This is a genomic window from Marinomonas flavescens (assembly GCF_004352835.1).
Taxonomy (GTDB): Bacteria; Pseudomonadota; Gammaproteobacteria; order Pseudomonadales; family Marinomonadaceae; genus Marinomonas; species Marinomonas flavescens.
The window spans coordinates 57,672-109,108 of sequence record NZ_SJSB01000013.1; the positions used below are offsets into that span (position 1 = coordinate 57,672).

The 51,437-nt window shown below is 43.7% G+C and carries 49 protein-coding genes and 1 rRNA gene (1 of these 50 only partly in view); 13 read left to right on the plus strand and 37 right to left on the minus strand.

All coding sequences use genetic code 11. The annotated features are described in order from the left end of the window. The 7 genes from E0D70_RS13310 to E0D70_RS13340 form a co-directional block, all read right to left on the minus strand. On the minus strand, positions 1-564 hold the 5' portion of the coding sequence (locus E0D70_RS13310; RefSeq protein WP_133012822.1) for a precorrin-8X methylmutase. Its footprint begins 84 nt before the window's first position; 564 of the gene's 648 nt are visible here — the first part of the coding sequence; it begins with the start codon at positions 562-564; the stop codon falls past the left edge of the window. A 41-nt stretch (positions 565-605) separates the two neighbouring features. Continuing rightward, entirely contained in the window at positions 606-1,382 is a 777-nt protein-coding gene (locus tag E0D70_RS13315) for a precorrin-6A/cobalt-precorrin-6A reductase (protein ID WP_133012774.1), read from the minus strand. After that, a complete protein-coding gene (locus E0D70_RS13320; RefSeq protein WP_133012775.1) occupies positions 1,379-2,512 on the minus strand; it encodes a cobalt-precorrin-5B (C(1))-methyltransferase in 1,134 nt (377 codons plus the stop codon). Before E0D70_RS13320 ends, E0D70_RS13315 begins: the two co-directional genes overlap by 4 nt. 1 nt (position 2,513) lies before the next feature. Continuing rightward, positions 2,514-3,860 (minus strand): cobyrinic acid a,c-diamide synthase CobB, encoded by a 1,347-nt coding sequence (locus E0D70_RS13325; RefSeq protein ID WP_133012776.1) that lies wholly within the window; start codon positions 3,858-3,860, stop codon positions 2,514-2,516. Further along, positions 3,857-5,626 carry an ATP-binding protein gene (locus tag E0D70_RS13330; protein ID WP_133012777.1) on the minus strand — a complete coding sequence of 590 codons (1,770 nt, stop codon included), beginning with the start codon at positions 5,624-5,626 and terminating at the stop codon, positions 3,857-3,859. The genes E0D70_RS13325 and E0D70_RS13330 overlap by 4 nt, the downstream gene beginning before the upstream one ends. Positions 5,627-5,777: 151 nt before the next feature. Beyond that, entirely contained in the window at positions 5,778-8,489 is a 2,712-nt protein-coding gene (locus E0D70_RS13335) for a PAS domain-containing hybrid sensor histidine kinase/response regulator (RefSeq protein ID WP_133012778.1), read from the minus strand. Positions 8,490-8,585: 96 nt separating this feature from the next. Further along, entirely contained in the window at positions 8,586-10,373 is a 1,788-nt protein-coding gene (locus E0D70_RS13340; RefSeq protein WP_133012779.1) for a two-component system response regulator, read from the minus strand. A gap of 235 nt (positions 10,374-10,608) precedes the next feature. On the opposite strand from E0D70_RS13340, the gene zntR reads away from it, so the two are divergent. Both zntR and E0D70_RS13350 read left to right on the plus strand, forming a co-directional pair. Beyond that, the gene (zntR, locus tag E0D70_RS13345) at positions 10,609-11,061 is read left to right on the plus strand and encodes a Zn(2+)-responsive transcriptional regulator (protein ID WP_133012780.1); all 453 of its coding nucleotides are present in this window, start codon (positions 10,609-10,611) and stop codon (positions 11,059-11,061) included. Further along, positions 11,061-12,233 carry an SO_0444 family Cu/Zn efflux transporter gene (locus E0D70_RS13350; RefSeq protein ID WP_133012781.1) on the plus strand — a complete coding sequence of 391 codons (1,173 nt, stop codon included), beginning with the start codon at positions 11,061-11,063 and terminating at the stop codon, positions 12,231-12,233. The genes zntR and E0D70_RS13350 overlap by 1 nt, the downstream gene beginning before the upstream one ends. A 77-nt stretch (positions 12,234-12,310) precedes the next feature. Here E0D70_RS13350 and E0D70_RS13355 read toward each other — a convergent pair whose 3' ends face one another. The 3 genes from E0D70_RS13355 to E0D70_RS13365 all read right to left on the minus strand — a co-directional run bounded on the left by E0D70_RS13355 (position 12,311) and on the right by E0D70_RS13365 (position 16,308). Then, on the minus strand, positions 12,311-12,910 hold the full coding sequence (locus E0D70_RS13355) for a YitT family protein (RefSeq protein WP_133012782.1): 600 nt from the start codon (positions 12,908-12,910) through the stop codon (positions 12,311-12,313). 307 nt (positions 12,911-13,217) lie between these two features. Then, complete coding sequence (locus tag E0D70_RS13360; RefSeq protein ID WP_133012783.1) at positions 13,218-15,497, minus strand: YgiQ family radical SAM protein; 2,280 nt, start codon at positions 15,495-15,497, stop codon at positions 13,218-13,220. A gap of 148 nt (positions 15,498-15,645) precedes the next feature. Continuing rightward, on the minus strand, positions 15,646-16,308 hold the full coding sequence (locus E0D70_RS13365; protein ID WP_240537136.1) for a class I SAM-dependent methyltransferase: 663 nt from the start codon (positions 16,306-16,308) through the stop codon (positions 15,646-15,648). Positions 16,309-16,465: 157 nt separating this feature from the next. Here E0D70_RS13365 and E0D70_RS13370 point away from each other — a divergent pair, with 157 nt between their 5' ends. Further along, the gene (locus tag E0D70_RS13370) at positions 16,466-16,618 is read left to right on the plus strand and encodes a DUF2496 domain-containing protein (protein ID WP_133012784.1); all 153 of its coding nucleotides are present in this window, start codon (positions 16,466-16,468) and stop codon (positions 16,616-16,618) included. 5 nt (positions 16,619-16,623) lie between these two features. Here the strand turns inward: E0D70_RS13370 and E0D70_RS13375 are convergent, their stop codons facing one another. The 19 genes from E0D70_RS13375 to iscR all read right to left on the minus strand — a co-directional run bounded on the left by E0D70_RS13375 (position 16,624) and on the right by iscR (position 35,126). Beyond that, on the minus strand, positions 16,624-17,721 hold the full coding sequence (locus tag E0D70_RS13375; RefSeq protein ID WP_133012785.1) for an enoyl-CoA hydratase/isomerase family protein: 1,098 nt from the start codon (positions 17,719-17,721) through the stop codon (positions 16,624-16,626). 207 nt (positions 17,722-17,928) lie between these two features. Then, a complete protein-coding gene (gene der, locus E0D70_RS13380; protein WP_133012786.1) occupies positions 17,929-19,266 on the minus strand; it encodes a ribosome biogenesis GTPase Der in 1,338 nt (445 codons plus the stop codon). An 89-nt stretch (positions 19,267-19,355) separates the two neighbouring features. Further along, entirely contained in the window at positions 19,356-20,489 is a 1,134-nt protein-coding gene (gene bamB, locus E0D70_RS13385; protein WP_133012787.1) for an outer membrane protein assembly factor BamB, read from the minus strand. A 2-nt stretch (positions 20,490-20,491) separates the two neighbouring features. Then, positions 20,492-21,133, minus strand: coding sequence for a YfgM family protein (locus E0D70_RS13390; RefSeq protein ID WP_133012788.1), 642 nt, complete (start codon positions 21,131-21,133; stop codon positions 20,492-20,494). Positions 21,134-21,173: 40 nt separating this feature from the next. Then, positions 21,174-22,457, minus strand: coding sequence for a histidine--tRNA ligase (hisS, locus tag E0D70_RS13395; protein ID WP_133012789.1), 1,284 nt, complete (start codon positions 22,455-22,457; stop codon positions 21,174-21,176). 9 nt (positions 22,458-22,466) lie between these two features. Then, complete coding sequence (gene ispG, locus E0D70_RS13400; RefSeq protein WP_133012790.1) at positions 22,467-23,579, minus strand: flavodoxin-dependent (E)-4-hydroxy-3-methylbut-2-enyl-diphosphate synthase; 1,113 nt, start codon at positions 23,577-23,579, stop codon at positions 22,467-22,469. An 8-nt stretch (positions 23,580-23,587) separates the two neighbouring features. Next, positions 23,588-24,598 (minus strand): RodZ domain-containing protein, encoded by a 1,011-nt coding sequence (locus E0D70_RS13405; protein WP_240537137.1) that lies wholly within the window; start codon positions 24,596-24,598, stop codon positions 23,588-23,590. 1 nt (position 24,599) lies between these two features. Then, complete coding sequence (locus E0D70_RS13410; protein WP_133012791.1) at positions 24,600-25,328, minus strand: tetratricopeptide repeat protein; 729 nt, start codon at positions 25,326-25,328, stop codon at positions 24,600-24,602. Between the two features lie 42 nt (positions 25,329-25,370). Continuing rightward, positions 25,371-26,489 (minus strand): dual-specificity RNA methyltransferase RlmN, encoded by a 1,119-nt coding sequence (gene rlmN, locus E0D70_RS13415; protein WP_133012792.1) that lies wholly within the window; start codon positions 26,487-26,489, stop codon positions 25,371-25,373. A gap of 144 nt (positions 26,490-26,633) precedes the next feature. Continuing rightward, the gene (gene ndk, locus E0D70_RS13420) at positions 26,634-27,041 is read right to left on the minus strand and encodes a nucleoside-diphosphate kinase (RefSeq protein ID WP_133012793.1); all 408 of its coding nucleotides are present in this window, start codon (positions 27,039-27,041) and stop codon (positions 26,634-26,636) included. 162 nt (positions 27,042-27,203) lie between these two features. Continuing rightward, entirely contained in the window at positions 27,204-28,349 is a 1,146-nt protein-coding gene (locus E0D70_RS13425; protein WP_133012794.1) for an IscS subfamily cysteine desulfurase, read from the minus strand. 35 nt (positions 28,350-28,384) lie between these two features. Then, positions 28,385-28,810 carry a SufE family protein gene (locus E0D70_RS13430; RefSeq protein ID WP_133012795.1) on the minus strand — a complete coding sequence of 142 codons (426 nt, stop codon included), beginning with the start codon at positions 28,808-28,810 and terminating at the stop codon, positions 28,385-28,387. A gap of 138 nt (positions 28,811-28,948) precedes the next feature. Further along, positions 28,949-29,479, minus strand: coding sequence for a putative Fe-S cluster assembly protein SufT (sufT, locus tag E0D70_RS13435; protein ID WP_133012796.1), 531 nt, complete (start codon positions 29,477-29,479; stop codon positions 28,949-28,951). Positions 29,480-29,482: 3 nt separating this feature from the next. After that, positions 29,483-29,833, minus strand: coding sequence for a HesB/IscA family protein (locus E0D70_RS13440; RefSeq protein WP_133012797.1), 351 nt, complete (start codon positions 29,831-29,833; stop codon positions 29,483-29,485). 9 nt (positions 29,834-29,842) lie between these two features. Further along, complete coding sequence (locus E0D70_RS13445; RefSeq protein WP_133012798.1) at positions 29,843-31,060, minus strand: aminotransferase class V-fold PLP-dependent enzyme; 1,218 nt, start codon at positions 31,058-31,060, stop codon at positions 29,843-29,845. Positions 31,061-31,071: 11 nt separating this feature from the next. Beyond that, positions 31,072-32,331, minus strand: a complete 1,260-nt coding sequence (gene sufD / locus E0D70_RS13450; RefSeq protein ID WP_133012799.1) for a Fe-S cluster assembly protein SufD — start codon at positions 32,329-32,331, stop codon at positions 31,072-31,074. A 3-nt stretch (positions 32,332-32,334) separates the two neighbouring features. Then, a complete protein-coding gene (sufC, locus tag E0D70_RS13455) occupies positions 32,335-33,120 on the minus strand; it encodes a Fe-S cluster assembly ATPase SufC (protein WP_133012800.1) in 786 nt (261 codons plus the stop codon). 13 nt (positions 33,121-33,133) lie between these two features. Next, positions 33,134-34,570: a Fe-S cluster assembly protein SufB gene (gene sufB, locus E0D70_RS13460; RefSeq protein ID WP_133012801.1), complete on the minus strand. Its 1,437-nt coding sequence runs from the start codon at positions 34,568-34,570 to the stop codon at positions 33,134-33,136. 64 nt (positions 34,571-34,634) lie between these two features. Further along, positions 34,635-35,126: a Fe-S cluster assembly transcriptional regulator IscR gene (iscR, locus tag E0D70_RS13465; RefSeq protein WP_133012802.1), complete on the minus strand. Its 492-nt coding sequence runs from the start codon at positions 35,124-35,126 to the stop codon at positions 34,635-34,637. 317 nt (positions 35,127-35,443) lie between these two features. Between iscR and E0D70_RS13470 the strand changes: the two genes are divergently transcribed. Together E0D70_RS13470 and E0D70_RS13475 are read left to right on the plus strand one after the other, a co-directional pair. Further along, positions 35,444-35,965: a hypothetical protein gene (locus E0D70_RS13470; protein WP_133012803.1), complete on the plus strand. Its 522-nt coding sequence runs from the start codon at positions 35,444-35,446 to the stop codon at positions 35,963-35,965. A gap of 65 nt (positions 35,966-36,030) precedes the next feature. After that, positions 36,031-37,365 carry a DUF2254 domain-containing protein gene (locus E0D70_RS13475; RefSeq protein ID WP_165942908.1) on the plus strand — a complete coding sequence of 445 codons (1,335 nt, stop codon included), beginning with the start codon at positions 36,031-36,033 and terminating at the stop codon, positions 37,363-37,365. Positions 37,366-37,414: 49 nt separating this feature from the next. Here the strand turns inward: E0D70_RS13475 and E0D70_RS13480 are convergent, their stop codons facing one another. Beyond that, positions 37,415-39,436 carry an NADPH-dependent 2,4-dienoyl-CoA reductase gene (locus E0D70_RS13480; RefSeq protein WP_133012805.1) on the minus strand — a complete coding sequence of 674 codons (2,022 nt, stop codon included), beginning with the start codon at positions 39,434-39,436 and terminating at the stop codon, positions 37,415-37,417. A gap of 121 nt (positions 39,437-39,557) precedes the next feature. On the opposite strand from E0D70_RS13480, the gene E0D70_RS13485 reads away from it, so the two are divergent. After that, positions 39,558-40,169 carry a TetR/AcrR family transcriptional regulator gene (locus E0D70_RS13485; protein WP_133012806.1) on the plus strand — a complete coding sequence of 204 codons (612 nt, stop codon included), beginning with the start codon at positions 39,558-39,560 and terminating at the stop codon, positions 40,167-40,169. Here E0D70_RS13485 and E0D70_RS13490 read toward each other — a convergent pair. Further along, positions 40,151-41,047, minus strand: coding sequence for a DMT family transporter (locus tag E0D70_RS13490; protein WP_133012807.1), 897 nt, complete (start codon positions 41,045-41,047; stop codon positions 40,151-40,153). The two genes, E0D70_RS13485 and E0D70_RS13490, sit on opposite strands and share 19 nt — an antisense overlap. Before the next feature lie 109 nt (positions 41,048-41,156). Between E0D70_RS13490 and E0D70_RS13495 the strand changes: the two genes are divergently transcribed. Next, complete coding sequence (locus E0D70_RS13495; protein WP_133012808.1) at positions 41,157-42,095, plus strand: LysR family transcriptional regulator; 939 nt, start codon at positions 41,157-41,159, stop codon at positions 42,093-42,095. Between the two features lie 320 nt (positions 42,096-42,415). Then, the gene (gene paeA, locus E0D70_RS13500) at positions 42,416-43,693 is read left to right on the plus strand and encodes a polyamine export protein PaeA (RefSeq protein ID WP_133012809.1); all 1,278 of its coding nucleotides are present in this window, start codon (positions 42,416-42,418) and stop codon (positions 43,691-43,693) included. A gap of 332 nt (positions 43,694-44,025) precedes the next feature. Here the strand turns inward: paeA and E0D70_RS13505 are convergent, their stop codons facing one another. Then, on the minus strand, positions 44,026-45,063 hold the full coding sequence (locus E0D70_RS13505; RefSeq protein ID WP_207923267.1) for a glycosyltransferase family 9 protein: 1,038 nt from the start codon (positions 45,061-45,063) through the stop codon (positions 44,026-44,028). 161 nt (positions 45,064-45,224) lie between these two features. On the opposite strand from E0D70_RS13505, the gene E0D70_RS17725 reads away from it, so the two are divergent. The 3 genes from E0D70_RS17725 (at position 45,225) to E0D70_RS13515 (ending at position 46,252) form a co-directional block, all read left to right on the plus strand. Next, positions 45,225-45,386: a glycosyltransferase family 25 protein gene (locus tag E0D70_RS17725; RefSeq protein WP_207923268.1), complete on the plus strand. Its 162-nt coding sequence runs from the start codon at positions 45,225-45,227 to the stop codon at positions 45,384-45,386. Positions 45,387-45,393: 7 nt separating this feature from the next. Beyond that, positions 45,394-45,516 (plus strand): glycosyltransferase family 25 protein, encoded by a 123-nt coding sequence (locus E0D70_RS17795; RefSeq protein ID WP_207923269.1) that lies wholly within the window; start codon positions 45,394-45,396, stop codon positions 45,514-45,516. Positions 45,517-45,844: 328 nt separating this feature from the next. Continuing rightward, positions 45,845-46,252, plus strand: a complete 408-nt coding sequence (locus tag E0D70_RS13515; RefSeq protein WP_207923270.1) for an acyltransferase — start codon at positions 45,845-45,847, stop codon at positions 46,250-46,252. 471 nt (positions 46,253-46,723) lie between these two features. Here E0D70_RS13515 and E0D70_RS17800 read toward each other — a convergent pair whose 3' ends face one another. Both E0D70_RS17800 and E0D70_RS17805 read right to left on the minus strand, forming a co-directional pair. Next, positions 46,724-47,026: a transposase gene (locus E0D70_RS17800; protein WP_420813335.1), complete on the minus strand. Its 303-nt coding sequence runs from the start codon at positions 47,024-47,026 to the stop codon at positions 46,724-46,726. Positions 47,027-47,103: 77 nt separating this feature from the next. Continuing rightward, on the minus strand, positions 47,104-47,319 hold the full coding sequence (locus E0D70_RS17805) for a hypothetical protein (RefSeq protein WP_420813336.1): 216 nt from the start codon (positions 47,317-47,319) through the stop codon (positions 47,104-47,106). A gap of 502 nt (positions 47,320-47,821) precedes the next feature. On the opposite strand from E0D70_RS17805, the gene E0D70_RS13525 reads away from it, so the two are divergent. Together E0D70_RS13525 and E0D70_RS13530 are read left to right on the plus strand one after the other, a co-directional pair. After that, on the plus strand, positions 47,822-48,817 hold the full coding sequence (locus E0D70_RS13525) for a dihydroxyacetone kinase subunit DhaK (RefSeq protein WP_133012811.1): 996 nt from the start codon (positions 47,822-47,824) through the stop codon (positions 48,815-48,817). Position 48,818: 1 nt separating this feature from the next. Beyond that, positions 48,819-49,427, plus strand: a complete 609-nt coding sequence (locus E0D70_RS13530) for a dihydroxyacetone kinase subunit L (RefSeq protein WP_133012812.1) — start codon at positions 48,819-48,821, stop codon at positions 49,425-49,427. 552 nt (positions 49,428-49,979) lie between these two features. Here E0D70_RS13530 and E0D70_RS17505 read toward each other — a convergent pair. The 3 genes from E0D70_RS17505 to rrf form a co-directional block, all read right to left on the minus strand. Beyond that, positions 49,980-50,123 carry a hypothetical protein gene (locus E0D70_RS17505; RefSeq protein ID WP_165942906.1) on the minus strand — a complete coding sequence of 48 codons (144 nt, stop codon included), beginning with the start codon at positions 50,121-50,123 and terminating at the stop codon, positions 49,980-49,982. A gap of 224 nt (positions 50,124-50,347) precedes the next feature. Continuing rightward, on the minus strand, positions 50,348-50,503 hold the full coding sequence (locus tag E0D70_RS17585) for a hypothetical protein (RefSeq protein ID WP_207923271.1): 156 nt from the start codon (positions 50,501-50,503) through the stop codon (positions 50,348-50,350). A gap of 826 nt (positions 50,504-51,329) precedes the next feature. Next, positions 51,330-51,437: ribosomal RNA gene (rrf, locus tag E0D70_RS13540) — 5S ribosomal RNA — on the minus strand; the annotation flags it as partial.

Sequence of the window (51,437 nt, forward strand, 5' to 3'; positions counted from 1 at the left end):
GGTAATGCATTCAACACCTAGCGCTTCATGTGCATCCCAAAGCGCTTGTTTCGACTCTGCTGCCCCTACAAACCCCACCGGCATACCAATAATCAAGGCTGGCTTTGGCGCCCCTTGCTTAATCATTTCCAACAAACGAAACAACGCCGTCGGCGCATTGCCGATCAATACCACGCTGCCAGCTAACGAGTCAGTCCAGAGACTTAACGCCGCCATAGATCGTGTTTCACCACGACTTTTCGCCAGCATGGCCACCGTAGGATCATTTAAAAAACACAAGGGATCACGCTCAATCATGCGTTTAGTCACCCCTTGTTTAACCATTTCCACGTCACATAAAATAGCGCCGTTACTCGCCAATGCCTCCCGACCTGCTTGTGTCGCATTAGCACTAAATCGTACATTTTGTGCCACATCAGGCAGTCCCAAACTGTGAACGATTCGCATGGCAACTTGCTGTTGATCTAGCGTCAGTCCAGCAAGCTCGGTCAGTTCACGAATTTGACGAAAGCTGTCTTGTTCAATCGCTTGAGGGTTTTGTTCGTAGCGTGGCGGCTCTAACATGGAATGGCTCTTATGGCTGGTTACTTCGTTTGTAGGTTTGGTCACTGTTGGCTGTCTTTTCGATCATGAGTAAAGGTGCTACAGGCTTTTAAGCAAGCCTCTAGACACGCTTCTGTCGTGTTAAATTCTTTGTCCGCTGCAGGTAATTCAGGACGTTCCTGAAGCAGCACTGTGATGCCTAATTCTCGAGCCGCGACTAGCTTTGCGTAAGTGGCATCGCCTCCGCTGTTTTTACTCACAATGACATCGATTTGATGATCAAGCAGCAAGTGTCGCTCTTCTTTTAAACCAAAAGGTCCAATGGCTTTAATCCACTGAACTCTCTCTGGCAAAGAAAATTTCGCCGCGACAGCAGTACGCCAAATAACAGACGTTACACTATCATTTTTGAGAATCGCTCTCAATAAAGCATCAGTCATTTGCCCTGCACTCAGTAAGGGAGTGCGAAATGTTTGGAGTAATGAAAGTAGTGCGGCATCATCTTGGTAATAACACCAGCGATCGCCCTCTTTGGGTTGCCAAGCTGGGCGATGAAAGCGCCAACAAGGAATGCCAACTTCACGCGCTGCCAAGACGGCTTTACGACTCATTGTTTGAGCATAGGGGTGCGTCACATCCAAAACCATGCCGATCTGATTGGCTCGTATATAAGCGGCTAAACCACCAAATTGAGTAAAACCACCCACCACCAGCTCACAATCCACTTTGGGTACTCGCACCAATCCAGCCAAGCTGTACACCACACGAATGCCTGCTTGATGAAGGGTATCTGCTAACCGACGGCCATCGGCGGTACCACCTAATAATAAGATTTTCATTGTGCGTTTCCTAATGCCGGAGCATCCGCTGCATGGCCGACAAAATGACCGCGACGATCAATCGCCCATACTTCTAATGCGATATGAGACGGTATATAAGTGCGAGCAAAAGCCAATGCCTGCGCGCAAATCGCGTCCGCAAGAGGCAGTCCCGCTTGTTGGGCAAATTTGAGGGCTTCCACACTGGTGTTTGCCTGAGTCATACTGTTTTCTAGCTCAGCATTCGCTCCTAAACTTACCGCTAAGTCAGCCAATGCAGGTAAGTCGATACTCGACACTCGGCTGTTTAGATCCATATGCCGTTGCGCTAACTTGCTGATTTTACCAAAACCGCCACACAGGCTTAGTTTGGTCAATTTGGTCGCACCGTTCTGTTCTACTTTTCGCACATGCTTGAGCACAGCACCGACGAAATCTCCCATTTCGATCAACGCCATGTCATCAAGCTGATAATGCGCTTTAATCGCGTCTTCGCTCGCATTGCCCGTGGTGGCCGCAATATGAGTGATGCCATTTGCCCGTGCCACATCGACGCCTTGATGGATAGAAGCAATATAAGCCGCGCAAGAAAACGGTCGCACAATGCCTGTGGTACCTAAAATCGAAATTCCGCCAAGAATACCAAGACGAGGGTTCATGGTTTTTTCTGCAATCTGAGCCCCATTAATCACGCCGACAGACACGACAAAGCCGCCCTGGTAATGATACGTTTCGGCGAAGCCTGCTAGGTGCTCGGTCATCATTTTTCGCGGAACTGGGTTGATGGCAGGCTCACCCACGTCTAACAGCAAACCGGTTCGAGTCACTGTTCCAACCCCTTCTGCCGCAGAAAAATGCACCCCTTGTTCGGCACACAACGTCAGTTCAACAAAAATCGTCGCACCGTGAGTTGCGTCTGGATCATCTCCCGCGTCTTTTATGGTCGAGGTACGCACACTGGATTCGCTCAGCGCATAATCTTCAATCGTCAGATCAACCTGCTTACCTTTTGGCAAGGTGACATTCACGGTGCGGTCTTGTCGTTGAGCAAAAAGCGCTTGCGCCGCCGCCACACAACACGCGGTCGCACAGGTACCTGTGGTCAATCCGGTGCGTAATGGTGCTGGCTTTTCTGCGCTTTCTGGCCACATATTATGCGCTCTCAGCCAAGCTGGTTACACCTAAAAAGAGTGCCGCTGTGGCGTCTAAATTCGATGGGAAAAACAAATGCAGATAGCTGGCGGTTAAGCCTTGCTGTTGATAGATTGCTTCCCCTGGCGCGGGATGTCGCTGGCGACGTCCGTGACCAACGGGTTCTGGCGTGTTCGCACTGCGTGACCTATGGTGGGCGTGTCCACGAATCTCACCCTGCGGTATCACCGCGGTTTGCATCCCTTGGCAACCACGCTTACCGCGCATCGCGCCTTGGCCAGATAAAATGCCTAACATAGGATAGCACTGACCTTCTAAATCCGTCAGTTCTTCTAGGCTGTACAACATACCACCACACTCAGCGAGCAAGGGTTTTCCACTGGCAAAGAAGGCCTGAAGAGATGAATGCATGCTGGTGTTTTCAGACAGCGCTTTGGTGTGCAACTCTGGGTAACCGCCGGGCAACCAAACGGCATCCGCATCGGGTACTGTGGCGTCATTCAATGGGGAAAAGAAAGCGATCTCCGCGCCCAAGCTTTTTAATGCGTTTAAATTGGCATCGTAAATAAAACTAAAAGCGGCATCTCTCGCCACCGCGATGGTTCTACCTTGTAAATGACGCTTGGCTGGCGCCTCAGCATAATCTTGTTCAGCGGGTAAAAATGCCACTGGCTCTGGCAGTGTTAATAAGCCTGCATCGGTTGACTCCTGTAACCAGTCAACGGCGGCTTCAAAGCGAAGCTCAAGCTCATCCGCGACTTCTTCGGCTTGCACCAAGCCCAAATGACGCTCAGGCAAAGTCACGTCTTCATCGCGTTTTAGCGCAGCCAATAATGGTAATGAAGGAGGCAAAGCATCGCGAATTAACTCTGCGTGTCGTTCGCTGCCGCAACGGTTAGCAATCAAACCTACAACGCGGACATCGTCGCGAAAATTGGCCAATCCTGTGGCTAATGCCGCCGCGGTTTGTGCCATGCCTTTTACGTCCATCACGATCGCCATCGGAATACCAAAACGCGCGGCAAGGTCAGCACTAGATGGATCACCATCGAACATCCCCATCGCCCCTTCAATAAGGATCAGATCGGCTATTTGTGCCGCTTGGTACAAACGGTCTTGGCAGTAATCATCACCTGCCATCCAGATATCGAGTTGCTCAACTGGCTGCTTCGAAGCTTGGGCAAGAATTTGCGGGTCTAAATAATCAGGCCCTGTTTTAAACACTCGAACCACTTTACCTTGTTTGGTGAAATACCGTGCCAACGCCGCTGTAATGGTTGTTTTACCTTGGTTCGATGCCGGTGCAGTAAGAAAAATAGCCGGGCAATAGATGGTTTCTTGACTCATGATGTGGTCTCTAAAAGCGAATTTAATAATAGGTAATCTGCGCCAAGCTGTTGCGCGATTTCAGCCCCTCGGCCTCGTTTAACCGGTGTGTTTTCGGTGTCGATCAAGACACACTGACCTAATAATACTTTGTTGCTGGTAGGTGAAAAATCCGTCACATCCGCTTGCGTGCGGCCATCCGTTAAAATATAGGTTTGGCTCACTAAGCCGGTTGTCGCCTTATGTTGTTGCATCAAATATTGACTGACTTTTTCAATCGCAAGACGAAAAGGCGTGCCACCACCCGCCGCTAACTCATCCAGCCTTGCTAAAATTTCCTTGGGCGCGCGCACTTTGGGCAATACCGCTGACACCGACTCTTGGCCAAAGCCTAAGATCGCCATTTGTTCGCGCGCTAAGTAAGCTCGTTGGGCAATGTCTAAAATCACCCCTTTGGCATTCGCAAACACTCCTTGCGCTAATGTAGACGCCGAGGTATCGAGCAATACCAGATGCAACACAGGCAAACCTGTATGGCGTTTTTTAGGCAATAACTGACGCGGTGGCCAGCTCTGGGGATGACGAATAATACTTCTAAACCAATCAATCCCTTCTCCCATAACGGACGCATCAGGACGATATCCGCCCTGCGTCTTACCTCGTTGCTTTCCCGGCGTAACCTCACTGAAATTAGCCGATGGTGTCGTCAATGCCTCCGCCGTGTGCGCTATTGGTACACTGATTCGCTCACTCGTCGCTTGCTGTTCTGGTTGCATACTACCCCAGTCACCTTGCGAATTGGATTCTTTTGCGGCGCCTTGTGCATCATCAGGCAAGGAATGCGGTGGCCGTCTTGATGGCGGTGTTGAAGGGGGTGGAGAGGAAGGCTTAGCGCTTGGTGATTGAGGAGGATTGTTATGTCGACGATGCGCTAACACCAAGGTTTCTACCACTTGAATATCATCGATAGACACTGTGGTTGCACCTCGCCATGCCGCATGCGTCATCGCCGCTCTTACCCAAACAATGTCCGCTCGTACACCGTCCACCTGAGCGTCTTGACAACGGCTGGCAATGTCCATGCGCAGTGCGTCGGCACAGCGAACTTTGGACAAGCCATTACGCGCTATCTGTATGCTGTTTTTTAAGTTACGTTGCTTGTATTTGAAGGCGTCACAAAAGGCTTTAGGGTCTTGGTCATACTCATCACGTAAGCGCACGATTTGCACTCGTTCTTCCAAGCTGTAGTGGTTGTCTAGGGTGACCATCAAACCAAAACGATCTTGCAACTGTGGCCGTAATTCCCCTTCGTCTGGGTTCATGGTGCCGACTAATAAAAAGCGCGCTTCATGTTCGTGGCTGACACCATCACGTTCAATACGATTGACGCCGCTGGCCGACACATCAAGCAGTTGATCCACCAAATGATCGCTGAGTAAATTCACCTCATCAACGTACAAAACACCGCCGTGGGCACGACTTAACAAGCCTGGTTTGAAGGCAACCTCTTTCTCTTGCAATACCTGCTGCAAATCCAAAGCCCCCAGTAATCGATCTTCACTGGCACCAAGAGGCAATGTCGCAAAAGGCGCAAGATCATCACCTTGCAACGCAGGCATCACACCGGACAAACCACGAGCTAACGTTGATTTTGCTGAACCGCGCGGTCCGCTAATCAAGACCCCGCCAATTCTCGGATTAATCGCCGATAAAATAAGCGCCAGCTTTAAAGACTCTTGCCCTGCTACTGCGGTAAAAGGAAAGTTGCAATGGGCTAGGCTGCTCATGGTGTTACCTATCATCGGTTGGGGTCAAAGGGAAAGTAGAAAACCGCCTATTGTAGGCGGTTTTACTATGTATTGTCTCGTTTGAACCTTATCCGTGGCCTTAAGTTATGTCAAACTCAAAACTCGGCACTGAAGATGAATAAAAAACAGCTTACAAGCGAGATGGATCGTCTCCCGTCAACAGCACATCCGGATAGAAACTCACAATTAATTGCTCGACCAATTCTAAATCAAAAATATCGATGGCTTGCGCGATATCGTGTCGTTGCTCAGAGGATAGCTTTTCACTGAACAAATCCAGCTGCTCACTGGCTTTATTGATATCGCCACTCTTGGCTGCCCAATAAATTGCCTGCCAATCCAAGCCCGTCATCGCACTCGATGACGATGCTATTTTTCTTGGCTGAGAAGACGCTAACGCCGCCTCTTTTTTATCATCGAAAATAGGCACAAAGCACACATTCATATGAGTCACCAAAGCCTCATAGACTTCTTCCACTTTATAAGGTTTAGCGATAACCTGCCAAAAGCCGTCTTTTTTCAACTCGGCTAATTCATGGGTCATGGTGGAAGCGGTTACGGCAATAACGGGGACCTTACCATCAGGGTCCAACGCTTGAATCGCTTTCAGCAAATCTTGGCCGCTTTTGTTTGGCATTCGGATATCAGTCATTACCATATCAGGGCGATATGTTTTAAAGCGCTCGATGGCAATCTCACCATCTTCTGCTTCGATAATTTGACAACCCGCCTTCTCTAGTAGAGACACCAAAATATCCCGAGACCAGTCATCGTCTTCCGCCACCAGCACGCTAATAGGATGACTTAACCGACTGTGAGAACCCGCTTCATAGATAGGATACTCAAGGGTCACGTCTTCTGCCATCACTGAAATTGGCATCATCACGGTAACATGAGTCCCTGCCCCAGGTAGACTTTGAATAGACAATGATCCACCCATCAATTTCACCAAGGTGTGTGACAAAGCCAAGCCAAGCCCAGTACCACCTTCTCGCTGCCCTGCCTCTCCTTGGACAAAGGGAGTAAATAGACTGTCCATCTGCGTATTATCAATGCCCGGCCCTGTGTCTGAGACTACCAACTCAAGTAAATCATCTTGATACCGCCCGGTTACTGTCACGGATCCTGTGGTGGTAAACTTCACCGCGTTACCGACTAAATTGGTCAGCACTTGATGGAATTTAACTGGGTCAATCCACACCCACAGCTCAGCTGGCATATCGAGGTCGGCGATAAGCTGTAGCCCTTTCTTTTGCGCCTGCCCCTGCAATAGCTTAATAACCTGTTGTATTTCTTTTCGTAAACTGACTTTTTGACTGTGTAATATCATACGGCCCGATTCGATTCGCGCGATGTCTAAAATATCATTAATCAATGCCAACAAGCGTTCGCCTGCACCTTCAATGGCTTGAAAGCGTGTTTTAGCAACACCATTCAGTGACATGTCTTCTCGAATCAATTGTGCGTAACCAATAATGGCATTCAGCGGAGTGCGAATTTCATGACTCATATTCGCCAAAAAATTACTTTTGGCTTGGCTTGCCTGTTCGGCCACCTGCTTCGCATTTTCCAGCTGAGCGGAGACATTTTTCTGCTCGCTAATATCACTCATGATATCGCCAAAGGATATTGCAGCCCCCTCGTCGTTGCGCAAAATGAAATAGGTTTCATAGGTTTCGAAAATTCGCCCATCCATACTTTTCGCCTGCAATTCACCTTCCCAAACACCATGCTCTTTAACATAAGGAATCACGGTATTGGCTAGAAACTGTCGGCTATTAGACGAATAAAAATCAAGGTAATTTAAATTTTTTACCGGCACATCATCGCCAATACAAAGCAGGTCACGCATTTTTTTATTCAGGTAAGACATGTCCCCATTGAGCGTGGCCATACCAAACCCTTGAGCGGAATTATCGGCAAAGCTTTTAAACAATTTTAATTCACGAATAAGTTCGTTGCGCTCGGTGATGTCTCTGGCGATCCCCAAGACGCCTTTAAAATTTAATGACGGCTCTTCGATGGGCACCCGATACACTTCAAACAATCGCTGACCACTGCCATCTGCCGCCGTGCCCCAGCAGTGTTCATGCAAGGTTTCTCCATCCTGCAAAGCTTGATTGTCCCGATCTTGGTAGTATTGCCCATTGTCATCGAGATTCAGTTCTTGGTCTGTTTTCCCTTTTATTTCATCGCGCGACAAATTATTAAACAGCAAAAAGGCATCGTTGCAATCTAGGTAGCGACCCTGTTGATCTTTAGACCACACAGGGTCCGGAATATTATTCAGCAAAGAGGATAGAATCAGCTCACGGCGACGGGCGGTTTCACGCGCAGAAATTAGCTCATTTTCTGCGTCGACGAGATGATTGACCTGCTCCAAAGTACCGACAATACATTGCACACGTCGGCGGCCATCCCAACGCGTCACACTGCCACGCATTTCAAGCCACTGACTTTCTCCATGAATATCATCAATACGAAAACGCAGAAACTGTGGCGTTATTTGATTCTCTTGCTGCGTTAAAATGGTCACGGTCCATTCATTAAAAGCCAGTCGATCTTCTTTTTTAAGGTAGGCTAACCAGTCCTGAATACTATTGGGAGTATCTTCTTCCTCAAAGCCAAACTGGGCAAAAAATTCAGAAGAGATATAAAACTTTTTACTTTGTGGAAACCATTCCCAGACGCCCGCTTTGGTGGCCAAAATGGCTTTAGAATAACGTCGTTGCAGATGTTTAAAACGAATCAGAAAAATCAATTGGAAGACAATCAGAACCGTGGCTGTGGCGATGAACAAAAAGATTAATAGACTAAAAATGGTCGATGTTCCAGACAGCATGTACAGATTCCTTAGAGGGTCAAGCGAGGTCGTGCGCAACGCGCCTCTTCCTGTGCGTCGCCCCTTAGGCTCTATGCTAAGGGACGCATGAAAACCTTACAGCTTTTCGGGTTTATGGAAGTGGTAGCCCTGCCCCCATTCCACCCCTAGTTCCTGTAGCTGCAAGACAATCTCTTGATTTTCAACAAACTCTGCCACCACGGGTTTATCCAGCATTTTGGCCAGCTTTACGATCGAATCAACCATGCCATAATGGATGGCGTTTAGATGCATATCTTTTACAAAAATACCGTCAATTTTGATCAGATCAAAAGGTAAATCCATCAAATAGGCGAACGAAGAAAAGCCCGTACCAAAATCATCCAAAGCAATACTGCACCCACGCTCATGCAATAAAGACATAAAACGTCGCGTATCGACAAAATTATTTAATGCTTCTGTTTCAGTGATTTCAAAGCAAAACTTACGACCATCTAACTGGTAAATATCTAACTGTTCGATAATAAAGTGGGCAAAGTCAGTTTCACGAACAGATAGCGCAGAGACGTTAAGTGCTACTTGGCTAACCTCTTCCCATAGATGAGGCCTTTCTGAAAACTGCCGCATGGTGTGACTAATTACCCAGCGATCTATTTTTGAGATAATACCAAAGCGCTCTGCAGCTCGAATAAAATCATTAGGGTAAATAAGCTCGCCACTTTTTTCATCTTTTAAGCGAACTAAAATTTCAATTTTCTTTCCTATGTCCTCAGCCTTAGTTAAAGGAAGTACTTGCTGGAAATGCACCTCGAATAAATTCTTTGCAAGACCATCGACAATGCGCAGTCCCCAGTTCAAATTACCTCTTCGCTCCTCATAACCAAGATCGCTTGCATTTTTAACAATTCGTGAATGAACACCTGATTTTTTGCTGGAATAACTTACTTCATCTGCCAGCATAATCACTTGTTCAAAAGAGACCATTTCTAACGTAATAGGAATAGCGACCGTTGTTACAGAAGTGCGAAATTGACGCCCATCCCATACAAACGAAAAGTCTTCAATACGTTGAGTCATAATTCGAAATAAAGACTCTACCGCTTCTACACCACCGCGTCCGACAGCAATAGCAAACTTATCGCCGCTTAATCGCGTACAAAAATCTCGCTGCGGCGAGCAAAGCTCATTAATTAATGACGCGAACTGATGAAGTAACTCATCCCCTGCAATACAGCCACAAGCATCATTGATCAGACGGAATTCATTAATATCGATCAGAATAAAATAAGGAGTGTGCGCATTAGATTTGCTTTGAACGCCAGAGATTATATGAGTAATGTGTTCGTCTAACGCATCACGATTATAAAGTTGAGTAACAAAATCATGCTGAGCAAGATAGTTTAAGCGGTCTTGCATATAGCGCCGCTCGTTCACCTCTTTGCGCAGGTTACGATTCACAAGGTTAAGATCTGCAGTACGCTCTCGAACTTTTTCTTCTAACTCAAGGTTTAGGTCTTTTAGCTCATTCATCAAGTTGAAGCGTTCCAATTGATGGGCAACACGCGAACGAACTTCTTCCACTCGAATAGGCTTACTAATGTAATCATTACCACCCACTTCAAAACCTCGACTAATGTCATCGACTAATGCGGTGACAAAAACAACAGGAAGGTCTTTAAATTTAGGATTCGCTCTGATTTTTTGACATGTTTCAAAACCATCTATCCCCCCCATCATGACGTCTAAAAGCACCAAACAAGGTTCGGTTCTATCTAGCAAGGCTAATGCGCGCTCTCCGGAGTTCGCAACAACCACAGTGCAATTTAATGCAGCAATGACATCATTTAAGACTCGTAGATTCTCTGGTACATCATCGACAATCAAAACGGTGGGTATTTTTTTCATACTCAGCTATGCCTTCCTTTTATCTATTCAGATAATCTATTTCGCTAGTAACTCGCTCATCAATGAACAATTTCTAAACACCTTTCTAGAGTCTACCTCGCTTTAACTACAACTTTCTATCCTACTATTGGCTCAATATACAAATTAAAACAATACTAGCGTTATATCTTGACCTTAGACCAACATCCAAGGTTTATACTGGCGTTAAATCTTATTCAAAACAGAGGGACACAAAATGTATCGTATTGGGGAACTCGCTAAAGCCTTCGATGTAAAAAATGATACGTTAAGATTCTATGAAAAACATGGACTGCTAACACCATCAAGTCGCTCTGACTCTGGCTATAGAATGTATTCTGAAGAAGACAAACAAATATTGTCTTTTATCCTACGCGCTAAAACCGTTGGCTTTAGTTTAGCGGATATCCATGAGCTGCTTTCTATTGAAGTTGATAAAGCGAACAGCGCTTGTGCAGACGTCAAAGTCGTTGTTGATGCAAAATTAGCAGAAGTAGAAACTAAAATGGCAGAGCTTAATCACTTCCAGAAATCGTTAAAACGGTTATCTAATGCTTGCTGCGGAGGCTCGGAAAGTGCCGCGGACTGTACTATTCTTGAAGCATTGGCATCTGATGTTAATAACATCCACCCAGAGCAACACCATCATCTTAACAAGGAGCGATTCTAATGGATTTTTTACGGCATTTTTCTACCTTGTTTTTAGAGTCCGCCCCTTGGTTACTACTGGGTTTTATTTTAGCAGGCATGCTTAAAGTCTTTGTTCCGATGGGCTGGATGAATAAGCAACTCGGAGGTCACGGCCTTAAGTCGGTAGTAAAAGCCGCTATTTTTGGCGCTCCGCTACCTTTGTGCTCTTGTGGCGTTATTCCCGCCGCAGTTGGTCTGCGTCGAGCTGGCGCATCAAAAGCAGCAACCACCTCGTTCTTGGTGTCCACACCAGAAACCGGCATAGATTCCATTACTGTCTCATATGTACTGCTAGGCCCTTTTATGGCCATTGTCCGACCGATTGCAGCGATAGGCAGCGCTATTTTTGCGGGCCTGCTTGTTGGTAAAGATGAAAAGGAGATAAAAACAACGGCATCTTATGCCCCTGAAACATCTTCTTGCTGTGGCTCAGCGACTAAAGAGCCAGAAGCAACTTCTTGCTGTGGCTCAGCGGCTAAAGCGCCAGAAGCGACTTCATGCTGTGGCTCATCAACTAAAGCGTCAGAAACATCTTGTTGTGGAAGCAGCCAAGCACCAACAAAGACAACATCGGTAGTGAGTAAAATTCGCTCTGGATTAGTATACGCTGGGACAGAATTAGTCGAGGACACCGCTTTATGGCTATTAGTTGGTTTGGCCTTTGCTGCGCTAGTGCAAACCTATATTCCTGATGGCTTTCTTGCCTCTTGGGGAAATGGCTTGCTAGCAATGCTTGTTATGGTGGTTATTTCTATCCCTATGTACATTTGTGCTACTGCCTCTACTCCAATTGCCGCCGGCTTGCTGCTGGCTGGCGTTGCTCCAGGCGCAGTACTTGTTTTCATGATGGCAGGCCCTGCTACCAACATAGCCACCTTAGGTGTGGTTGCAAAAGAGTTAGGGAAAAAAGCATTAATTGGCTATTTAACGGGAGTACTAGGCGGAGCGTTATTTTTTGGTTTCTTAGTTGATTTCTTAGTTACCAAATTTCATATCTCTGTAGTGCCACAAATAGGCCCTGATCTTACTCTTTTACCAAGCTGGGTTTCTTTGTCTACCGGTGTGTTACTTGCTCTGTTAATTGTTGTTTCAATTACGAAGCAACTTACTGCCAAGTTAAGTAACAAGCACTCTCACCAGCATAACCATTAAAATTTTAGTTACTTCTGAATTTAGGCTAAGCCAATAAGCACATCTGTACGCTTATTGGCTTTTATAACTAAAGAACATTAAGCCACTTTAATTTCTTTGGCTTGCGCCCATTTTGGAGGTCGGTGGTATCGGCCAACAACGGAACTCAAGAAAGCGAAGGCTAATAATGAATAACCAATACTCTCTGCATTTAAAGTAAATATCGCCACTAAAAAAACCAACAAATCCGCCACCAGGGTTGTCTTGCTTGCATGGATACCGTAATGACGCTCTAGATAAACCGATAAGATATTTAGCCCTCCTAAAGACGCATTGTGTCGAAAAAGAATAATTAAGCCAAAACCCACCAGCAAGCCGCCCAAAGTACCAGATAAAATAGGGTTCATATTAATCGACACATAATGTCTCATTAATTCTGAAAAAATCGACAATAAGCTAATACTAATAAATGTGTTAATGGTGAAATCTCGACCTAACGTACGCCAAGCAAGAATATAGAAAGGAGTATTGAGCAAAAAGAATAATTGCCCAAAAGAGAGATCTGTAAATTGCCTTAAAATCATGCCAATTCCAGCAGTGCCACTAATAAGTAACCCTGAAGAATTAAGAATATGGATGCCCAAAGCAACCAGCAAGCAACCTTCAATAATAGAAAGCCAACGGTGTGTTACGTTCATGATAAGTCCTCGGTGCCGCATTAACTTTTGATTAACTACGGAATATCTATCGTTCGCTTCTTATGAAAGCGCTTAACGTAAGCTAGATCATAACTTAACGTTTAAACAAAACGTATGCATAACACATACCAAAATTGATGGCCGTATTATCCATAAAACGCACTATTTATCACTCTATTTGCTTCATCAAAAAGCATTCGCCCTTTATCGTGCCACTTCAGTGCACTTACACACTAAACCCGAGCCCAATAAAAAACCCGTAATAACCTAGTTATTACGGGTTTATAAACACTGCTTTATAGATTCGTTAGCGAGATTTCACTTTCGATTTACCACGTTTCGCTGGAGTGGTATTTGTGGGTGATGACCCTGCTCGGGATGGCGCACTACCACTTTTTTTCGAAGGCTTACTAGATTTACGTCGAGCTTTATCCAAAGCAACATTCTTTTCCAACGTTGGACGGTTTGACGTATGCGAAGCGCCTGTTTGCTGGCCTGGTTTCGGTTTTGTTGGGCGACGATGCATCTGCTTATCTTTATCTTCTGATGGCACTAGCTTGTTCTCACCCTCTCCAATAAGATCCGTTCGCCCCATTTTTGTTAACGTATTTCGTAAATCTTGCCAATTATTTTGATCATGGTAACGCAAGAAACCTTTTTGAACCGTGCGCTGTTTATAGTCTTTCGGCGTATAAACATCTTCACTTTTATAAGTGACTGGTTTTAGCGGGTTCTTACCTGAATGATACATAGCCGTTGCTAAAGACATTGGTGACGGATAGAAAGTCTGAACCTGATCAGGTTTGAAGTCATTGGTTTTTAACCAAAGCGCCAAATTCATCATATCTTCGTCTGAACTACCTGGGTGAGCGGCAATGAAGTAAGGAATCAAATGCTGCTTTTTACCCGCTTCTTTAGAGTACTTATCAAACATTCGCTTGAAACGTTCGTAGCTTCCCATCCCCGGCTTCATCATCTTAGAAAGAGTGTCTTTCTCAGAATGCTCAGGAGCAATTTTTAGCAAGCCACCAACATGATGGGTGACCAACTCACGGACATACTCAGGGTCTTCTACCGCCAAGTCATAACGTAGACCAGAAGCAATAGAAACGGTATGAATACCTTCTACTGCTCGTGTTTTACGGTATAGCTGCGTCGTAGGACTGTGATCCGTGTTCAAGTTAGAACAAATCGTTGGGTATACACAAGAGAGCTTACGGCAAGAAGCTTGAACCTCATCGTCGTTGCAGTTTAGCGTGTACATATTCGATGTTGGGCCACCTAAATCGGAAATATGCCCAGTAAAGCCCGGTACTTTCGCTTTAATATCTTCTATCTCGTTTAGGATAGATTCATGGGAGCGACTCTGGATAACTCGACCTTCATGTTCGGTAATCGAACAAAATGTACAACCACCAAAACAACCTCGCATAATATTGATCGAGGTTTTAATCATGTCATAAGCTGGAATTCGTGCTTTTTTATATTTTGGGTGTGGTACTCGCGCATAAGGTAAATCAAAGACGCCATCCATTTCTGGTGTTTCCAATGGAATTGGCGGTGGGTTAACCCAAATTTCTTTTTTACCATGCTTTTGAATCAAAGCGCGCGCATTATGCGGATTAGATTCAAGGTGCAAAATACGTGATGTGTGAGCATATAGAACAGGGTCTTTGGACACCTTTTCAAAAGAAGGTAAGCGTACATAGGTTTTTTCTGGATCAAGCTTTTCACCACGACGTAACGGCGCAGGAATCACTCGGATCGGCATCACATCAGGGTCTTCTTGACCCTCTTTTGTCTGGCATTTGCCTTCTGGAATGTATTCGTAAGGACTGTAGATTTGATCGACCTTACCCGGCCAATCAACCCGCGTAGAATCAATTTCTGTATAGCCGCCAGGCGGCGTATCACGAACAATAGTCGTTCCACGAATGCCAGTTAGCTCTTTTATACTTTTACCCATTGCCACCTGATGAGTGACTTCTAACATGGCACGTTCGGCGTTGCCATAAAGCAATATATCAGCGGTAGAATCTATAAGAACCGAACGCCTAACTTCATCGCTCCAGTAGTCATATTGAGCAATACGACGCAAGCTCGCTTCAATACCACCGATCATCACAGGCACATCATGGAAAGCTTCTTTACAACGCTGAGAATACACAATAACAGCGCGGTCTGGACGTTTTCCACCCACACCATAAGGCGTGTAGGCATCGTCGTTTCGGACCTTAAGATCCGCGGTGTAACGGTTAATCAAGGAATCCATGTTCCCTGCTGTCACCCCAAAATATAAATTAGGTCGACCTAAGCGCATGAAATCATCAGTATTACGCCAATCTGGCTGGTCAATAATACCAACGCGATAACCTTTTGCTTCCAGTAAACGCCCTAAGACCGCCATACCAAAACTTGGATGATCCACATAGGCATCTCCTGTGACAATGATAACATCACAGCTATCCCAGCCAAGTAGATCCATCTCTTCACGAGTAGTCGGTAAAAAAGGAGAAACACCATAACACTCAGCCCAATAATCTGGGTATGAGAAAAGGTTAATGGCGGTTTTATGTCGTTTGGTCATTGGCAGCTCTTGGTATCGACGTAACCACGGTGACATCTCGAAATGTGCGTTACGAAGATACATTGGTTATCGGGTGAATTTTTCGGCATTATCCCAGAAAATCACTCAGGTATACAGAGCCAATATGTAAAGCCTCTTTGCTGTCACTTTAAACAGAAGGAATATGCCAAATACTTTCCTCGAAAAAAACATAATCCATGTCTTTATAATACGCATTCGTTTGTACGAGATCTTCCGAAGCAATTTTTTGAATACGAGGTCCCCACAAGCCGGTAATATCTTCATGTGCCACTGAAAATGGTGGACCTTGTTTGTCGCCGTCATAACGCAATGAAACTAACAATACAAAAGCCGATGGCGAGAGCAGAGAAAGCGTATGAGACACATACTCTTCACGTTTTTCTGATGGCATAGCCACCATAGCGGCACGATCATAGCAAGCATCAAACCCTTTCTTTGAAAACATAAAGAAATCCCCCTCAACAATCCTTAACGACAAACCTTCAACGGTATGGATTTTGAGATCACCTTCCTCATGAGTGCTATAAACAAGATCATTATCACCAAGAAACTGAATCACAGCCAATGAAGATAATTCAACACCGGTAACTTGGTAACCTTGTTCAGCTAACCAAATCATATCGTTTGATTTGCCACACAAAGGAACTAACACATGACTACCTTTCGGTAAGTCTGGCCAATAATCAATAAGGCGAGGATTAATTCCTTCTTTATGAAAACCTATTCGACCCGTTTTCCAACGATCTAACCAAAATTCGTTTGTAATCACACCGACCTCATTAAGCATCATTTTCTTTCTACCCTAGGCGAATATTAGAACTTGTCGCCAATCATTATATCCTCGACAATAGGTTCTAGCAGATACGTTAGCTTAAACCTAACAAATAACATTGATCTAGGCTTCTACTTTTACACCCTAAATACGACACTTTTTATACGGAAAAATTATGTCTTTAGAAAACGCTCCAGAGCACATCAAGCTAGCAATTGATCTAATTGCACTCCTTGAAGATAACAAAATTGATAATCAGGTCGCAATTGACGCATTAACACTGGCGTTACATGATTTCCAAGCAAAAATGAGTCAAGAAAAAACTTAACTATTCTACGACACAGAGCTTGTTGTCGTATTAAAAAAAGTGGTGATTCGATCTTTAGGAACGTCAGAAATACGCGCGTACTGCCATTTTGGCAACCTGTCTTTATCCACAAGTAAAGCACGAACCCCTTCTCTAAAATCACCCTGTAAACAGCACTGCACCGATAACTGTAATTCATGCATAAAAACAGATTCAAGCGTTTTGCCTTTCGCCCAATCCAGCTGCTCCAAAATTAAATGTGCAGACAAAGGACTTCCTGCTAAGAAGGTATTCTTTGCTTTATCCATTGCTGAGCACTCAGGCAGATAAGACAACATCGCGGCATAAATATTATCAATACTGCCTGACATTAATGCAGATACCGTTGATTGCAATGCTGTAAGCTCTGGTTTCAAAAGTGGCAATTCATCAGATTGAGAGAACGTAAACAGGGCTTGTTCAATAATAGACCCAACCTTTTTAGGGTCTAATTCAGGCATATGGGCTCGCGCAAAAAAATCAATAATATTATTTCTATCTTGTGCCATAACATAGTGAGTCGCCAACCCAATCTCACAAGCGTCTGTCGCCGTAACCTGATACCCAGTCAGCGCAATAAAACGCGCAATGGCCGTATCTTCTAACTGATTTAAGAAATAGCTTGCGCCCACATCAGGATAGAGACCAATACTAATTTCTGGCATGGCAAGCTTGCTCGATGGCGTGACTATTCGATAGCGTGATGCCATCATTAATCCCATACCACCCCCCATAACATAACCATCCCCCCAGCAAATAACAGGCTTAGGAAAACGGTGCAAGGCATAGTCTAGAGCGTACTCTTCCTCAAAGTAACGTTGCGCAAAGTCAGTATTGATAGGGGCTTCTAAGCTGTTATAGACATCAATGACATTGCCGCCAGCACAAAATGCTTTATCTCCCGCTCCCTCCAGCCAAATAGCCACAACAGACTGATCCATTCGCCAGACTTCAAGCTGACTAAGCATTGCCTCAACCATATCAAGACTGAGTGCATTTAAGGCTGAGGGTTGATTCAGTCGAATAACGCCTAACTTATAGTTTTCCGCAAATGGACAGATTTCATATTCAATATGGCTAGCCACAAAACTCTCCTTTTTATTTTTATATGCTTTATGAAAATTACGCTAAGGTTTATTCGCAAGCAATATCTCAATTGTCATATAAGACAAAAGTAGAATTATCAACTGAGTAAATCACTCTATTTATTCCACAATAGTGAATTTTCAAGACAAAAAAACCCCACCACTCGAGTGATGAGGTTTTTTGTTAACCCTGTTAACTATTTGCGCCTATTTCTTAGGAGCATATGGGTTATCAGAGGACTTAAATTCAAACGAAATCGGTGTTCCCGTGATATTTAATATCGTACGGAACTTGTTCTCTAGATACTTTTTATAACTACCAGGAATCGAATCTGTTTGGTTACCATGCACCACTATTCTTGGTGGATTTGAACCACCTTGGTGAGCATAACGAAGTTTAATGCGACGACTATTAACCATCGGCGGCTGATGCTCATTAACGGCATCTTCAAGAATTCGGGTTAAGCGATTCGTTGACCATTTCGCATAGCAAGATTCGTACGTTGCTTCTATCGTATCGTATAGATTACCAACATCCGTTCCATGCAACGCTGAAATGTAATGAACTTTAGCATAAGGCACAAAACCCAAACGACGCTCGATTTCGCTCTTGATGTGCTCTCGCTCATCTTTCGCCAAACCGTCCCATTTATTCACAGCAATGACGACACCACGACCGGCATCTAACACATAGCCTATCATATGAAGATCTTGCTCAACTAAATCCTCATGGGAGTCAATCACAACAATCACAACATTGGCGTCTTGAATCGCTTGCAGTGTTTTAACAATAGAGAATTTTTCGACGACTTCTTTTACATGTTTACGACGTCGTACACCGGCAGTATCAATCAGGGTGTATTCTTTTTCATTACGAATGTAAGGAATATAAACACTATCACGCGTTGTACCAGGCATGTCATAAACCACGACTCGATCTTCACCAAGCATACGGTTAACAAGAGTCGACTTGCCCACATTGGGACGTCCAACAACCCCAATACGAATACCACGCGAACCTAGCTGAATCTGGCTTTTTGCCTCTGCGACTTGTTCCGCGAAAGGCAACATAACCTTATCAATTAAGATATGTACACCTTTACCATGAGCCGCTGCTATAGGCAGTAACTCTCCAAGTCCCAATGAATAAAAATCAGATAAAGCAATATCTTCATTGATACCATCTGTCTTGTTTACAACAAGATAAATAGGCTTATTCGCACGACGTAAATGATTCGCAATCATTTCATCGGCAGGGTTAAGGCCATGTCGACCATCCACTAAAAACAGCACAGCATCCGCTTCTTCTATTGCTAAAAGAGACTGGCGCGCCATTTTTTCATCAATGCCTTCTTCATCGCCACTAATACCACCAGTATCAATAACAATAAATTCATGTTCGCCTGCTTTACCATCGCCGTATTTACGGTCGCGAGTCAAACCTGGATAATCAGCAACCAAGGCATCTCGTGTTCGTGTAAGACGATTAAAAAGGGTCGACTTTCCAACATTGGGTCTACCTACCAATGCAATAACTGGGATCATTTTTTTACCTATAAAAATACAAAGCGGCCACCACCCCTTTCGGGAATGGCAGCCTCTTTAAAATCGCTAAAAGAGAAATCGTTTCGATTTCAATAGCTCAATGCGGTAACATCTGAGTCCGGTGTCAATATAAATAGCTTTTTACCATCCGCTACCATACGACTCCCTGGAGCAACATCATCGTTCGCGATATCACGGCCTTCTACTATACCCGTTTTTAGGTCAAGTAGATGGACATAACCACCACGATCCATCACCGCAACATAATCTCTAAAAAACTCGGGGGTAATCAAATCACGATTCACTAGTGTTTTGTTTTCCCATACTTCTGAGCCATTTTTGGCATTTAAAGCAATAACATTGCTATTCAAATCAACAATAACAAGTAAATCATTCCTTATTGCAACACCCACATCACTTGGGATACTGCGCTGCCAAATAGGGTTGCCTTTTTGTAAGGACAATGCGACCACCGTGCCATTATAAGCAGCAGCATAAACCACACCATCTTTTACTACGAGTCGACCATCGACATCACTTAGTCGCTCAATCTCATAGCGGCCTTCTGGCTTACCAACGGCATATGACCAAATCTGTTTTCCGGTTTGCAAATTATAAGCATTAACTTTGCCATCCGCAAAACCAGCCAGAACTTTACCATCAATAATAATAGGCGCACTTGTACCACGCACAGTTAATGCTGGCAAATCCTCTTTTGCTCGCCACAATATATGACCGTCTTTTGCGTCTAAAACATTCAACCATCCGTCAGCAGTTTGCACGGCTAACTTTCCATCAAAATAAGCAGGTTCAGATAGCACTTCAGAGCTAAGCGCCTGAGTCCATTCCACTGCCTTTTTCTTTAATGAAACAGCGACAAGTTGTCCGTCATAGGTGCCAAAATAAACATTATCACCACTACGAGTAACCCCCGCACTAGGTTTATATTTGGTTTCGATATGAATAACTTCATCACCATTTTTTTGCGATAACTGATAAACCGAACCAACTCGAGTAACAAAGAATAAAGAACCATCTTGTGCCACCAAGTTATAACGTTCACTCGTCTCACCAAAATTACCATCAACTCCCGTACGCCATGCCTTCCCTAAATCCACTTCACTTTTGATAGGAGATGGATCAGGTAGTGCGGGACGAGAACTAGAGCACCCTTGGAGCATTAAAACAGCTAGCAAAACACCGGTAAGAAGCGACTTATTCATAATCAACCTTTAACCAAGTCCTTAAGTTTAATATCTAGCAAAGGATGCTTAACGTTAGCGCCCAACGCTTCACTGGCCTTTTGATAGGCTACTCGCGCTTCATCGCGCTTACCTTGTTGAAGATAAATGTCTCCAGCAAGCTCTTGACGTTGTGCAAGAAACTCAGCTGACTTTACTTTATCTAATCGAGCTAGAGCAGCTTTGTAGTCTTGTTTTTGAATTAATAACTTTGTGATGCGCAAATTTGCAATGGCAATAAATGACTGATCTTTGGTTTGCTTAATCGCCTCATCAAGATCCGTTATCGCAGTATCGTAATTGCCTTTCTGCGCATCAAGACGAGCTAAAAACAACTTACCAAACATCGCATATCCAGTATCGTCGTAATCATCTGTCAGCTGTTTAGCGATAAAAGAAACGGTTTTTTGATTATTTTCTTTTGATAAATCCGCCGCCGCTTCAATCATATTTTGATAAAGGGCAGACGCTTGACTAAGATGATTGGCTTGGCTTCTTTGCCATGCTTGCCAACCAAAATAACCACCTACAGAAATGGCAATAATAATCACCAGAATAGTGCCGTTTTTTTTCCACCACTCTTTAAACGCTTCGATTTGTTCTTCTTCAGTCTTTAATTCAGACACTTATTATTCCTCACTCAAGATGCCTTTAGTGGCGCAACACTTAATTCAATTGTAATTTAGCACTAACACAGTTAGCGATTTCAGAAATCTCGCAAGATTCTTGATCACCCGTTTGCATATCTTTCACCTGACAAACACCGCCATCCACTTCCTCTTGACCAAGAATCAACGTCAAGCGAGCGCCAGAGTTATTTGCTTTTTTCATCTGACTTTTGAAATTACCACCACCACAGTGGCGTAAAATAGTAACACCTTTCGTTTCAGATCGTAGTTTTTCAGCCAGTACAGTAGAAGCCAGTTCAGCTTCATCGCCCAAGCTTACAACAAATACATCGGTAGAGGCTTTCGCTTCCTCAGGAATAAGTTCAAGCGTTTCTAACAGTAATACAAGACGCTCGATCCCCATCGCAAAGCCAACACCTGGCGTGGACTTACCACCTAATTGCTCAACCAAACCATCATAACGTCCACCCGCACAAATCGTAGCTTGAGAACCAAGATGAGAGGTCACCCATTCAAAAACGGTTTTACCATAATAATCAAGACCACGCACAAGACGGTGATTGATCACAAATGGCACGTCATTGGCCGTCAAGATAGCCTGTAAACGATCAAAGTGGGCTTGCGACTCTTCGCCAATAAACTCTTCTAGGCTTGGTGCATTATCTAGCACCGCTTGTGTCGCTTCGTCTTTAGAATCCAAAATACGCAGTGGGTTAGTACCTAAACGGCGCTGACTGTCTTCGTCTAATTGGTCTTTAAACCCTGTTAAATAATCTACTAAGGCGGCTTTATACGTTTCGCGTTCAGACGCCAAACCAATCGTATTCAGCTGTAACTCAACATGCTCTAATAAGCCCAGTTTTTTCCACAAACGCGCGGTTAAAACAATCAGCTCAGCGTCTACATCGGCACTCGCCATACCAAAAGCTTCAACACCAATTTGGTGAAACTGACGGTAGCGCCCTTTTTGTGGACGCTCATAGCGAAACATTGGACCTGTGTACCACAAACGCTGCACTTGGTTAAACAATAAACCGGCTTGATCCGCGGCACGCACACAACTTGCGGTCCCTTCTGGACGCAAGGTTAATGATTCGCCATTGCGATCTTCAAAGGTGTACATTTCTTTTTCAACGATGTCTGTCGTTTCACCCACACCACGTTTAAATAGATCAGTGTTTTCAACAATCGGAAAGCGAATCTGTTGATAGCCATAAGACTTCACAACATCAGCCACTGTACTTTCTAAATATTGCCAAATAGAAGACTGGCCTGGAAGAATGTCATTCATTCCTCGGATAGCTTGAATTTTACGAGCCACTACAATTCCTTAAATTTTAGCGATGATGTTCGCCATCTCACGTTCTTTAATTTCGGCTTTCTGACGGATCATTTTTTCAAGACCGTCAACCAATGTTTCATTTTTAAATTTGCTGTGTGGTTTGCCATCCAAATACACTAGGTTATTTGGCGAACCACCCGCAAGACCAATGTCCGCTTCTTTCGCTTCACCCGGCCCATTTACCACACAACCAATCACAGCAACATCCATTGGAACAACGATATCTTCTAATCGCTCTTCTAATTGATTCATGATTTTGATCACATCAAAATTTTGACGAGAGCAGCTTGGGCAAGCAATAAAGTTAATGCCTCGATTACGCAACTTAAGACTGCGTAACATATCCCAACCTACTTTTATTTCCTGCACAGGATCAGCAGCAAGTGAAACACGCAATGTATCACCAATACCATCCATCAACAAAAGGCCGAGACCAATAGAAGACTTAACAGTGCCAGAGCGCAAACCACCTGCTTCAGTAATACCTAGATGCAAAGGGTTATCAATTTGATTGGCAATTTTTCGATACGCTTCAACCGTCATAAAAATATCAGAGGCCTTAAGGCTTAACTTATATTCATGAAAGTCCAATTCATCAAAGTACTGAATCTGACGAAACGCGGATTCAACCAAAGCGTCTGATGTTGGTTCACCGTATTTTTTCTGTAGATCTTTTTCTAACGAGCCGGCATTCACGCCGATTCGAATTGGAATATTTTTATCTCTCGCGCAATCAACTACCGCTCGAACTCGGTCTTTATTACCGATATTACCCGGGTTAATTCGTAAGCAATCTACCCCGTACTCTGCCACTTTAAGCGCAATTTTATAATCAAAATGGATATCAGCAACGAGTGGTACAGAAACTTGTTTGCGAATTTCCTTAAATGCTTCAGCAGCATCCATGGAAGGAATCGAGACTCGAACAATATCACCACCAGCATCAGCAATGGCTCTTATTTGGGCGATAGTAGCGTCCACATCACACGTTTCAGTATTCGTCATGCTTTGCACACTAATGGGAGCGCCGCCACCAACAGGCACATTCCCCACCATAATTTGACGTGATTGACGACGTTTTATTGGCGATTCAAAATGCATAATTCTCTCTACTTGAGCTCGAAGCGAGCCAGATCTTTATGGGTATATGAAGAAAAGTCGTAGACTTCACCTTTAAATTTAAACGAGGAGACACCGCGAGCATAACCAAGAACAACACGGTAAGGTGCCGTGCCAGTTAATTCTAGTTTACTACCCGCTGTTTTCACCCCTGAATACAGAATTTTACCGCTGCCGTCGCGAACTTCAGTCCAACAGTCCGCATCGAACGTTACATCGATGTCATTGCTATAAAGAGGTGTTTTGGGTGTGATCGTTGCGCTATCTTCAGGGATTTCTTTTGTCGCTTCTTCAACTTTTTTAGGGTTAACACCCGCTTTTTCTAAAATGGCGATTGTCTCAGCTGAAAGCCCTGTGGTCACCCCATCTTCTTTCGTTGGCTTATCATCAGCTGGCGTGATTGCATCGGCTGGAGTGATTGTAGCGGCGGCCTGATTTGCAACAACAGTATTAGTTGAATCACTAGGCTGAGCAGGAGCAGTGCTCAGAATCGGTGTTTGATCTGTCGACACTGCATCATTTGATTTCGCTTGATTCGCTGATGATTGCTTATCGATAACCGCAGAGTTATTACTTGAAAACGTTGGCCACCAGAATGCTAAAAATATCAGTACGGCAATAATTACCACAGAAATAAGAATCACGAACGGATCGCCAAAGCCTGCTTGTTTATTGACCACTTTATCAACAGGTTTGATGTTTGATTCCGTACTCAATGTTGCGGCTAATGCATCGAATTTTTTCAACACGTCGTTTGCATTTATTTCAAGCAGACGGCAATACCCCTTCAGGTAACCCCTAGCAAATGTAGCAGACCTAAAGTAATTAAAACGATTGTCTTCAAGCGCCATAACTTGATCAATTGGTATTTTTAATTCACTAGCGACCTGCCTTTCATCTAGGTTTCGCTTAATTCGAGCGGCTTGTAACGTTTTGCCAATATCAATTTTTTCTGGATCACTGTCGTTGAAAGAAACATCCGTTTGAAATTCAGTTGTCATGTCAATACCTTGAGCTATCCAGACATATTGAAGTGCTCGCGGATGAATATATTGTAAGGTCAGTCTCGCGTGCGATAACCTGCCGCGACAGACAGTTATATTCATCAAAATACGACATATTTTGCGTATTTTTAGTTTCAGCCTGGATATTATTTAAAATGAGGCGAGCCCTACTAAGGTTACCCTGTATTAAAACAAGATTAAGCTCTGTCATCAAACCAATAAGAGGTAAATCAGCAATTTCTTTTGCTCGATTTAGATCCTTTGAAGCGTTTTTTACGTCATCTTGACGCATCCTACATCGAGATAGATTAATCCATACTGATTGCCTTGCTGAGAGACCCTCCATCGAAGCCTTCTGAAAAACGTCACACGCCTCAACCCACTGTTTTCTTTGCCCTAAAAGAACCCCTAAATTGTTCAGTAGAAAATCATCTTTAGGGTATCGCTTTAAAGCTTGAAGGTGGATCTCTAGCGCTTCATCCTCATTTTCAACACTCAACCAGTACAAGCTAAGCAATCGCCAATACTCTCGATTGCGATCTTTATCTTCAATCTGATCTAGCTGAGACTTTGTTAAGTTTAACTGGCCAAGTAGAAGATGAGTTTGTGCGAGAGATAATCTTTTTTGATTTGAGTAATGTCGAGTGTTCTGGCTGACAGGCTGGTAAGCACAAGCAGACATTAGCAATGAGGCGATAAATATCGCTATAACGCTGTATTTTTTCATAAAGACATCCTTGTCTTTGAGTAAATAAATATCCGTACTAATTTATTCGCTTTTTACTTCATGTAATTCAATGTATTTTTGACTGCGACGAGTTTTATCCTGAAAATCCCCTACTAACTGTCCACATGCGGCATCAATATCATCACCACGGGTAGTACGCACAGTGACAGTATAGCCGGCATCCGCCAAAATTTTCTGAAAACGGCGAGTACGGTTGTTAGATGGCTTTTCATAGCCTGAATTAGGAAAAGGATTGAATGGAATCAAATTGATTTTACATTCTAACACCTGAAGCAATTTAGCAAGTTCATGAGCCTGCTGTTCATTGTCGTTCACACCAGACATCAATGTGTACTCAATGGTGATATGACGCTTGTCAGGCAAGTTCGCCAAATAAAACTGACATGCTTCAATCAATTCTGCAATTGGGTATTTTTTGTTGATTGGCACAAGCTGACTGCGTAGCTCATCATTTGGCGCATGCAAAGAAATCGCCAATGAAACATCAGTACGCTTCACTAATTCATAAATTTTCGGCACTACACCAGACGTACTTAGGGTAACGCGACGCTTAGATAAACCGTATGCATGATCGTGCATCATTAAAATCATCGCATCAACAACTGGCTCGAAGTTCATCAGCGGCTCGCCCATGCCCATCATAACAACATTGGTCACACGACGCGGACCGTTAGGGTCCATAGGTCCAAAGGATTTTATCGCAATCCATACCTGCCCAATAATCTCAGCCGGCGTTAAGTTACGGTTAAAACCCTGTTTACCAGTAGAGCAAAAACTACAATCCAAAGAACAACCAACCTGAGAAGACACACACAAGGTCGCGCGATCACCGTCAGGAATTAAGACAGTCTCGACACAATCATTCTTGCCACCTTCCGTTCGAATGATCCACTTTCGCGTTCCATCTGATGATATATTTTGAGAAACCACTTCAGGCGCACGAATTTCGCATGTTTTTTCCAGTTTCGCGCGCAACACCTTACTGACATCCGTCATTTCTTCGAAACTTTCAGCGCCCTTTTGATGAATCCATTTAATCACTTGCGTGGCGCGGAATTTTTTCTCACCGATGGATTCAAAGTACTCAATCAGTTTTTCAGGAGATAAACCCAATAAGTTTATTTTTTTGATGTCAGTCATAATAAAAATCGCTTGCTGTGTGTAGCATTAAGTGTAAACGAAAAAAGCCTCTGAAAAGAAAAGTCTTTTCAGAAGCCTCTGTAAAAAAGCGGACTAGCGCCCGCTTTTACAAATCAGTTCGGACATAAAGGTCCTAGCTGTCAATTACTTACCGAAAAAGTAAGCAATTTCACGAGTTGCAGATTCAACAGAATCAGAACCGTGTACAGCGTTAGCATCGATAGATGTTGCGTAATCTGCACGCAAAGTACCAGCAGCGGCTTCTTTAGGGTTAGTAGCACCCATTAGTTCACGGTGACGAAGAACAGCGCCTTCACCTTCAAGAACAGAAACAACAACAGGACCAGACGTCATGAAGCCAACCAAGTCTTTGTAGAAAGGACGCTCTTTGTGCTCAGCGTAAAAACCGCCAGCCAATTCGTCGTCTAGTTGAACCATTTTAGCTTCAACAATTTTAAGACCAGCACGCTCAAAACGAGTGTAGATTTCGCCAATTACATTTTTTGCAACAGCATCTGGTTTGATGATAGAAAGAGTACGTTCCAACGCCATGATATAACTCCAAATTAAATTTAAAAGGGTGATGTTTTACATGACCCAAGACATAAAAGTTCAGCGCGTGGATTATACGCACCTCTTGATTAAAATTGTATGCCGAATCGCGTTTTCTTTTGCTATATCGTGTTTAAAAGACGCTTTTCGACTTATTCCGCTTTATCTCAGCTTGCTAACCGCATTTTTTATCGTGGTTGCCGCAAAGTCTACATCTTCCTCAGTGGTAAAACGCCCAACTGATAAACGCAATGAGCTGTGAGCTAAGGCATCAGGCAAACCAATGGCGCGCAACACATAAGAAGGCTCCAAGCTTGCAGAAGTACAAGCAGAACCAGACGACACGGCAATGTCCGTTAATGACATTAATAAAATCTCGCCATCTACATCCGTAAAACCTACATTCAGAACGCCAGCAACTCGTGCCTTTGCATCGCCGTTTAAATGCACACCAGACAAGGAATTTAAGTCATTCCATAAGCGATCACGCAAGGCTTCAATACGAGCGCAGTCCTGCGTCATCTCTTCGCCTGCCAAACGAAAGGCTTCTCCCATACCAACGATCTGATGTGTCGCCAAGGTACCGGAGCGCATGCCACGCTCATGACCGCCACCATGAATCTGTGCTTCCAGCTTCACTTTTGGTGTACGACGAACAAACAAGGCACCGATGCCTTTTGGGCCATAGGTTTTATGGGCAGTCAGTGACATCAAATCAACTTTCATAGCATTCACGTCAATCGCTACTTTGCCCGTGGTTTGAGCAGCATCTACATGCAGAAATACGCCATTCGCCCGTGTCAGCTCGCCGATTGCCCCGATGTCAGTTAACACACCCAGTTCATTATTGCCGTGCATCAAAGAAACCAAAATAGTGTCTTCACGAAGCGCCTCTTGAACCTGAGCCACTGAGATAACACCATGGCTGTCTGGCTTCAGATACGTCACCTCAAAACCTTCTTTCTCAAGCTGCTTACAAGGGTCCAATACGGCTTTGTGCTCTATCATCGAGGTGATGATATGACGGCCTTTTTGACGATAAGCGTGAGCCACCCCTTTAAGCGCCAAGTTATTGGCTTCTGTTGCGCCTGAGGTCCAGACAATTTCGCGCGACTCTGCATTAATCAAAGCAGCGACTTGCATTCTCGCCTCTTCCACCGCTTCTTCTGCACGCCAGCCGAATAAGTGTGAACGCGAGGCTGGATTACCAAAATTGCCATCCGGCGTTAGGCAAGCCATCATTTTTTCAGCCACTCTAGGGTCAACGGGCGTGGTTGCAGAATAATCTAAATAAACGGGGGTATTCATAACTTTCTCCGAGAAAACAACACAACTTAGAACGATTAAGCCGCAGATTTAGCAATATTTTGAATGCGACCAACGATAGACCGTAAGCCATTGCCTCGCGTTGGACTTAAATGGCGTTCAAGGTCCAAAGATTCAAAATAACCGGTCACGTCAAACGCTAAAATTTCTTCCGGTGTTTTATGATTCAGTGCTGCGAGCACCAACCCCAGTAAACCTCGAACAATAATCGCATCACTGTCTACCGCAAATGTCAGCACTTCACCTTTGGCACTGTCTTGCTCGCTGCCTGGCTGAATCCAAACACTACTTTGACAACCTTTAACCAAACGCTCTGGCGTACGCCAAGCCTCATCAAATACAGGTAACGACTTACCTAAATCAATGATGTACTTGTATTTATCTTCCCAATCGTCGAAAAACAACAGATCGTCTACAATCTCTTCTATGCTCGGTAAGGACATGACTCCCCTCTTTTACTTAAGCGCTATAAAATAATAAATGGCGTTTTATTGAGAAAACGCCCATAAAAACAAAACGGCACTTAGCAAGTGCCAAGGCCGTTTTTTATTGTATTCAATGTCATTAAATGGCCAAAGGCGTTAGAAGAAAAGACCCGCTTCTAATTGCGCTTCTTCGCTCATCATTTCGCGAGACCAAGGTGGATCAAACACCAATTCTACGGCAACTGATTCGACATTAGGCACCTTGGCGACACGATATTTTACATCACCAACCAATACTGGCCCCATGCCACAACCCGGTGCGGTCAAGGTCATATCAATTTGCACCGTTTTCGTTGCCTGATTTAACGCCACTTTATAAACCAAACCAAGCGACACCAAACTGATCGGAATCTCTGGGTCGTAGATGGTATTCAGTGCTTGCCAAACCTGCTCTTCGTTAATCTCATCAGAGCCTAGATTTTCAAAATCAAGCACTTCTGGTTGCTGGCCAATCGCTTGAGCATCGGTGCCGTCAATGCGCAGCATATTGCCTTGCCACGTAACGGTATAATTACCGCCCAAGCTTTGATTGATCGTAATAAACTGACCCTCTGGAATACTGGTTGGCTCACCACTTGGCACTCTTCGCGCTGGACAAGCGCGCTGTGTTACTACCATTTTTTGCATTAATCAACTCACACTAAAGCTTTCGCCACAGCCACATTCCGCTACAACGTTAGGATTATTAAACTTAACCACTTCGTTAACGCCTTCGCGAACCAGGTCAATTTCGGTTCCTTTAAGCATTTGTGCAGAGGCAAAATCCACCGCAAAGGTCACATCGCCAAATGATAGCACTGTGTCTTGCTCTGAGGCGCCATCAACAATGTCCAACACATAAGAAAAGCCAGTACAGCCGCTTTCTTTAGTGCTTAGGCGAATCAATTTATTCGGTTGTTTTGCCAATTTAGAAGCAAAGTATTTCTGTGCGGAAGCGGTTAACGACACGCTAGAGACAGGATCAAATGTTGTTGCTGTCATCAAATTCTCCTAAGCCAACATGGTGCGCACTTTTTTCAGCGCAACAAATAAGGCATCAACTTCTTCTAAAGTATTATAAACCGAGAAAGACGCTCGCGCTGTGCCCGGCACATTAAAGCGTGCCATTAACGGCTGAGCGCAGTGATCGCCCGTTCTGACAGCGATCCCTTGTCGGTCCAGCAGAAAACCGATGTCCGCTGGGTGCCCATGATCTAGCACAAAGCTCAACACGCCGATTTTCTCTTTCGCCTGACCAATAATGGTCAAGCCTTCAAATTCTTCTGCCAGCTTGGTGGCATGATCAAGCAAGGCTTTTTCATGAGCTGCTACCGCGTCTTGATCAAGAGCGCTAAACCAGCGAATCGCCTCACCCATCGCAATCGCATCACCCACGTTTGGTGTGCCAGCTTCAAAACGGTAAGGCAAGACATTCCAAGTAGCATCTTGCAAGGTCACCGTAGAAATCATTTCACCACCGGTGCGCCACACGGGCCAATTAGCCAATACCGATTCTTTACCCCACAGCGCACCAACACCCATCGGGCCATAAACCTTATGCCCAGAAAAGGCATAAAAATCACAGCCAATGTCTTGCACATCAACACGACCGTGAGCCGCGCCTTGAGCGCCGTCCACCAGCACCCAAGCATCAAACTGTTTCGCTTTCGCGGTCATTTCTTTGATTGGATTCACGGTACCCAGCGCATTAGAGACATGCGGGAAAGCAACGAACTTAGTGCGCTCATTAAGCAGAGCATCATAAGCGTCCTGATCTAACTCACCAGAATCCAACACAGGCACTGTTTTTAATGTGGCGCCGGACGCCTTACACGCTTGCTGCCAGGTCACCAAATTGGCATGGTGGTCCATGCCGGTGGCGATAACTTCATCGCCTGGAGATAATAACTGCCCCAAGCCATTGGCCACAATATTAATGCCTTCTGTGGTGCCAGATGTCCAAATAACTTCTTCGCGTTTCGGCGCATTAATGAAGTCTTTGACAATATCACGAGCCGCTTCGAAATGACGCGTCGCTTCATCCGCAAGACGATGGGCCCCACGATGCACATTGGAATTACAGGTCGTATAGTAATTAACCAAAGCATCAATCACACATTGCGGCTTCTGGGTCGTGGCCGCATTGTCGAGATAAACAAGAGGGTTACCATCAATTTCACGTTTTAAAATCGGAAACTGTTCACGGATAGCTGCTACATCAAGACTCATTCGTTTCTCGCTTACTTCACTTCCATTTGCGCAAAACGTTCACGAATAATAGGACGAACCCATTCCGCTAACGCCGCATTTGGCATTAAATCAATCAACTCGTTAATAAAACCAAAGTTGAGCATCACTTGTGCTTTTGAACGACTTACACCACGCGTTTGCAAGTAATACAGCGCTTGCTTGTCAATCTCAGCCACAGTCGCACCATGGGCACAACGCACATCATCTGCGTAGATTTCTAGCTCAGGCTTAGTGTTAATTTCCGCCTTGTCTGACATCAACAAGTTACGGTTATTTAACGACGCTAAGGTTTTCTGCGCATCACGGTGGATATGGATTCGACCGTTAAACACAGCTCGCGCACGATCGGCAACGATACAACGCACGTTTTCTTCTGTGGTGCCGTTTGGCATAGCGTGCTCAACCGTCGCATGAAGGTCAAACAGCTCTTTGCCATCAAGCAGGTAAATCGCGTTCAATTTTGCGTCTGCAAACTCACCCGCATGGATAATATCCGTGTCTAAACGAGATAAGTCGCTACCAAAACCAACAATGCTGCTGTGCATTTTTGATTTATCGTGCAAATTAAAGTGACTACCACCAATGGACACATTGGTGCCGGTTTGCAGCGCAAAACGGTAATGATCCAAGTGCGCATCAGCTGCAATGTCGTATTCAACAAACGCCGTACTTAAAGTATCGCCTTGTGCTTGAATGTCTTCTATCACAGTCAAACGAGCGCCCTTAGCAAGCGTCACTTGAACGCGAGTATGAGACTCAGCACCTTGGCTCAATAAAGAGCTAATGCGAATAGGTTGAGTAATTTCAACACCTTCCGCAACCGACACTAGTATCACGTCTTCGGCTAGCGCATCGTTCACCAAACCAAACAAATGACGTTCAGGCTTAATAGTCGAGAATGCATTCAGAGCAACCGTTTGTTGAGCCGAATCCACATCTTGACCTAAAGAAACAAGCAAGCCTGTTGGTAACTCTTTAGCTGATTGAGTTGCATCAAATCGGCCATTTACAAACACCAATTCAATCGCTTCTAGACCAGTGATACTCTCTGGAGACAAATTAGCATCACCAGACACAACACCTGCTTTAGTTCGTTCAACAGGACGCAGCGGCGTATAACGCCACGCTTCTGTCTTACGTGTTGGCCATTTCGTTTGCGTTAATAATTCAATAGCATGTGCACGTTTAGGGGCAAGCCAATCATTAAGATTTTGCGCTCGAGTAATGGCGCTTTCTAACCATTCACTCATGCATTACCCCTCTAGTTCGTCTTCGGCGGGTGCATTCTGCAACCAAGCGTAACCTTGAGCTTCTAACTCAAGTGCCAAGGAAGCGTCGCCACTTTTAACAATTTTGCCACCAGACAATACGTGTACAAAATCCGGCTTAATGTAATCCAAAAGGCGCTGGTAATGCGTCACAACAATAAAGCTGCGATCAGCGGAACGCTGGCTATTAACGCCCTCAGCAACCACTTGTAAAGCATCAATATCCAAACCAGAATCTGTTTCATCTAGGATGCACAGTTTTGGTTTAAGCAGTAACATCTGCATTAATTCGTTACGTTTTTTCTCGCCACCAGAGAAGCCTTCATTGACCCCTCGTTTCAAGAAAGACACAGGCAAATCAACTTGCTTACAAGCGATTTTCGCTTCTTTCAAGAACTCAGCAGAAGTAATGGCTTCTTCACCACGCGCTTCACGCTGCGCATCAACAGACGCTTTAAGGAACTCAAGGTTACTAACACCTGGAATTTCTACCGGATACTGGAACGCTAAGAAAAGGCCCGCGCGAGCGCGATCTTCCGTTTCCATGTCTAATAAATCTTGGCCGCCAAGTGTTACGCTGCCACTATCAACCGTATAACCTTCACGACCTGATAACACATAACCCATGGTACTTTTACCGGCACCATTTGGGCCCATGATCGCATGTACTTCGCCTGGTTTAATGTCTAGATTAAGCCCTTTGATAATTTGCTTATCTTCAACGCTGGCGTACAAGTCTTTGATCGTCAACAAACTGTTCGTGTTCGACATCTTCAATAATTCCTTAACCTACAGAGCCTTCGAGGCTTATTTCTAGTAACTTGCCCGCTTCAACGGCAAATTCCATTGGTAATTCTTTGAATACTTCCTTACAGAAGCCATTCACTATCATGGAGACCGCTTTTTCTGGGTCTAAGCCACGCTGGCGACATAAGAACATCTGCTCATCGCTGACTTTCGAGGTCGTCGCTTCATGCTCAATGATGGCTGATGGATTACGGCTTTCAATGTAAGGGAAAGTATGAGCACCACAGAGATCACCGATCAACAAGGAGTCACATTGGGTAAAGTTACGCGCCCCTTTGGCACCTGGGTTCATTCGAACAAGGCCACGGTAGCTGTTGTTACTTTTGCCCGCTGAAATCCCTTTAGAGATAATCGTCGAGCGAGTGTTTTTACCAAGGTGAATCATCTTGGTACCGGTATCCGCCTGCTGGCGTCCTCGGGTCAAGGCAACGGAGTAGAACTCGCCTACACTGTTATCGCCTTTCAAGATACAGCTTGGGTATTTCCAAGTAACAGAAGAGCCTGTTTCGACTTGTGTCCAAGAGATTTTTGCATTGGTATGGCAAATGCCTCGCTTGGTTACAAAGTTAAAAATACCGCCTTTACCGTCTTCATCACCTGGGTACCAGTTCTGTACAGTCGAGTATTTGATTTCAGCGTCGTCTAACGCAACCAACTCAACGACCGCGGCGTGCAATTGATTTTCATCACGCTGTGGTGCGGTACAACCTTCCAAATAGCTCACATGACTGCCTTCGTCGGCGATAATCAAGGTGCGCTCAAATTGGCCAGTGTTTTGTTCATTGATGCGGAAATACGTCGACAACTCCATTGGGCAGCGAGTGCCTTTAGGGATGTAGACAAAAGAACCATCAGTAAAGACCGCGCAGTTTAATGCGGCGTAGTAGTTGTCTTTTTTCGGCACCACACTACCAATATATTTTTTCACTAGGTCTGGGTGTTTTTTAATGGCTTCTGAAATCGGGCAGAAAATAACGCCTGCTTCTTCTAGCTTATCGCGAAAGGTGGTTACCACTGACACTGAGTCAAAGACCGCATCGACAGCAATACCTGCTAGCATTTGCTGCTCAATAAGAGGGATGCCCAATTTCTCGTAGGTACGCAGTAATTCAGGGTCAACCTCGTCCAATGACTGTGGTTTGTCCTTCATACTTTTTGGTGCGGAATAGTAGGAGATAGCTTGGAAGTCGATTTTAGGATAATCCACATGAGCCCACTCAGGCTCTTCCATTTCTAACCATTCACGAAATGCACTCAGGCGCCACTCAAGCATCCATTCAGGTTCGTTCTTCATGCCTGAAATACGGCGAATGACATCTTCATCCAGTCCTGGCAAAAACGTTTCTGATTCCACATCAGACACAAACCCGGCTTCATATTCTCGCGCCAGCGCTTTATCTATCTGCTCAGTCATATTAAAACTCACTTTTTATCGGAACAGGTGTGCCGGTATAAACACACCAATTTTGTACGTCGATCTAGCCAACAATAGCTGCGCTGATTTTGTCTTCATTCGAACGCGCCATCTGGCGGCCCTCTGAATTCTGCCGTTCAGCAACCTGTCGAACGTCATTTCGTCGCACTAATTGTTCTAAACTAATTTGATTTAAGAAATCATGTATTTGGTCGCTTAAATCACACCATAAATGATGTGTAAGGCAAGTATTGCCACCTTGGCAATCGCTTTTCCCTTTGCAACCAGTAGCGTCCACAGATTCATTAACCGCATCTACAATCTGCGCTACAAAGATCTCATCGCGGGATCGACTTAAACGATATCCCCCACCAGGACCGCGCACGCTAGTCACTAATGACTGTTTGCGCAATTTTGCAAAAAGTTGCTCTAAGTAAGATAAAGAGATTGCTTGTCGATTAGAGATATCGGATAACGACACAGGGCCGTGATCTGAATGTAACGCCAAATCAAGCATGGCGGTTACGGCATAACGACCTTTTGTTGTCAGGCGCATAAGCTATCCAATTAAGAGTATTTATTCAGAACAAATAATACACAAAACCTACTGTTTTGATCAAGTATTTACCTGAGTATTTTAGTAGGTTATTAGCTCTCTCTATTTTGTATGCGGTCATTTTACGTGGAGTAAGGCAAAAACTAAACCATTGAGGCGAACAATGACTTGAATTGTCAACATTTCAATAACTGACGAAATGATCTTGCATAAAACGAGTAGACCATGACGAAAGTTGACGCCACTTAAATCTCAGTGCAAGGTGCTAATAAAGTGATATATAGTATCCAAATACAAAGGCAAGAAGCGGGAAACATATGGCAACTAAAAATGATACGTCAAAGGCGACACCTGAATCAGTAGTAGCGCCTTCTCCATCCAAAAAAAACTGGAAAATAGTTATCGCTTTTTTGTTGTGTTTTATCATCAGTGTCGCTGCCTCAATTGGTGGCACTTACTTCATCATGCCAAAAGAAATCAAACCAATTGTAACTAACGAGGATGATGGACAAGCCAAACAACTCACCGCTATGAAAGAGGCTATTGCAGCTCAAGACAAAACCATCAAAGAAATACAAACAGAGAACAACACATTAAAACTATACCTAAGGCATAGCAGTTCTACGGCGCTAAAAAATATTTTAATAGACCAAGAAAACAATATTCAAGCCTACCTCAAAGTCATGAAAGCAGCGATGGAAGACCTAACAAAGTTAACCTCAGGCACTCGTGACTGGAACAGTAAATACCAGTATCAGTTGGATTTAGCGCTCAAAGGCAGCCTAGAAAGAGAAGACTTGTTGAAGCTATTAAAAACCGGCGAGCCTAACGATAAGTAGTCACACTAAACATACAGTGACAGAAAAATTGGCTCACATCTAAAATACTATTAAGGGTGTATTCTTTGCTGTTGTCGATTATTAAAAATACTCAGCTGCTGAAAATCTATGACACTATCAAAACCAGTTTTTGGTTTACCCCTTGTTTGATTTTAGTGTGCACGCTATGCGCCTGCACTCTGTTTCTGTGCATTGATTTATACAGCGGCTTTTATCGCATTGGCTGGCTGCACTTTCTATACCACTCAGATGCGGACATTATTCGCACCCTACTCACTACCATCGCTGGTAGCGTAATGACAGTGGTCAGCATTACCTTCTCCATTACCATTGTAGCCCTTACTAACGCCTCATCTCAGTTCGGCCCAAGACTCATCCGAAACTTCATGGAAGACGTCAGTACTCAAATCGTGTTGGGCGTATTTATCTCATTATTTGTTTATTGTCTGATTTTGACGCGAATGACGGACCACTTCGCCAATCAATCTTTTTTACCCGGCTTAACCATCGCTGGCGCCGCACTCATGACGCTGTTCGGTATTCTTTTACTCATCTATTTTATTCATCACGTAGCACAGAGCCTTCAATCGGATCACATTATCGACAATGTTTACTCCGAGTTGCAGAGCAGCATCCGTAAAATTTTTGATCAACAAAAAGCAAAGGAAAGTTGCGAATCACAAGACATCAACGAACCGACAGCAGGCACGCTACCTGTGTCATTAAAAAGCCCATATTGTGGATACATACAAGCGATAAATTATGACCAATTAACCGAATGGATGAGCAAATTAGATGGCCACATTGAGGTGATCGTTGCTCCTGGGGATTTTGTGGTAAGCCGTAAAACCACCATGCTATGCAATGTCAAAACACTCTCAACGACCGACGAAACAAACCTACACAACTGCTTCACGCTCGGCTCTAAACGAACCCCTATACAAGACCCCGAATTTGCCGTCGATCAATTGGTCGAAATCGCCCTAAGAGCACTCTCTCCTGGCATCAATGACCCTTATTCCGCCATTGCCTGTGTCGATAAACTCACCGCGATGATTTGCGATCTGACACAAGAAACCTTCCCGAAAGGTATCGTTTTTGATAATCAAGGAAACCAACGCTTAAACTATAAGGTGACCTCCTTTGAAGGGCTGGCGAATACCGCGTATGACCAAATACGCCAATATTCTCAAAACTGCTTAGCGGTGAGTTTACGCCAATTAGAAGGATTAGTTTGTATCGCAGAACAAGCTAATGAGGCGTCTCACTGGACCTTTGTCCGTCATCAAAAACACATGATCGAACATGGGTTAAAACAGCAAAGCCTCATCGACTTGGATAGGGAAAAAATCAACAGCCGCCTAAAGCCCTTAAATACGTTGCTTAACCGCGGCGATTGATGTTGATTTCATGCCTTCATTATCAGACGCTTTCAGATCCGCGTTATGATTATAAAGAACACGCCAACAAGGTGCCTTGTTTGATCGCACGTTTAGCATCTAACTCAGAGGCAACGTCCGCGCCACCGACAAGGTGAATCGGTCGATTCAACTCATTCGCTAAAGCTTGATTGGGCAATTGACCCGCACAAATCACCACATTATCAACCGCCAAACACTGCGCCTCACCCGCCACTAACAAATGCAATCCTTCGTCATCGATTTTTTGATACTCACAACTAGGGATCATGGTGACGCCTTTTTTCAATAACTCTGCGCGATGAATCCAGCCGGTGGTTTTGCCTAGCTTGGCGCCTACTTTGGATTTTTTGCGTTGCAGCAAAAACACGTCTCGGACCGCGGGCGAGAATTGAGGTTTTACACCCTCGACGCCACCGCGCGCGCTGAATGTCATGTCAACACCCCATTGTTTCATGAACGCCGGAATGGTTAATTGTGGTTTGGCCTCTTCGTGGATCAAATACTCACTAATATCAAAGCCGATACCACCAGCGCCAATCACCGCCACACGCTTACCAACAGGTTGCCCCTTCATCACATCCAAATAGCTCAATACTTTAGGATGATCTATCCCTTCAATCTCTAGATCTCGTGGCAAAATGCCCGTCGCCAAGACCACCTCATCAACGTCATACTGACTGAGTACGGCGCTATCCACTCGGGTGTTTAAATGAACATTTACCCCTGTGAGCTCTAACTGGCGCTGGTAATAACGCAAGGTTTCATAGAACTCGCCTTTCCCAGGAATACGCTTGGCAATGTTAAACTGCCCACCAATCTCATTGGCCGCATCAAACAAGGTTACCTTGTGCCCGCGCTTCGCGGCCGTCGTCGCAAACGCTAACCCTGCTGGGCCGGCGCCAACCACGGCGATGTGTTTTTTTACCTCTGTTGGTGTGATCACTAATTCGGTCTCATGACAGGCTCTTGGGTTCACCAAACAAGACGTCAACTTATTCGCGAACACATGATCAAGACACGCTTGATTACAACCGATACAGGTGTTGATCTCATCCGCTCGATGTTGCTCTGCTTTTTCAACGAATTCAGGGTCTGCAAGAAAAGGTCGCGCCATAGAAATTAGATCCGCATCGCCACGGGCTAAGACTTCCTCTGCTACATCCGGCATATTGATTCGATTTGAGGTAATAAGAGGCACGTTGAGCGACGCTTTTAACTTAGCAGTCACCCAAGTAAACGCCGCTCTAGGCACCTTAGTGGCAATGGTCGGGATTCTTGCTTCATGCCAACCAATGCCCGTATTAATAATCGAAGCACCAGCCTGTTCAATCGCCAAACCAAGTTGAATAATCTCCTCAAGGTTGCTGCCTTGATCAACTAAATCGAGCATCGACAATCGGTAAATGACAATAAACTCATCACCAACGGCTTGGCGAATTCGACGTACAATTTCCACTGGAAGACGAATCCTGTGCTCGTACTCGCCACCCCAATCATCGTCTCTATGGTTGGTTCTTGAGACAATAAACTGATTAAGTAAATACCCCTCAGAACCCATTACTTCAACGCCGTCATAACCCGCTTTTTGAGCAAGTACGGCCGCATTTACAAAATCGTCAATCTGCTTGTGAATCTCTTCGTCGCTCAACGCATGCGGTGGAAATGGATTAATTGGCGCTTGCAGTGCAGAAGGCGCAACCAGTTTAGGATTGTAGGCATAGCGACCTGTGTGCAAGATCTGCATGCAGATTTTACCGCCTTCATCATGCACGGCTTGAGTAATCACCCGATGGTTTTCTGCATCTTGTTCTGATGCCATCAAGGCGGCACTAGCATGAACAGCCCCTTCTGAATTAGGCCCAATCCCCCCAGTCACAATCAGTGCGACTCCGCCTTTTGCCCGCTCAGCGTAAAACGCCGCCATGCGATCAAAACCGCCTTTCATTTCCTCCAACCCAAGGTGCATTGACCCCATGATGATGCGATTTTTTAACTGTGTGAACCCCAGATCTAAAGGGGTAAAGAGATGCGGATACTGTGAATGACTCATATAGGCTGCCCAGCTTTTATATTGTTATTGTTCATTTGGAAATGGTGTAAAACCAAATCTAGACAACGTCAAGATAGATTTTTATTTTGACACTGTCAAGATTAGACGCTTTAATCTCAGCATGACAAATCAGAAGAAAACCTATCATCACGGCGACCTCATCAGCTCTCTCATTAAAGCCGCTTCCGAGATCCTTCAAGAAGAAGGCGTCGAGGGGTTATCAATGCGCAAATTAGCGGACAAAGTTGGCGTATCAAGAACCGCGCCCTATCACCATTTTAAAGATAAAAATGAACTATTATGCGCCATTGCAGCGGCAGGTTTTAAAGCCCAAGAAGCCAGACTACAGACACTACTGTCCAGCCATGAAGAGTCCGAAAAACGCTTTCATCAGTACGTGTACCAGTACATTGAATTTGCCGACACCCAACGTGAAGTATATGACCTTATGTATGGACGTTTAATCTGGAAAACAGGAACACCAACAAGCGCGTTAAAAGACGCATCGAAGCAGACCTTTAAACGCTGGTTAGACTGGGTGGAGCAGCTTCAAGAAGATAAGGTATTACCCGACAACAATTCCGCTTTACGAGTCGGGCAAGCCAGCTGGGCTAGCTTGCACGGATTAAGTCGATTATTGATTGATGGTATTTACTTAGATAGAAATGACATTCAAGCCATGACAGAGCAAATGATCCAAACGCTCATCCGGACTCAGCCCGCATCTAACTGAGCACGAACCACAGACAAACGCTCTTCTGCCTTCCGTTTTCGCATGTCTCTATGGCTCAAGAAAACCAATGGAATAATAATAAACAAAGCGCCAATCACTAGAAACGCATCAATAGACTCACCAAACACCAGCCAGCCGAGTATCGCAGCAAACACTAAGCCTGAATATTCAGCGCTGCTCACCTGGCTTGACGCCACATAACGATAGCCTTTCAGACACGCCAAGCTGTATAGAAGAGAACACAGTGCCGAACCAATCGCATAACTAACACCATCGAAGTTTAACGGCTCCGCCTCCCACAACATCAAGCCAACTGAAAGTGGCAAAGCGCACAAATGCATAACAAATAAACCAAAGAACAAATTTTGCTCTTTTGGCAACTTACGAATCAGCAAACTGTTCGTCGCTAATACCACCGCAAACAAAACAGCACTAATCATTCCCCAGCTAATTTCCGTTGGCCGCAATATAATCAGCACGCCCATAAAGCCAGACAGCGCAGCACACACAATACTTAAGGTAATTTTCTCTTTAAAAAACAGCCCAGCAAATAAAATGATTAAGATTGGCGCAATGTAAAAGACAGCATTCGCCGTCGCTAGTGGCAATTCAGACAACGAAATTATCAATAAGATACTCGCTAAAACCCACAAATTCCCTCTGATAAAATGCAACTTAAAACCGGCAAAATAATCAGATGAAGCGTGTTTTACGGCCAGCGGAACCAGCACGATACAAATCATCAGCAGTCGCATGAAAGTAAATTGAAATATCGGCACATTGCTTCCTGCAAGCTTGATAAATACATCACAAAAGGTCGCAAATAAATTCCCTAATACCAAAATGAGAATAGCACTTCCAATAGTACGTCCTGACATAACCACTCACCGTATAAACAAAATTACTGATGGCGGCAGTGTAGTCTTGATACTCACATCAATAAAATGATATATCCTAACTAACTATTAGTTTTTTGGATAATGAAAAATGCTTCCTCCATTAAAAGCTTTGCCTGTTTTTGAAGCGGTTGCCCGACTCAACAGCTTCTCGCGCGCGGCGACAGAACTGAACGTCAGCCAAAGTGCGATATCCCATCAAATTAGAGTACTTGAAGATTACCTTGGCGAAAGTTTGTTTCAGCGACAAGGTCGCTATTTGGCGCTGACACAAGAAGGCAAAAATTATCTCGATGTTGTCAGCAGCTCGCTGTCTCACATCGCCCGCGCCAGCAACCAGATACGAGGTGAAGAAGACACCAAGATACGAATCGCCGTCTACAGCTCTTTTGCTGTTTGCTGGCTAATGCCGCGCTTGTCAGATCTACAGCACAAACACCCTAACTTAGACATCACCATTACCATGACACACGGCTCACCTGAGCTGTCCGACAAAACGGCCGACTGCTTCATCACCACAGATACTGAAAAAAGAGGCTTTGAATATCAGCTGTTATATAAAGAAACGTTATTTCCTGTGTGCAGCCATGCTTTTTATGAACAGATAAAAAACACTCTCAACGTCACATCAGATGAACTTAGCAAACGACTTAAGGACGAGCCAGAATTATTAGAAAACTTCCCCCTCATTACCTCTAACGGTATTTATAACGAATACACCGAAGATTGGCGAAGCTGGTTTTTAGAGCGTGGCATTCCACTCCCTAACAACATTAAGTTTCATAAATTCAGTCATTTACTATTAGCTTATGAAGCCGCCAAATACTCCCTCGGTATCGCTTTAGTAAATGACTACATGTTTAGCGACAAAGACATTCATTCCGCCTTAGTGCGGCTGCCAAGTCATCGCATCCACACCAATGACCACTTCTTCTTTTCATACAAAACATCCAGAAGAAATGAAACCGCAATCAAAGCACTCAAACAATGGATTCTCAACGAAGCGAGCTCGCTAAACACACTCGCCTAAACAGCTAACCCTCTGCCGTGAGAAAGCAAAACTTACGCTAAAAAAAGAGCTAGAAAAAGAGCTAGAAAAAGAGCTAGAAAAAGAGCTAGAAAAAGAGCTAGAAAAAGAGCTAGAAAACAAATCTAAAAACCTAGAAAGCCTCTGTTTATAGGGTTTTCTCTATGCCTGTCTTAAATATCTTTTTAGTACTTGCTCAGCGTGAATTTACTTCTATAATGCGCGTGTTTTCTATTTAGAAAATGTCGTCAATGGATATTCTCACAGCGCTGTTCCACTGTGCCAAAACACGGCTTCAGATGTTCTTCATACATGAGGTGGTTATGAGCGATTTGTTGGGAATTGGCCTGTTGATTATGATCAGCGCCTTATTTGCTATGGCAGAAATTGGCGTGGCAGCCGCTAGAAAAATTAAGCTGCGAATGATGGCAGAAGACGGCAATAATAAAGCAGATGCGGTGTTGTCATTACAGCAAAACCCCGGTGCTTTTTTTGCGATGATACAAATTGCACTGAATGGCATATCAATAATGGGCGGCATTATCGGTGAGCAAGCACTCACTCCATACATGAAGCAGTTGATCAGTCTAGTGTATCAAGGGCACTTATTAGAGCAGATCAGTTTCACGCTGTCCTTCTTGTGCTTAACTTCCTTATTTATCTTGTTTGCTGACTTACTACCTAAGCGCTTAGCCATCATCATGCCAGAAACCGTTGCTATTAAACTGGTCACGCCGATGCGCTGGATCACGCTCACCCTGACTCCTCTGGTGTTTTTATTTAATGGCTTGACCAATGCCATGCTCCGCCTTCTAAATCTTCCAACGAAACGCGAAGAGTTAGTCACAACAGAGGACATCGTCGCCATGATGGACGCTGGAGCAGAAGACGGCAGCTTACAAAAGCAAGAATATCAACTCATTGGTAACGTATTCGAATTAGATAGCCTGACTATTGGCAGCGCTATGACGCCTCGTGAGCAAATTATTTATTTTGACGCGCAAGAAAGCAGCCGAGACATCAGTCAAAAAATCATCGAACACCCGCATAATGACTTTTTAGTCTGCGACGGCAACTTAGATAAAATTTTAGGCGTGATTGAATCGAAAGAAATACTGCGGATGGTGCTTAAAGGCGAACCTGCAAGCATATCGCCCACATCAATTGATAAAGACATTTTCTACTTACCGGAAACATTAACTCTTTCCGAAGCATTGAATGCCTTTAAAGTCGCCCCTCAACCCTTCGCGGTGATCGTAAACGAATACGGCACAGTCGTAGGCTTAGTAACAGTGAAAGACTTACTCAGCAGCTTCATGAGCGACCTAATCACTCCACAAGCTGAAGAGCAAATAGTCAAACGTGACAGCAACTCTTGGCTCATTGAAGGACTCACACCTGTTAGCGACGTCATGCGCAGTCTAGAGATCGAAACTTTCCCAGACCGCAATCAATACGAAACGATCGCAGGATTTGTAATTCACCAGTTAAAGCGTGTTCCCAAACGAACCGATGCATTCGTCTACCAAGGCTTCAAGTTTGAGGTATTAGATCTAGACGGCATTCGAGTTGAGCAACTCCTAGTAACCAAAGTCTCATAAAGGCTGGTCTAGTATCGCACTTTAAAGTACCGAAAGGCTCTCCTTAAAGACAATGGCGATTTTCAAGACTAAACCGAAAAAGTATTAAGCAACTGTTTTTACCTGGTTTTATACATGCCTGTCTTGGATAGGGTTGGCATGTATGTGGCTTTGAACTACCAAATGGGGGTATGGCATTTTATATTTCATGTGATCGTTTAACTGAGTTGAATATTGGCGCTGAGGAAACGGTGCGTCTTGCGTTAGCCGCAGATGTTCAGAACCCTCCTAATAAAGTAAGGAGATGCGCCATATCCTGTTAGTTTTAAATCGGAATATGACGTTCATTGGATCTATAGTGCCGTTTTGATAGCTAAGACAATATCTTCCGTTGAAGGTGTTTTTGCATCAGGGCGCATAACAATATGATGGTCTTCATAACGGGGAGTATAACGAAAAGGTACAGTAGAGAAGAAAATCCCCACTGTCGGTGTATGAGTCGATATACCTATATTACGTACTCCGGTATCTGGAGCAACAAGCAATGATGACCTTGCAACTAAAGAAACGAGTTCATCTAAGGGTAGGCAAGGCTGAATGGTGAAGTTAGCGGACGTCTGAGATAGGTCTTTTAAATAATCACCTTTTTCAAAATCATTTTTACCTTCTAAATAAATATGTTTTATATTAGGTAGCTGCGTAATACTTTGCTCAAGTAAGTCTCGCATTTTTTCTTTCGATAATACTTTTATTACTTGAGACGCTCCGTTGAAATAGAGAATGAAAGGCTCTTCTTTTTCGCATAATAGCTTATTGTCTGGATAAGCAAAGTCTAAGCGACGAGGTGGATTGTGCCCTAAAATCCTTAGCATATCTAACATCGTTTCTACTTCGGCTTGAAAGTCTGATCGATAAACACACAAATTATATAAAGTCCCACGTAGAAATGACTTATATGGGAAGCCGACTTTTATTTTTGCTTTAGTGAGAAATGTCATCCAGCAAGATCGATTTGTGCTAGCAAGGTCAAAAATAATATCTTGTTCACCTAAATCTTTGATGTTGGCAAATTTATTTTTGAAATTACTAGATTCTTTTAATTCTTTGCCTGGCATGATGTGTACATAATCTACCAAATCCTTTGGTAAGGCATATTGGTAGTTAGATATACCTACTAGGGTTATTTTTGCATTTGGAAAAAAACGTCTGGCTTCTACAAGAAAAGGTCGTGAAATAACTTGGTCACCAAGAGCTGCATGACGAATCACTGCGATTTTTTTGACCGTTTTGGGATCGAAATCTGATGTTAAATATTCACGTGTTTTTTTTGTAACGTATGCTCCTCGTTGGAACCAAAGGTTTTTCATACTTTTAAGCCATGGGTGCTTCATGTTGTTTCCTAATATAGAAATCTTGTTTGTAAATCAAAGTTTTATAAGAATTCAATTAAAGCATAGTATAATTGTAAGGTAAATTAAGCACACGCTACGGAATCCCCCTAAACAGCCTTATACCCGTGAAAAAAATTAAAGATAAGGACGACCAATTAAACATGAATTTTTTTGTCATTAGTTTAAAAAGAAGTACTGATAGAAGAATTTCTATAGAAAAAGCATTGGATGAACAAGGCTTGGAATTTTATTTTTTTGATGCTGCTGATGGTCGTGATGAACCACCTCATGAGCTTTTTCGGAATTATAATTATTCTGACTAGTGGAAGCATGCCCTCAAAAGGAGAGCTGGAGTGCTATGCCGGTCATTACTTGTTATGGAAGAAATGTATCGATATTAATGAGCCTATATTACTGACCATGCTCTTAATTCTGTGGCTGCAAAGAAATTGATTAAACATTCTGCTTCATGGTGTATAGCTGTCGGTAACTATACCGACTCAATATAGCAGCACCAAATGGCAAGTTGCATATTTAAGCCAAGTATTGTAAAGGATTATCAAGAGTCCCTACAACTATTAAGCTTGAAGTGAAAAAAATAATAAGAAATATAACTAGATTAGGTCCCAACGTATCGTATTTAAAGGGTAAACCATCATAAATACTTTCTCTTTTATTTATTAGAAATCGCCTTAGAATAGAAGGTCATCACAACATAAGCATAGACCGAAAGGCGAGAGTTAGAGGTTGTAGTATCAACATTAAAGGTAAAAATAATGTTTTGAGAATCGCTAAAAATGCTAATTTAAGAAACGTTTGCATTGAAATTATTGGAGAAGCGTGTGTGATAGGTGAGAATAGTTATCTATCTGCGCGAGAGAAAAACATTCACCTCAGTATTGGATCAAATTGTATGTTTTCTCGTAACGTTAAAGTTATGACCAGTGATGGTCATGACATACTCAAAAACGGGCTTCGAATTAATCCTGCTAAAAATATCACTATTGGTGATCACGTCTGGCTTGCGGACAACGTCACAATATTAAAAGGTGTCCATATCGAAAATGATTGCATAGTAGGTATAAACTCAACTCTTACGAAAAATATTGAAAATAACTCAGTTGCTGCAGGTGTTCCTGCAAAAGTATTAATTGAAGAGGTTAATTGGCAAAATGAGTTAACGTACTAAACATAAAGCTTTAGGTCTTTTGTAATTTTTTAAAGACTCCTCTAAATGCCTTCTTTCTAAAGATATGAAGTTGATGCTGCTAAAAAGAATTTCACGCCTGAATGGCATGAAATTCTTTGGTAGTGAATTTATTCTTAGTTAAGGAAACTGCGATCAAGAAGTCGCACCTTGATCAGAGTTTCTAATACCGTTAAAGAGCAAAAAATATCACCCATTTCAGTACTTTTAGCCCCTAAACAAGCTTATTCAGCCTTGTTCAGGTGGGGGGGCGGGGTAACCCCTTACGGCTCGTATCATCAGGTCAGTTCTAAACAAATTGGCTAAGGCAAACAGCATCACCAGTTTGTTATCGTTTTTCCTAAGCCGCGATAGATGACTTTTCTAAAGCCAAACTGGCGCTTTATAATCCGAAACGGAGGCTCTACTTTTGATCGAATACTGGCTTTTATGTATTCCGTTCGGATAGGTTGCTTATTTATTCTCGAGTGTTTTTTGAGAAGACGCACCTTGCTTGGCGCTTTCTTTTTTATAAGTAGCAGCAATCAACCAATCCGCCTCGATATCTTTCAGTTCCTCTCGTTTTTTGCGCGCCTCGATAACCTGAATCCGCCGAGAGAAAGCTTTCCTCACATGAATCAGATTTTCTGCCTCTGTGATGTAATGTACGTTGGCGGCCGTTGTGCTTAAGCTGTGTGTCAGGCCAATTCTCGCGTCTACGCTAATATGAGTTTTTAACCCAAAGAACCACTCCTTACCTTTTTGTGTCTGATGCATCTCGGGGTCTCATGCTTTCGCCTTATTCTTCGTTGGGCCCGCCGCTTCAATAGTGGTGGCATCCATAGCAGGGTTGCTCATGTTGTACCAATGCTACATACAGTTAATGCGAAACATCGTAGACAGCGGGTACGGTCTTCTTCCTTTCCAGCTTTTGGATAGAAGTGTTCTATCACCGCTTCAAGCTGATTCCACGGAATAAGTACGTCCATTCGAGTCAAAAAAATCTCTTTACGTGTTTTACGACGTTTGTTGTTGAATTCGCTGTCGGCAAAAGTGAGTTGATGTGACATATCAGGCCCGTAGATTAAAGGTGAATTGTCAAATGAGGTAGACTTGTTCGCATCTTCCCCAAGATAAGCACTTCTTAAAGATAATAAAAACATAGTGCTAAGCACTCCATTTAATCTTAAATGCTAACCATAAAGAGTTAGCAACAACAGAATTCTATTAGCTCACTGTTTGCCATTCAGTTGACTTGCATACGCTTTACGCTACTTAGTACAAATTGGCGTAAGGTCGCTATATTGATCAACGGTATATTCTATTGCTTCAATATACATATGATATTTAATTAAATGCTCGGAAATGATGAGTTTTATGTTGTCCAATATCGACTAACTTACTCGGTAAGAAACATAGAAATATTTAGTAAAAATATAGTATTACAACATAGATTTTAGACATCTATAGGAAAATTAGACTTAGCGTGTCCATATGTTTCAGTTCATGATTTGATCATTTTCTGTGATGCGAAAACTATTTTCTGAATAGAGTAAAAGAGGGCAATACATAGTGAAAAAACTAATAAATAATCCAGATAAATATGTAGATGAAGTGCTTGAAGGAATGGCCCTAACATACCCCGATATTTATGCTATCGGTGGGGCTACAGGCCGTATGCTTCATAGAGTAACACCAGCTCAAGACAAAGTTGGTGTTGTATCTGGAGGTGGATTTGGTCATATTCCAGTTTTTGCTGGTTATATTGGAGAAGGCTTTCTAGATGCATGCGCTGTAGGTGATGTGTTTGCATCCCCTGACATGAACCCAATGCTAGAGTCTATCAAATTCGCTGATAAAGGTAAGGGCGTTTTATGTATCGTGGCTAACTATGGCGGCGATAGAATGAACTTCGATATGGCTTGTGAAATGGCCGAAATGGATGATATTGAAGCGATTAAAGTCATTGTTGCTGATGATGTTGCCAGTGCGAGTAAAGAAGAAGCGAAAAAGCGTCGTGGTGTTGCAGGATTCGTTTATGTGTCAAAAATAGCGGGAGCCGCTGCTGCTAAAGGCTATACTTTGTCGCAAGTAGCTGATGTCGCTCAGAAAGCTTCTGATAATTGCAGATCTATTGGCGTTGCTTTGTCTTCATGCACAGTACCACAAGCTGGAAAACCTACATTTGTTATTGCCGAAGATGAAATAGAAATCGGTATGGGTATTCACGGTGAACCTGGTGTCGGCCGTAGCAAAATTGGTACAGTTGATGAAACAGTTGATAAAATGCTATCGCATTTATTAGCAGACAGACCAGCTCAGGCTGGCGACCGTATGGCGATTCTTGTGAATGGCTTAGGTGGCACTCCCATTGAAGAGCTGTATCTTATTTTACGTCGTGCGAAAGCACAGTTAGAAGACGTTGGTGTAAAGCTTGAACACATACGTGTAGGTAACTATGCCACTTCAATGGAAATGGCTGGTGCATCAATTACATTAATGCAGCTTGATGATGAGCTGGAAACACTTTTGACTGCAGACGCTGTCTGTCCTTTCTGGGAGAACTAGAATGTCCTTTACAACAAAATCTATCCAAAACACTATTTCTGAAATTCAACAAGTAGTTGATCCTATTGGTGCTGAACTGAATGAGCTTGATGGTCGCCTTGGTGATGGCGATCTAGGTGTTACAATGATCAATGGCTTCAATAATATGAAAAGTATTATTGATGACATGCCAGAAGACCTTGGCCAAGCATTATTTTCAGCTGCAAAAGCAATGACAGCCGTTTCTGGCTCGAGCTTTGGAACACTTATGGCTACCGCTCTAATGGCAGCAGGGAAAGCAACAAAAGGACGTGAGGCTGCAGAATGGTCTGAAGTACCTGAACTATTACAATTAGCTCAAGATGCTATGATTTCTCGTGGTGGTGCAAGCCTTGGCGATAAAACCCTACTTGATTCATTAGATGCAGTCATTAAAGCAACAACTGGAATTAATGACCCTGAAGAAATGCAAAAAGCTGCTTCAAATGCAGCAAAAGAAGCATTAGCTGAGTTTATTAACAAACCAAACAAGATTGGCCGTGCTCGTGTTTATGCGGAAAAATCGATCGGTCTTGAAGATCCAGGTATGGTCGCTATTTGCCGACTAGTTGATGCGATACCTGCTAAATAATAGACTAATTAAGCAGGGTGCGTACAAGCTTTCGCTACCCTGCTTAATACATAAACGAAAGACTGAATTTCATCTCGTAAACCACTCTATTGTTAGTTAAATTCCCCCTATCTCTGTTAACTCATTAGCTCTAAACTAGAAATAATGTGAGTAAATCACGCTCGTGTGATAATTCATTTTTAACCTTCAAACCTCACCATACTACATAAACTCATCTTTCCGACAGCCAATCAAAGAACCTCATATCAAGACAGGCATTTTAAAAAGCCAGTAAAAAAACAATGTATTGGGATCTATCGAAAATATTTTTACTCATAAATAAAAATACACAAGATAATAGAAATCAATCGATATCAAATTATTTACTATGTGCAATAAAAAGAGTATTTGATCTTTTTTAGCCGTAAAAGCCCCTCAACAACAATATTGATATTCGGTGATTAAACGAATATTGGATACAGACGAGTCGTGAATACTTTTCCTATTGCACTGCCGGGCGTGCAATTCACAGTAATGATCAATCGATAACTCTTGCCCGACGATACTTCCCGCTCAAACCTCAAATTCAGTAGCAATATACAGCCAATTTTCAGATGAGATATTAAGTCTCTGCAAGATAGGAAGTAACGACGCATCAACAGAGCGTTTTTTATCTTCTGTCACCATTTGGCGTATCTTTTCGCGGGTTACTGACAAAAGGGCTCCCTACAAAAGGATACAGCGTTTTGGCTTGATACTTTCCTTTAACGGCGACTACTCGCTTCTTAATGCTAGTAATATCTGAGTATTCAGGAGTATCGCTGATGCCTGATCTTACGGGATTTAAATCGACAAGCTATAAGTGCGGCCTCATCGAGCAAAGCCTGAGACTTGAAACGCCCTTCCCAGAAATGACTAGAGCATGCATCTTCTAGATTAGCTCATCGGGCAATCGGCTCGTTGAGTTCTGTCATGAACCAGCTTAAGTCTGTTAAGCGTTCTCGATAGGTTTCTCCCGTGACTTCTACTAAAGCAATCACATAGACTGAAAGCGTACCATCGGCCAGACTGAGCAGCCTATTCCAGCGTTCCAGCACCTCGCTTTGCAGCAACTAATAGATTGTACGTTCTATGAGAGCACTCCTAAGAATTTAACAGTTTAATAGTACGCATGCGCGCTTGCACTTTTCACGTTGCGCATTATTTCGACAAAAAATTTTCATCTGATTACTACTAATATAGTATTTACCCAGGTGAAAGAACAAAACGAGCCACTCTTCCAAAATAACCGTGCCATAATCTGCAGGATTAGACGACAAGGGCCAGAATCCTGTGCAGTAGATAATAGGTTCTTGTTTTACATTTGCGCTGACGCGCCGAATTTGCGAGACAGGCGCAAGTAAATGGAAGATAAGAAACGACTTTTGGTGCTAACGAGCTCAGCGGTTACGACGAGGGTCAGAGCCCTTAAACAGCAAGTAATGAGGTTGGTTAGATTCTGCGCGAACGTTTAAGGGGTCTGACCCTGTTCATCTGTTATAGGTATTTGATGTTAGAGGTTCTTGTTTTACATTTGAGCTGACGCGTCGAGGTACGAGACAGGCGCAAGCAAATGGAAGAAAAAGAAACGTCCGATACTCTACACAAGCACTGCTTTCAGAACGAAAAGACCCAAAAAACACCCCCTCCAGCTCCCCCTTGGCAAGGGGAGGACTAGATCGAGCCCTGTGTTTTTCCGACTTATTTCAGACAAAAAAAAGCCCTGACAGCGTTAGCTATCAGGGCTTTTTTAATTATAAGCTTGACGACGACCTACTCTCACATGCGTTCCTTCATAAGAGCCCCACATGGGTGTGAGGTTATTATGCACTGGAACGAAAAAACCCCACCCTGCGTAGCAGGATGGGGCTTTCTTAATTATAAGCTTGACGACGACCTACTCTCACATGGGATCCCCCACACTACCATCGGCGATGACGCTTTTCACTTCTGAGTTCGGGATGGGATCAGGTGGTTCAACGTCTCTATGAT

What these genes read in the sequence shown, in the direction of transcription:
- E0D70_RS13405 (WP_240537137.1), bottom strand. Translation starts at nt 24,598, where the DNA reads ATGACAACTGAATTTCAAACGGATGTTTCTTTCAACGACAGTGATCCA.
- ndk (WP_133012793.1), bottom strand. Translation starts at nt 27,041, where the DNA reads ATGGCGTTGGAACGTACTCTTTCTATCATCAAACCAGATGCTGTTGCA.
- E0D70_RS13330 (WP_133012777.1), bottom strand. Translation starts at nt 5,626, where the DNA reads ATGAGCAGCCTAGCCCATTGCAACTTTCCTTTTACCGCAGTAGCAGGG.
- sufC (WP_133012800.1), bottom strand. Translation starts at nt 33,120, where the DNA reads ATGTCGAACACGAACAGTTTGTTGACGATCAAAGACTTGTACGCCAGC.
- E0D70_RS13485 (WP_133012806.1), top strand. Translation starts at nt 39,558, where the DNA reads ATGACAAATCAGAAGAAAACCTATCATCACGGCGACCTCATCAGCTCT.
- E0D70_RS13445 (WP_133012798.1), bottom strand. Translation starts at nt 31,060, where the DNA reads ATGAGTCTTGATGTAGCAGCTATCCGTGAACAGTTTCCGATTTTAAAA.
- E0D70_RS13430 (WP_133012795.1), bottom strand. Translation starts at nt 28,810, where the DNA reads ATGTCCTTACCGAGCATAGAAGAGATTGTAGACGATCTGTTGTTTTTC.
- E0D70_RS13335 (WP_133012778.1), bottom strand. Translation starts at nt 8,489, where the DNA reads ATGCTGTCTGGAACATCGACCATTTTTAGTCTATTAATCTTTTTGTTC.
- bamB (WP_133012787.1), bottom strand. Translation starts at nt 20,489, where the DNA reads ATGAATAAGTCGCTTCTTACCGGTGTTTTGCTAGCTGTTTTAATGCTC.
- E0D70_RS13505 (WP_207923267.1), bottom strand. Translation starts at nt 45,063, where the DNA reads ATGAAGCACCCATGGCTTAAAAGTATGAAAAACCTTTGGTTCCAACGA.
- E0D70_RS17805 (WP_420813336.1), bottom strand. Translation starts at nt 47,319, where the DNA reads ATGTCACATCAACTCACTTTTGCCGACAGCGAATTCAACAACAAACGT.
- E0D70_RS13410 (WP_133012791.1), bottom strand. Translation starts at nt 25,328, where the DNA reads ATGAAAAAATACAGCGTTATAGCGATATTTATCGCCTCATTGCTAATG.
- E0D70_RS13340 (WP_133012779.1), bottom strand. Translation starts at nt 10,373, where the DNA reads ATGAAAAAAATACCCACCGTTTTGATTGTCGATGATGTACCAGAGAAT.
- rlmN (WP_133012792.1), bottom strand. Translation starts at nt 26,489, where the DNA reads ATGACTGACATCAAAAAAATAAACTTATTGGGTTTATCTCCTGAAAAA.
- E0D70_RS17795 (WP_207923269.1), top strand. Translation starts at nt 45,394, where the DNA reads ATGCCCTCAAAAGGAGAGCTGGAGTGCTATGCCGGTCATTACTTGTTA.
- zntR (WP_133012780.1), top strand. Translation starts at nt 10,609, where the DNA reads ATGTATCGTATTGGGGAACTCGCTAAAGCCTTCGATGTAAAAAATGAT.
- E0D70_RS13470 (WP_133012803.1), top strand. Translation starts at nt 35,444, where the DNA reads ATGGCAACTAAAAATGATACGTCAAAGGCGACACCTGAATCAGTAGTA.
- E0D70_RS13360 (WP_133012783.1), bottom strand. Translation starts at nt 15,497, where the DNA reads ATGACCAAACGACATAAAACCGCCATTAACCTTTTCTCATACCCAGAT.
- E0D70_RS13315 (WP_133012774.1), bottom strand. Translation starts at nt 1,382, where the DNA reads ATGAAAATCTTATTATTAGGTGGTACCGCCGATGGCCGTCGGTTAGCA.
- iscR (WP_133012802.1), bottom strand. Translation starts at nt 35,126, where the DNA reads ATGCGCCTGACAACAAAAGGTCGTTATGCCGTAACCGCCATGCTTGAT.
- sufD (WP_133012799.1), bottom strand. Translation starts at nt 32,331, where the DNA reads ATGAGTGAATGGTTAGAAAGCGCCATTACTCGAGCGCAAAATCTTAAT.
- E0D70_RS13320 (WP_133012775.1), bottom strand. Translation starts at nt 2,512, where the DNA reads ATGTGGCCAGAAAGCGCAGAAAAGCCAGCACCATTACGCACCGGATTG.
- E0D70_RS17725 (WP_207923268.1), top strand. Translation starts at nt 45,225, where the DNA reads ATGAATTTTTTTGTCATTAGTTTAAAAAGAAGTACTGATAGAAGAATT.
- E0D70_RS13350 (WP_133012781.1), top strand. Translation starts at nt 11,061, where the DNA reads ATGGATTTTTTACGGCATTTTTCTACCTTGTTTTTAGAGTCCGCCCCT.
- E0D70_RS13440 (WP_133012797.1), bottom strand. Translation starts at nt 29,833, where the DNA reads ATGACAGCAACAACATTTGATCCTGTCTCTAGCGTGTCGTTAACCGCT.
- E0D70_RS13495 (WP_133012808.1), top strand. Translation starts at nt 41,157, where the DNA reads ATGCTTCCTCCATTAAAAGCTTTGCCTGTTTTTGAAGCGGTTGCCCGA.
- sufB (WP_133012801.1), bottom strand. Translation starts at nt 34,570, where the DNA reads ATGACTGAGCAGATAGATAAAGCGCTGGCGCGAGAATATGAAGCCGGG.
- E0D70_RS13325 (WP_133012776.1), bottom strand. Translation starts at nt 3,860, where the DNA reads ATGAGTCAAGAAACCATCTATTGCCCGGCTATTTTTCTTACTGCACCG.
- der (WP_133012786.1), bottom strand. Translation starts at nt 19,266, where the DNA reads ATGATCCCAGTTATTGCATTGGTAGGTAGACCCAATGTTGGAAAGTCG.
- E0D70_RS13355 (WP_133012782.1), bottom strand. Translation starts at nt 12,910, where the DNA reads ATGAACGTAACACACCGTTGGCTTTCTATTATTGAAGGTTGCTTGCTG.
- E0D70_RS13480 (WP_133012805.1), bottom strand. Translation starts at nt 39,436, where the DNA reads ATGAGTCATTCACAGTATCCGCATCTCTTTACCCCTTTAGATCTGGGG.
- sufT (WP_133012796.1), bottom strand. Translation starts at nt 29,479, where the DNA reads ATGCAAAAAATGGTAGTAACACAGCGCGCTTGTCCAGCGCGAAGAGTG.
- ispG (WP_133012790.1), bottom strand. Translation starts at nt 23,579, where the DNA reads ATGCATTTTGAATCGCCAATAAAACGTCGTCAATCACGTCAAATTATG.
- E0D70_RS17800 (WP_420813335.1), bottom strand. Translation starts at nt 47,026, where the DNA reads ATGCATCAGACACAAAAAGGTAAGGAGTGGTTCTTTGGGTTAAAAACT.
- E0D70_RS13365 (WP_240537136.1), bottom strand. Translation starts at nt 16,308, where the DNA reads ATGATGCTTAATGAGGTCGGTGTGATTACAAACGAATTTTGGTTAGAT.
- E0D70_RS13425 (WP_133012794.1), bottom strand. Translation starts at nt 28,349, where the DNA reads ATGAATACCCCCGTTTATTTAGATTATTCTGCAACCACGCCCGTTGAC.
- E0D70_RS13370 (WP_133012784.1), top strand. Translation starts at nt 16,466, where the DNA reads ATGTCTTTAGAAAACGCTCCAGAGCACATCAAGCTAGCAATTGATCTA.
- E0D70_RS13490 (WP_133012807.1), bottom strand. Translation starts at nt 41,047, where the DNA reads ATGTCAGGACGTACTATTGGAAGTGCTATTCTCATTTTGGTATTAGGG.
- E0D70_RS13530 (WP_133012812.1), top strand. Translation starts at nt 48,819, where the DNA reads ATGTCCTTTACAACAAAATCTATCCAAAACACTATTTCTGAAATTCAA.
- paeA (WP_133012809.1), top strand. Translation starts at nt 42,416, where the DNA reads ATGAGCGATTTGTTGGGAATTGGCCTGTTGATTATGATCAGCGCCTTA.